Genomic DNA, 52,996 nt, shown 5'->3' with positions numbered 1-52,996 from the left:
TCACTGTTCATGCTCTCAAATCCTTTTGATTTTACGTTCTTTTCTTCATTTCCCTTTTCTCAAACTCCTTGCGCAACACCTCGACAAGTTGCCTTGAATCGGTTATCTTCTGTCCCTTTCCGCGGGGTGCTCCATGAAACAGCGGCGTGAAAACCAGCCCGAAATCCTCGTCCACGGAGAAACCGCCTATGAGGACGATACCGGCCTTGATACGATAGTAGTCCCCGTACATGGTATACTGGTCCGTGGTCTTGGAAAACCCGTACCCGGGCATAAGTTCCACCAGCGCGTCCAGTACCGGGCGGACGACCTCGATAAGGAAATTCGGCTGTTCGGGGCGCGTCTTCTTTTTCTTCCGGCTGGGATTTTTCGTGGTATCCTGCCCGTAGAAGGCGTCAAAGCGCTTCCGGTAATTTTCTGTCAGTTGTTGAATGTCCATAACCATATAAGATTTAAGTGTTCTTTCCAATCCATTTTTTCAGGGGCATCGAGTTCCCCTTGAAATTGTAGTCCTCGATTTCCACACCGTCCCAGTCTTCCATACGGAACTCCTCGCGGGAGAGAATGGTTCCGCCGTGGTTTACCACGACGACGGGCCCGACGGTGGCCAGCCGGTCGCCGTCATCCGATTCGCAGATGTCGTGGGCGAACAACCCGTCCGGTACGGCATTGCGGTCAATTCTGTCATCAGTAAATAGCACGGGAATGTCCTTGACGGTCATCGTCTCGAAGGTTTCCGTGCAAAGGTCCTCTCGTGTAAACATGCCAATGGGGCAGCAAGCCTTCCGGCACTTTGGGTATTGCATAGAGATTGGCAATAATCCCCTGTTCCAGTTCTTTTAAGTTTTTCCTGTAATCTCATTTTCTGTCAGTCTTTAATTGAATTTTACCTTCTTTATACAACTTCTGCTTGTAGCGCCGGTGTTCACGGATAATCTCCGCGTGTTTTTTCCGGTCGGGCTTGTACAGCCCTTTCGCCTTGCGTTCGTTCAACAGCTTCCTGTTACGTTTTTCATTCTCGGGATTCACGATAAAGGTCACGAGACGGCGGCTGACACCGTATTCGCGTGCCAGTTGGCGCTGGCTGAGCTTCTCCGTGTGATAGCGGTGGAAAATCTCCACCCGCTGTTCAGGTGTCAGTTTCTGCCTGCGGTCATATCGTGTCCCGCTGATGATTATCCCTGTACTTCTGTATGGCATGGCATGTTATTTTAACAATTCCACGGGAATATTTTCGTTGACGATGGTAAGTCCCTTACTCATAAGTTTCTCGGTTTTGTATTTATTTGTACAATCTCTCTTCTTGACGCTCTTTCAAAGTCTTTCGGAGATACTGCATGAGTTTTCCGCAGGGGTACAGGGCGTGTTCCCGCTGGCGGGCGTAGCTCAGGCCCCGCTTGAGAGGATCATGCCCCCGGCATTGAGGACAAGGTCGCCATAGACATAGTTCTCCCCCGTGAGATAAATATCGTGGATGGGGTTCGGGACGGTTGCCATAGTTGCTTCTTGTTATTTAACAGACCGGTCTACATTTGACCGATAGAATATTCTTTTACCAGTTGCTTTCCATATGCCTTGTCTTTCTCGGCCGCCAGGCTTGCCAGGCGGCGGATGTTCCGGTTCGCTTTTTTCACGACCTGTTCCACCGTCGGTTTAGGCGTCGCGAGTTTTCGGCAATCGCTGCAATACTGCCGGTTCCCCTTGAGCGGCTTGCCGCAAACCGGACAGCGGCGTCTGCCGTCCCGTCCGAGCACTTCCAACAGATTGTCACGTATGCCTTCCCACCATTCCCGGCGGTCGATGTCGTAATCGTAGACGGTTACCGTGTTCCCGAAGCCACGTGCTTCGACTTCAACGGCAATCCCCGTGTCTTCAAGAAGAACCCTCGACACGGGGTCGTCGTTAGGTTCGCAATGCCTGTCGTACCAGATTATGTAAGTGGGATCGTTCAGCCCGTCGGGCTCCCCGAAAGAGAGTTCCGTGAGGCCGTTGTTCACGAGGATGTCGCGGATGGCGGCTTGTAAATCTTTGATACTGTCCATTGATATTTAGTTTTATGGTTATTCCTCATTCGTCAGTTCATGTCCGGGGCATGGCCGTGTCTTTGCCCGGCTCCGTTCTTGTTTTCTTGTCCATATTTGTCATATTCCTGGTTTCATGTTTCCAGCGGGGTGAAGAAGACGGTCAGTATCACCTTCTCATCGCCCAGGTTGTACACTTCCAGGCGGTCATTCCGGATAGTCCTTTTCAGGATGCCGCCCTGATAGCGGGTATTGCGTACCTTGAAGGAAAAGTCATCGATGAACGAGCTGATGCAGTGTAGCACGTGCCCGAACTCGTCCTTGCCGTAGGCCTGGGAGAAATACGCTCTCACGTGCGTCCTCAATCTCAGGATGTAGTTCGGGGCCTTGCTTCCACCCGGCCCGGCCAGCGCTATTTTATATTTTTGCATACTTTCGTTTTGTCTAATCGTCATACCAGCCTTCGATTTCATCGAAACAGCCCTTTGTGTCCCATTCGTCCAGCAAGGTTTCGGGATAGGTCCATTCCAGGCTGTAAAACAGGTCCTGACAGACCTCCTCGTTACCCTTGCACAAGGCAAGCAGGGAGTTGCGCGTGTAACAATCCCCCGTGTGCGGGACCCGCCAGTCTTCATGGCCTTCCGCGGCGTATTCGGGGACATAGCAGACCTCGTCCGGGCAGTTGAGAAAGGCGTCCTCGTTCTTGTAGATGTTTCCCTCCCCGCCGTATTCCAGCTCGTAAAACACGCCTTCCGGGGTTTCTATTTTCTTGCCGATCTCTATCATACCGTTATCGTTTCGTGGGTGTATATAATCACCATCCGGGCGGAGAACACCTTGTCGCGAACCGTGGGATTGGCGATTGCCCAATCGGAATGAAAGCGCATGTCCGGAATGGACACGGTGTCCACGATAGCGCCGTCCTCTTCCAGGCGGATGTAGTCCGGCTCGTACAGGTCACAGAGGAATTTGCCGTTCGTGTCGCTGATGGCGTATACCTTGCCGTCAAGGGCGGCCGTCATCTCCTCCTCGTTGCGATAAACAAACAGGTATTTATAACCCGACTCCATCTCCCGTGTAATCCGTTCGTGCAGCTCCCCGGGACTCAACGTCCGGAGCCTTGAAACGACAACCCCGACACATTCTACGGCATCATAGCTGTCCAGGGCATCATGGCAGGTGGTTTTGAATTCTTCTTCGGGTCGGTCCACGAGATTGATGGTACGCACTTCCCGCCCGTACCCGCCGAGCAGGTAAAAAGGCGTGTTGTCCCATAGTTCCTTTTTGACAGAGAGCGGCAGGGAGCATTCCCTCGTCTGGCGATTCGCCGCAATGTACATTTTCAGACTCTCCCCGCATTCCATGCGGAGGATGTGCTGGGTGAATTCCCCAAATGTCATAATTTTGATCCCCTCACAGTTTTCCGTGAAGAAATCCGGTTTTATCCTTTCCATTATCTTGTCTTTTATTTTAAGATTAGCGTTGTCGGCAGTAAAAGGGGTGGAGTATTCACCTCCTTTTATTAAAAAAGGCCGCCGCGGCCGAAACCGCGACAGCCCGTCATCATAATGGCAACCGATGAACAATGTTATGCCGTTGTCGTTATTCATCCTCGTAATACGGTACCCCGTGCCTTAGCACCGTTTTCTCCATCTCTTCCCACCACACCTCGCTATGACGCTCCTTGTTGAAATTGATGGGTTCATTTTCGCCGAGTCTCAGACGGTCACGGGTTTCCATTTCCGTTTCCCACACGATCCGCTCCATCTGCTCGTCCGTGACATCATAGGTATCGAACGGGACCGGCAGGGATTCCAGCTTCCGGCGCGACAGCTCGGAGGCGCCGTGGACGAAAACTTTGTCGTAGAAGTCGTCCTCTCTTGGCGGACGTTCCGGCAGGTCGTCGAGATAACCCGATTCGCACAGGTAGTTCTCGTCGTGCCTCCGCGTCTGGCGGTTGTTCTCGAACGTTTTCAGGTCCTCTGCCGTCAGGCGGAATTCCTCCTTCTTGCGCCGTAAATATTCCATGACCTTCCCGAACGAGGAAAACGGGGCGAGAAGCCGCATGGAAGAACGGCTGTGCCAGGCATCGCTCCTGTACAGCAGGTAGACCTGAGGTCGGTTCCGGGCTAATTCCTCACGGTGTTCGTTAAACTCATACAGGGCGTTGTCGAAACTTCCGAACGTCAGCCGGATTTTGTCCTCGATGGATACGAGCTCTTTATACTCCTCAAAGCGTTCTTCCACGTATTTGGTAAAGCTGCTGTCCCCCAGGGCGCGTTTCATTGTCTCGTCATCAGGGGAGAGAGCGATGTCGGCACCGGTAAAATCATCGGCCGAGAGCACGTGTTTCTGCTCGTTGTACTCGTCTTCCGCCCGGCTGACGGCCAGCCCGGGTGTTTCCTCCTCGACCTCCACGATTCTGCGCAGGGTCTCCTCGATGACTATCTGATATTTATTCATGCCGCATTCTCCTTTCCCGCTACCCGTGACGACCGGATCTCGTTTTTCAGCTCGGACAGAGAGTGGCTCATCTCGATACCCGTTTCCAGTTGTGCGGTATAAAACACCCTTTCTTCCAGCAGTTCATTGGCGTAGATGGCGACTCCGTCCTCTTCACCTACCTTCTCCACAGTATAATATCCGTTAAACTGGTACGGTTTGAGTTCTTTCGGGACGGACGGCTTGACAAATGAAGCATCGTTGTCGGCTATCAGTTTTTCCAGCCACGTGGTATGGAATGTGCCGATGGGACATTCAAACAGCGTTACCGGCCGGAATGCCTGCGGGGTACGACGGGTCACAACAAGCACCTGGTAGGTGTTGTAGCGGATACCCCGTTCACTACGGATACCGATATAGGTGTTCCCGAGCTTGCAGTAGGTGTCGTTCTCGCGGAATTCCCGCAGGTGGGAGAAGGAGACCTCGCCTCCGAAGAATGCCTCTTCCAGTCCCGTTTCGTTCCGGAACTCGGCAATGAAACGCTGCGGGATATATTCACGGTAATATTCGTTTTTCCGGTACAGCCGTTGTGCCTGCTCCAGAGGTATCAGTTCCGGTCTCACTTCGGAGAGATGATGTCCACTGTATTCCAACGCTTTGTACACGATTTCCCTCGTTTGCATCTGCTTGGGCATCCGGGAGAACCAACGGAAAGAGGTGCCGTGCACCATACAGTATTCCACAAACTCCGGTGTCCACACGGATTCCGGAAACTCGGGCGTCTCGATGTTCTTGCGCACATAGGTCTTGCAGACCTCTTCGGTAAGGAGGTGTTTGTCATCCTTACGGAGATGGATGTTGTCCCTTTCGTCGGCTTCCAGGGCTTTGATAAGCCTTGCCGAAGTCTGGAAGTTCTCCGGCAGGTATTTAAAGGCGCGGGGCTCCTTGAGGACAATTTGGTCAGCCATCTTGTCGTCCATCAGGTGAAAGATGGTTTCCTTGTGGTTTTCCATAATCCCGTTTCGTTCGTACTGGCCGTGACAGATGGAGAGTTTTCCGTGTATGATGGCGTTCGTAACGGTAGTGTAATCATAGTAGGCGGGAGGCACGAGGCTGAAATCGAGGCTCGCTATCTTCAAGTAGTATTCTCCGTATTTGTAACGATTGGGAACCAGCACGTCCAGATCCTCGGCTTTCAGACCGGAGGAAAACAAGTCCAGATAGAACCGCCGGTTCAGTATGGCAGCGGGAACAAAGCTCAAGAAAATTTGCACCCGCTTAATATCGTGAGTCGTCTGGTACCCGCCGTACCTGCCGTGCCGGTAAGAACCAATGACACGGGAGTAGACGGACGTTATGCCTTTACGAACCAGTTCGGCGTTCCAAAGCGACGGTTGGAACAGGTGCAGGTACTTGATCCCGGCATCTTTCCGTTCTAACAGGTTTTCCAGCATCGTGGATGAACGGAGTTTTTTCGGGACGTGGACGATGTTGTCGCAGTCTTTCCTGACGGCGAACTCGCAAAGCTGCTCACCGCGCAATTCTTCCGGGATATTGGAGAGCTGGAATGTATCCCAGCTGTAACTCTTTTCATTGCGGTTGATGATGGACATGACTGCTTCTTCTGTCAGATATCGGTGCGGAAGGCAGTCCAGCAGTTTGAGATTACCCTCTTCAATAGCCGCCTGAGCAATTTCCTGTGTCACCAGATGTTCAGGAAGATTGGCTACGGCCGTATAAATTTCTTTTCTCATGACCTATGATCTGTTTAATGGGTGATTGATAGTTGTGACGAGTCGCTTGTCACGGAACACGAAATACGGCTCGTTGTTTTCTTTTGCCTTGGAAAGCAGTGTATTCCATGTTGAGATTTCCGTGTCGGGAAGTGCGTGTAGTTGCCCGTCCCCGCTCATTCGGGTTATTGTCAGGGCGGATAAGTTCCCATTTTTCCCGCTATCCAGGGATTCCGGCAGGGATACGGAAAGTTTCCCGGCCCTGAAATGGTGCCATTGTCCCTCTTTGAACAGGAATCCTTCCGCTTCGAGTTTCAGCAGTTCCTCCCCCGAATCGACATATCTCGGCAGGTGTTTGCCCTTCTTTTCCTTGTCGTCACGAATCCTTGCACGGCAATACACCTTGTCGTAATAATCTTTGGGTTTGCCGAAGGGAGTCGGTCTGAGCGTGACCAGATTACCCAGGTCGATCAGCGCGGAGACCCTGGACTCTTTCGGGTAGAAATTTTTCAGAATGTGCGGCAGGTCATAATTGTAAAATCTCGGTACGGAAATATACCTGATGACACCGTCCGGCTGTTGTTGTGCGATGATAACCATATCGATAATTTTTAGTTTAACTTACTTTTTGTGCGCCCCAGCAGATGTGGAAATTACCTTTCTCGTCTTTCTCGCGTCTGAAGAGGGTTTCTATGATGTCGGGAGAGATGTCGAACTCCTCGAAGATGTCCGATTCCTCCGTTACCTTCCCGTTTTTGACGAACTCGTTCAACCGTTCCTTGGCGAGCACCAGTGCCATCAGGTTCTGTTCGATGGAATCCCCGTAGGTAATGTAATGGACATGGCGCATACCTTCCGAGTCCAGACGGATGAAGCGGAAGTAGAATTGCTCCATGCGCGGGATGTTCCAGAGCAGGGATTCGATAATGATGTCCTCGCAACCGGGAACATTGACCGAGCTTCTCAGGCTCTGCTGCGTGCAGACCAGAATACCGTCCATCGTCTTCTCGAACCTGTCGAGCAGGCGCTGTCGCGTCTTGAAGCCCACGTTTCCACGTATGACGAACAGTGGTCTTTGCGGGAAATGCTCCTTGAGAAATTCCTGGTACATGGCCACCGCATCGAGCGAGGTACAGCCGATGGCGACCTTGCCGCGCAGTTCATAGCGCAACTTGCGTCCGATCAGCTTGGCCTTTTCCGGATAGGGGTCGCCATGGTAACCGCTCATCTTGTGCGGAACCGAACAGGCTTTGATAAGGAGCTGTATCTGGCGTGCGATTTTGAGATGGGATTCTTTTCTCTTGTCCGTCATCGGGCTGAAATAAAGATGCAGGATTTCATGGAATCTCTCCATGATGGTACGATATACCGCCCGTTCACCCTCTCCGGGGGTTACGGTGTAGTTGATGATTTCGTATTTATCTCCGGCGAACTCCTTGAATTTCCGTGTAATGATGGTTTTGTCGATGAGTTCGGAAAGGTGGGTCTGGTTGTATATGTCCTGGTTGTGTTTCTCCACCCCGAATACGGTAGCCTTGCCCGGGCAGAAGCTGGCACGGAACAGCCTTGCACCGCCACGTGCGGGGAACGGACGGAGACAATGCTCGTTGTATTTCTCCGAAATGTTCCGCTCCTTGTCCTCGAAGTACACCCGTGAGGCGTAACAAATCATGTTTACGGAGTTGTTGTACATCAATTCAAACTGCGAGTAGAGCTCCACGATCGAGTTGCGCGTTGTCGTGCCGGTGGCCAGCAGCTTGAATTCGGCCCTGCGGAACAGTTCCATTGTCAGACGGGTCCGCAGGGCGTAAGGGTTGGTTATTTCGTCCGACTCGTCGAATATCAGGCATATTTTGTTGGAGCGACGCTTCATGAATGTTTTGAGGGCCGCCTTCAAATCACCCAGCATCGTCAACGACACCAGCACGAACATGCCGGCCCCGACAGCTTTCAGATGTTCGGGGCGGCTGACGGTAACGAACGGTTCGCCGTGGCGTTGCAGGAAGGGTTCCCATGTCATGTGTATGGCGATGGACGGTGCCAAAACCACGGTGTTTTTTGTCCGCGTATCACGAAACTTGGCGTAGTGGTATGCTACGGCGGTTTTACCGGAGCCTTGCTGCCAGTTGAGAAGCGCGTAGCGTTTTTGAAAGACCAGTCCCATGTCGTGTTGTTGCAGCGCGGTGAATTGGCATGTCTGCATGTCCTTGTTCAGGAAGCTCAGGGAAGCGATCCGCTCGTCCAGCGCGGTATCCCGCTGCATAGCGGTGAATTTTACCGACTGGAGTTCGTAAGCCCTGCGTTTCTTGGCGATGAAGCGTTCTGCCATTGCGTATTGTTCCTTCTGGCGCGGGGTCATTTCCGGGAGTGCCGGGAGCGGTTTCTCTCCGATGAGGATGTCGTTCAGGGACGAGTAGGTGTGTCCCACTCTGTCCAGCAAGTGCGGGGCGTATCCTTTCAGTTTGAAGCCGTACGAAGTCTTTACCAATGCCACTTCTTTACGGGGAATAATGTTTTGGTCGCGGATGTGGCGCCGCAGGACGCCCAGTACTTTTTTGTAGGTCAGTTTCCGGCGTTCCCACGCTTTGTACTCTTCCACCGTGCAGTTTTCAGGCGGACGCTGGTTGCGGAACCTGGAGACCAGTGCAACGGACTTGTCGTAATGTTTTTGGAGTGCCTTGTGGGTCTTGATTTCGTACAGGTATTTTTTCAGCCGGTACTCGAACTCGCGGTTTTCCGCCATCGTTTCTTCCGAGATTTCCTGATGTAACAGCAGTTTAATCTCTTCCCGGATGCCTCTGCCTTTCGCGATCCGCTCTCCCAGTTGCTCCATCGTGCAGAACTCCTCTGCACGGTAAGGTTGCATCTCGATGTGTTTGGATGCCCGCAAAAATGCCATGATTTTGGTGTCGAACTTCGCCACACCCACCCGCTTGAAGGCATCGGACGGGAGTTTTGTCTGCCCGATGAAGGAGAAATCCCGGTTTATGGCGTTGATTCTCGTTTTGTCCCAGAATTCGTCTTTCAGGAACGTGGCGGGAACGATCATCAACAGCAGACCGGCGGGGTTCAGCATCCAGTAAGCTTTGTTGCAGTAGTGGAATTGTGAAGGGGTGCCGTCGAAATCGAGGTTGAATGGCGGGTTACCGATCAGGATGTCGAAACGTTCCTCCATTTCACAGGTACGGATGTCCGCGACATTGATGTGCGCGTTCGGATAGAGGAATCTGGCGACTTTGACCGCGTCAGGGTCTATGTCGAAACCGTAGGCGTTATACGGGTTAGGCAAGAAATTGAAAAAGTTTCCCATACCGCAGCACATATCCAGAATCATGTCCGTGGATTGCGGGCAAGCGGCATCGACCATCGTCCGGCAAATCTCGTGCGGCGTGAAGAACTGGCCCATTTCCTGTTCCCGCTTGGCTTCGGCATACTCGGAATAGGAAGCGAAATCCCCTTGTTTCAACGTGTGAAGTCCGCCGTGCCCGGTGTAGGAATTATACACGGTTTCGGCTGTAAACTCGGACGAACCGGAATCAATGGCCGCCAGAATTTTCTCGTTAACCGCTTGCCTGACGGATTGCGATATTTTCAGTGGATGAATCTGGTACATGTTGGAAGTATTTATGAGGTGTATGATAGCAGTGATTCCTTGATTCCCGAGGACAAGTCAGAGAAATTCATGCTTTGTATCTCTTCATACTGCATGCCCAGGAACTCGGCGAAAGCGTCGCACTGGGCCTCTATCCGACGTTCCATGGTTTCTTTCGTTTGCTTGTCTCTCGCTTTTCGGTACGCCTTTACCAGCACCTCGACAGTTTCATCGAAATCCCCGAAGTCGTAGTTGGCGGTGCGCATCTCGGAAAACAGTTCTATTGTCTTTCCGTTAGGCAGCGTGTAGTTCAGAGATCTTGTCTTTGCATTTATTTTTTCGGGTGCCTTTACCGCTTTGAGTTCTTTGTCGGTTGCCGTACGGCAGAGCGGCAGTTTCCCGGAGGCGGTTTGCTTGCATCCCTCGACGAGCCGTCCTTCGGATACCATCTTCCCGTACGTTTCCCTGATATAGCGATATACCGGGGAGGTATTCGAATAGACGGAACCCCCACGGAGCGTCTTGACGCGCAGTTTTTCGACGAGTATTTCCAGCACCTGTTCCCGGCTCTTGTACAGGTTACGGCGTTTGGTGCGGAAGGCGTCGAGAAAGACACCCCCGATAGTCATATCATGCGTCTCGTGGTAATACGCGAGCTCTTCCTCCTCCGTCAGGTCGAGAATCTCGCCGTAAGTGTCCGTACACAGGTACTGGAAGGTCGTTCCTTGTGTCAGGATCTTCTCGATAAGTCCCATGTGCTCTTTAAGAACGGGACCCGATAGCGATTGCGGGTGGCAGTACAGGCATGTCTTGCCGAGGTACACCTCGGGACAGCCGTCTTTGTATTTGCTTTCCTTGACGCTGAACCCTGTTTCCGTGAAAAGGCGCTTCACCTCGTCGAAGAAGCGCCCGGCTTTCTCTTCCGGCATGCGACCGCCGTCATAGCCGGACTCGACACGGAAGTACGTGTCGATATATATAGGTTTGTCCATTTGCAGTTCTGATTTTGATGTGTTTCTATATTAAAGCGTAGCCCGTAAACCGAACGGATGGTTTTCGGCATCGTGGGTAATATTGTCATAGACGTATGGAATCGAACACCTTGTCGATGTCCTCCTGTGCCAGGCCGATGTACCGGCGGGTGGTTTCCAGGTTGGAGTGCCGGAATATCTGGTTGAGCAGGATCAGGCTCTCGGCCGAGCGTCCCATCAGCTCGTAGACGTACCGCCCGAAGGTCTTGCGGAAGGTATGCGTGGAGAATGCCCTGATCGGCAGCCTGTACCTTACCCGGAAGACCTTGAGCAGCCTGTTGATGTATTCCAGCGAGTAGGGTTTCCCGGTACGCGGGCTGAGGAAGATGTACTGTTCGGGATCGGGTTGTCCGAGCATCCCGTACAGGAAACGGTTCTTCTCCTGCACGTCCCTGTTGAACTTGATCAGGCGGTTTTTCTTTGTTTTCTGCTCGACGCGGGCCATGGTGCTTTTCCCCAGGATGTCTTTCCAGCGCAGGGCTCTCACGTCGGAGGCCCTGCATGCCGTGCAGAACGACAGCCAGCAGTACGTTTCCCACAGGTACTCGCCGTCCTTCTCAAGCCCGCGGACCAGCCTGTTATATTCCGCTATGGGAAGGTAGTCCGCTGTCGTGAGTTGTCCCCGGATGCGTGTCATGGCCTATGAATCGCGCATGGCGATGAGCTGTTTGACATCCCGTATTTTCTCTTTCAACTCCGCTTCGCGGCGGAAGGACGGCGTGCATTTCGCACGCCGCCCTCCCGTGCCCCAGCCCGTGTTGTCGATGACACCGTGCAGGCGCGATTTCTCTTTGTGCAGGCTCTTCTCAAGCCGTTCGAGCCGTTTTTCGAGCGTCGCCCGTTTATACGTTCTTCCTGCCATGATACCGTGTCTTGTCAGTTAAGTGAACCCGAAAGCATGACCTCTGCCAGCGCCCCGTTCTGGGGAATCATCGCCGGAAGGTCAGTCCTGCCCGGTTTATAAAGTTCAGTCGCGCAGTTGTACACGTCCCACGCCGTGAGCGTCTGTTTCTCTTCGGCGAGTTTGAGCAGGTCCTCGGTGAAGATAGAAATCTGGGACTGGTTCAACGGGTAGGTTTCCACCTTGGACGAGAGGCGCTTGTCGGAGCTGTCATGCGAGACCCGCAACGCCGTCAGCAGGCCGATGTAGGCGTACATCTCCACGGGTGAGACTTTCTTCTCCTTCAGGCGGCGGATACGCTCCCTGTCCTCGTTCATCTGTTCCTCGAAGTTTGAGAGCCACCCGTCCACGCGATCGAAAAGTTCCTCGGTGGTAACCTTGTCTTTCCCGTAGTTCGACACGCTGCGCTCGGGGGAAAGGATGCACTGGTTGTGGCACACGAGCACGCACGGGCCTATCGCTGCCTGGATGCCATCCTGGTGGAAGGCCACGACCAGCGTGGTGGTCAGCTCGTCCGTCTCCCAGTTCTTGATGCGGATGGTCGCGTATACCCGGCGCAGGACGTGCGCCTCGACGGCGTTCTCGCCATATTTCTCTTCCACCTGCGGCAGGACGACCACGCCGGGCTGGGCCTTGTTCTTGTTCTGGGCGGCGAAGATTTCCTCCACCTCGTAATTCAGGTTGTACTTCTTGCAGGTGTCAGCCAGACGCTCTATCACCTCGTAGTGGTAGATGCCCTTGACGGGGTTACCGTAAATGTCATTCTCCTTGTGCGTGCGGCGGAGCGTGTCGAGCGTCATCACCTCGACGTTGTTGTTCTGGAAGTCGAACTGCACGGGGGCAGTCATGGTTTCGAATGTTGTTGCCATAATGATTGATATTAAAATAGTTATACAATAAGAAAGGCGGTGAACTGTTGTTCATCGCCTTTTCAGGATTCATTTTGTGGGTTCAGGCAGGTAGCACCTGCATATCAGGTCCGTGATACTCGGGTAATACGCGTTGCCATAAGTTCCGTGTGGTCCGCAGCGGGCAAGGAAGCGGAAGTAAAAATCTACCGGCCGCCGGTAGTCCGTCTGTATTTTGGTTTTCAGCAGGCGGTAGGCGTACCCGTCAGAATTTTCCACCTTGACCTTGCGCCCGTTGAAATAGTAGTTTCCCTCCCCGTCCGAGGAGAACAGCACCTCTTTCGTCGCGGGACGTTCGTCGGCAACCACCCGGAAGAACTCCCCGGGGGAGCGGCAGTCCTGGTATTCTATCGGTATCGGGTCACCCTCCTTCAGTTTTCCGTTCAGTTTGTCAAGCAATGCCTTGATGGCGGGCGTGTAGATGTTCTCCGATTGGAAACATCCCGTGCCACGCCAGTGTTCCTCAAAAAGCCTGCTGATTTCAAGGAGCCGGGAGAGGGTTTCCCGGGCGGTCTGGGGTTTGTTCGTCAGGTATGGAATATGCTCGGTTGCTAATACGGGAAGCGACAGGAAATCTTCCGGTTGCAGTTCCCTCTTCTGGTGCAGGTTATAGTGTCCCTCGAGCAGGGAGTCGAGGTCGGCCTCCTGCAAATTCCCGTCCGTCCATGCCAGGCAGCCCTCTTTCTTGCAGCCCGGACATTTATCCGCTCCATACGGCAGGAGCATCACCTTGCCGCAATCGGAACAGGTAACCAGGTCGCCACGCTCTGTATAAACATCTACTGTTTCCATCCTCAATCCTCCACGTAAGGCCATTCGAGATGGCAGTCATTACAAATCGCCACGCCCTCGTCGTCCAGAATGTCTATGTCGGTAACCCCGCATTCGGGGCATACCGGTGTCTTTGTTTCTTTCATTTGTCTCTATTTTTTAGGTTTTACATTTTCTTAATCACTGGTAGCGGTACCCAGCACGCCGACGTGCCGAAATCACGTATCCCGTTCTCGTCTTGGATAAGTTCGTACTCTTCTTTCCCGATGTACTCCTGGGAGTCCGGCCAGCACACGGCACGGTAACACTTTTCCGGCTTGGGAGATTTCCCGAATTCCCGGATGTATTCCGCCTCGGGGACATAGCGTGCGCCGTTGTCCCCGCTGTTCCACGAGGGGTAACCGGTTTCGCTTTCCTCGAAAGAGGAGGCATCCTCGGGAAATTCGACCAGCACGTATAACTTGTCGTCCCATGTCTGGAGACATGTTTCACAGTGGAACATGCCGTTATGGCTATCAAAACGGAAATTCTTCGAACCGCACTTCGGGCAGTTGGCATCCTTGCTTTTGGGAAACTCCAGGATTTCGCCGGCAATGATGTCCAAACTGGTCCAGTAGAGTTGTTCCTTGTAATCTTTTGACATTCTGGCGGCCAGTTCCATCATCTGTCCGTCGTCTATCTTTTGGATGTCGTACCCTTTCGCCTCCAGGTCTTCCCGGTGCACGAAAGAGATCGGGAAGTACCCTCCGGACAGCCGTTGTTGTAATCGACGTTCCTCTTCCGTGGGATTTTCCTTGGCGTCGAAATACGCTTTTACCTCGTCTAAAATTGTTTGAACCATATTCTATTCGTATTACATGTCCGTTATTTTTTCCTTGTAGAACCCGTCGACGGCAAGCAGGTAATCCCCCGTGTCCCAGTCGGTGCCCGCGTGCCTCGTCTCGAACTCCCCCGCCCAGCGGATGATGTCCGATACCACGGCTCGGGAATCCCTGCCTTCCCAGAGATTCTCCGCCCCGGCATTGTAGGCCAGATCCACGACCGTTTCCAACAGTTTGCGGTTGCCGTTGCACTCCCTGCCGAGGGACAATAGCCACAGCTTCACGTCCACTGCATCCTCCTCGACGGTTTCGTTGTGCAGGCACGAGCACTGCCCCTGGCCGTTATGGCAGACCAACACCGGGTGTCCGGTATCCGGACAGACACGTACCAGCACCTCGCTTGGCGCCAGCAACTCCGCATCCCGGTCCCGACGTGTATGCGGGAGGGCAAGGAGTATCCTGTTAAGGATTTCCTGCTCCTCCGCCGTCCGCGGACCTTTCATTTCCAGCCGGAGGCGGATGTCTTCAAGTAACTTGTATAGCATGATTATTCTTCGTTATGATACTTTTTCCAAATTATCCTTTTCTCGTCATAACTTCTCCCGTTCCACCATTCTTCACATACGGTAATCTTGTTGTCATCGACATCGGCGGCAATGAACCCGTACTCTTCCAGCCAATGGGCGATCTCGAATAACCCCTCGATTTGTACATTCTCGACGGGTTCGTCAAAATCTTCGCCGGCTTCACCGTTGAGCGTGCAGAGCAGTTTTCCCGTCCCGTCCCCAACGAGGTCGGGAAATAACAATTCGGCATGTATGCCGTCATTTCCCGGTAAAGTGTGTCGTTATCTTCAGGAAATGCGCGTTCTGTATTCGTTATCGGTTGTTCGGTTTTCATACTTGTTCGATATTGGTTTTACTTCGTTTGTATATCGGACATCGTGCCCGATACCTGCATTGGCCCCGGGCGGCATTGAGATGCTCCCCATGCCATTCCTCCCAGGCTTTCACCCCGTCGGCTATCAGGAACGCGATCAGTTTCATGCAACAGAAACCCCGTTCCCGGTGGTTCGCGTCATGGAGGTTGGCCAGCCCGTTATCTCTGGTTCTCATGATGAACCGGTATTTTAAAACCACGATACATGCACATAGGCATCGCTCTGGTCACTGTCATCGATTAGGGAATCAAGTATTTCTATAAGCTTCTCCTTGCCTATTCCGATTTTCGCCAGTTCCGCGCTGAATTTTCCCGCGTGTTCCCGGAACACCCCGTCACGTTCCGCGATATGCAGACGCAATTCCTGCAAGTCGGAACGCCTCACCACGAACTCTTTCGTACAGATGTCCTCTGCCGAGTTGTCAACATTGAACATTCGCAGAATACGATAAAGAGCATCCTGCCCGGCACCTCCACTCATTCCCGGGCGCTTGTATTCGATTTGCCAAACTTTGGCTACATGTAAACAGGCCATTATCTTTTCGTTTTTCGGATTTGTTGTCTTACGCGGTGTAGCATCGCTTCGATACCGCGGATGTTCACCTCGTTCTCCTTCAGTTTGTAATAGTAGGCGTTTGCCTCGTTGTAGTCTTCCCGTGCCTTGCGCAGTCTGCTCTCTTTGGCATTGCAGACCTGCTCGTAGGACAAGTCGTAACCGATGAATTCGTCCATAAAGAGGGAAACCGTACGCCCGTGGTAGTCGTCTGCGCGGGTTTCCACCACGGCATGGATGATGTCATCGCACCGCTTGCCGAGCGTCCTTAGCACGTCGCTGATATGCCGGTCGTGGTACTCGTACCCGAAGAAACGGACGTAACTTTCGTGTTCCTGCCGGTCTGTCTTTCCCGCGTAATACTCGTACCACCGGGCATCGCACTTGGTGTGCCGCCGGGTGACCTTGAATATGGCGTACTCTTCACCGATCCATGTAAAACGCGAGAGTACCTCGCTTGCCTCTTCCCCGTGATAGCAATCACGCCAGTTCAGCGCCTCGGTCTGGCCGAGCGGGCGGAATGACTGTTTGGTAATCCACTGCCCGAAACCTTCGCGTGTGACATGTGGGAGTTCTTTCCTGACCTTGCCCCATGCCTCGTTACATGCCTCGTCCAGTGAAGGGAAACTTTCGGGAAAGCGTTCCCTGTCCGTGCCGTCACGCAGTACCTCGTTCCAGTCCTTGTCGCATATGACAAGGGTGAGACCCGTCCTTACGTGAGAGTCCCTCTCGCAATATCCGTGGGGAGCATCGCGTAACGTGTACCATTCCTTCGGGCCATAACCGTCATCACGCCCCAGATAGCGTCCGGGCTTGCCTTCCCCCGTCTGTACTTCCCACACTTCCGTGCAGTTTCCACGGTCGATATGGTGCAGGCGTACCTTAATTTCCTTACAATCTCGTTTTTCTTCCATGTCATTCATTTTTAGGATGGTCTGTCTTTTCCTTTTCGAGAATCAGGCAGATTTCTTCGAGGTCATGCTCGTTGTCTATCGGTTGCCCGTATTCCGTATCCACGATGACCACCCCGACATTGGCAAGGTGGCATCCTGCTATCGTTTTGTCATAATCGCTCCATTCGGGATTGATTTCTGTTACCGTGTTGAATTCAAGTCCGTATGATGTCTTCATTGTATTTTCAGTCATTATGCGTATTTTTCTATTCTATGCTGCCGCTTTGTTCAGCCCGTCGATAATATGCCTGCACTGGGCTTCCAGTTCTTTTAGACATTCCGTGCCGTAGAATCCCCAACAACTGTCCAGTTCATTGTCATCGTCACTTTCCGGTGTAATGCGATACCCGAAGACTTCCCCGGTATAGTAGTTGTCAAGGGTTCTGATTTCGTCTTGCAGGTGTCCCTCGATCCGTTTCCTGCGTTCCGCAGTGATGTTCTTCCACACGTACTCCTGGCGTACCTTGTCCAACGGGACAGCGATAATGCCGAAAAATCCGGAGTCCCACGGGCAACTCAGCGGCGAGGTGGATATCGTAATGCCGCCATGGTCGTAGAGGTAGACCGGAAGGGCGACGTATTCCTTCAGGAACGACTCCCGGAAATTTCCGATACGCCCCTGGAAAACCTCATTTATATCGAAGTGGTCGTCGAACTCCTTTTCCGGCCGGTAACGGCGATGCGCCGTGTAGAGCGTGCCGAGGTTGTCATATTTCTCACGCGGGCTTCGGACATCATCATCGTAATAGATATTGATATGGTATCCTTTATACTCTATCCGTTCATACAGGTTCATCTCTTTATGTATTAAGTTTATGTTCTTTATTGTTGCCGTTCATCGTCCGGGGGGAATTCCCCGGTACGGTAAAATATCTCCCCGAGACGGTCGGCCCGTTCCGCCAGACCTTTCTGCCGGATTGCAGACACGGCCTTGTATGCCGCTTTCTCGTACATGCCCAGCAGCACCGGTTCGGGCAGACATTTCGTCCGCCATACCTCCTGTGCCGTGGCGAGCATTTCTACCTTGCAGCCTAAATGGGCGGCCGTGATAAGGATAAGGGCGTAGGCGATGTAATTGGGAATGCCTTGATCGGGTACGGGGGACAGGATATCCAGCTCCGAAGCATAGACCTCCGCTTCGCTCGTACCGTTCCCGATAACTATCATGCGTTCGTCGAAGTCCGCGGTATCTTCTTCGGTGAAGTCCTTGTTGTACTCGTCTTTGGGGTCTATGACCGTGTATTCACCGGATGTTTCCCCGGCAGGGTCGTTCCAGTAGACCCGCTGTCCTTTTTTGAATGTTCTCATTGTTCTTCAATTTAGATATTGTGCCCATCGGTTTTAGCGGCGCGGACGATTATTGATGGATTTTCTCAATCGTCCGGTTCAAGCTCGTCTTCATAGACTTCTATTTCTTTCCCGCTCTCGCGGATTCGTACCAGCCACGTGTACTGGAACTGTTCCACCAACTCTACGCGGCGGTATCCCTTGTAAGAGACTTTCAGCGTGGCGATGTCTCCCGGTTTCATATCAGGCCACGATTTCGAACTGGACATGGAAATGGAACTCGCTCATCAGCTGACAGATATGCGGAACTGATTTCGGGTCTTCCCCGTAGGGGTAGAAAATGGTGCGGCAGCGTGTCAGGCAGCGTACGCCCTGTTTACGCAGCCGCTGCAGCAGGTAAGTCCTGCGCCGTAGTTGTTTTTTACTCATGATAAAAAGTTTTAGTTATGAATTAGAATAGAGGTATGATTGCCTTTACGGGGGGATTGCTGATTTGTTCAGGCCCTCACACCATACCGCTTACCAAGCGGGTGGAAAAGGGCGGGATTATTTCTTTCGCCATTCCGCCGTTTTCTTCCGGACATCGATGCCGTTGTCATCGAGCATCTTTTTCAGCGTGGCCAGCAGACGCCATCCCTCGCCGTCCTTGTAGGCCTCGGCCTTTGCCGTGAGGAATGCCAGCGACTGGTACTTGTCCAGACGTTTTCCCAGGTCGTTGACGGCCGTGCAACCGTGAAAGCGGATCAGGTTCTGCATGGTGAAGAACGCGCCGGCTCCCTTGTAGGCGTTGACCCACTCCTTGCACTGGGGCGTGTCGTATGGCATCTTGAAGCGGTGCTTGTCGAACCTCTTCGCGGCGGCGTACAACTGGGCGGCGTCCTTCGCCTCCCGGATACCGTGTACGAGTGCTTGCAGCGGACGGTAGACCTTGGCTTCAAGGTCAGCCACGAAGATGTTGCGGTTGCCGACACGTTTGTAGGGAATACCCTTGCATTTCCTCGTTTTCTGGGCATCGACACGTTTTTTGAGCTGTTTCACATGATTCTCGGCCATCGCCGCCACGACGCCGGTATTGAACCAGCGGTTGCGGTCGGTGAAGTTCTCCGGGTCGTACCCCGCCATCTTCATCTGCGCGTACAGCTCGTCCAGCAGCATCTTCCACTGGTACTCGTGGCCCAGGCGGTGGATCATCTCCGTCACGCCTACCGGCTCACCGGAACGGTAGTCCGTGCCGGCCATCATGCGGAACATCTGCGCCATGACCCAGCGGCGGAACAGGCGGCGGTTCGGAACATCGCCCTGGATGGCAATCAACCTGAAAAGAGGGTCGTCGTCATCCAGCACGGTCAGCCGCCCGTCCTTGTTGGAGGCGACACGCTCGCCCCCGTTGGCGCCCTGCATGGCAAAGAGGTTACTCACGTCTACGCCGACGGCACGGAGCGCCTCGATGCGCTCCTTCGCGGTCTCGGGTAGTTTCTTCACCTGTCGGGGCGGCGTGTCCTATCCGGTAACTTCCGGGTACACGATACCCAGCCCGGAATTTTTTCCGATAACGGTTGCCACGACCGTCTTTTCCTTGTCCGCGATGGCGAACTCCGTCCCGCAGCGCGGGCACAAAACTTTCGTTTCTTTCTTCTTGTAGCTCATTTTTAGTGTTGTTTGTTGTTAAATTACAGTCCGGTTCCACCCAATGTCTGAGTATCACCAGATCCCTGTCCGTTTTTCCCTGCCAGAACCAGCTGCCCATCGTTTCGGGGTTCCACTCCAGCCCGTTGATAAGCTGGCAAAGCAGGTATAGTTCCAGTTCCGCCTGCGCCTTGTCGCGGCGCTCGCCGTAAAGCATGTCCCCGTCATCGAGGTCCGCCTCCGGCAAGCCCCTGAAATACTGCCTCGACTTGCTCTCGCTGCGCCCGGAGGGTACGGAGTGCTTGTAACGGCGGTACAGTTCCTCCAGCCTCGAGAGCACCTCGTCTGCCGTGCAGGGCGCGACACCCAGTTCCCCGTCGTACCGGCCTTCACGGATAATGTACCTCCCGTCGATTCTCAGGCTCCGGCGGGGAAAGTCTATCTTGAATTTTGCGCCGCCCTCGACGGCACGGACAGTTTCTTGATAGATGTCGTTCATGGTTTTGTCGCTGGTTGTTGTCTAAAAGCCATAAGGCTCACTTTCAGATTTTCATTGATTATGAAACGCCTGCCGCATTCGCAGACGATATGGGTATCTGTAACCCGCTTCACTACTCGAGTAACCTCTTCATGGCTGGTATGAGGTTTCCCATCCATGTAGCCGTTTTCGATATCACCCGAAAGGTGGTACCATTTACCGGTTTCAATTTCTTTTGCTGTCATTTTTATCCGTTTGAATATGTATTTAAAAAAATGCACTCGAACCGCCAGCGCATGGCTTTATATTTCCGATGAATACAGTGTTGCAGTCGGTCCTGAACCGGGTGATCGCCTGGCTCAGGACCACGATTGACGACTGTATGCTGAATTCCGGTTCCTCGTGCGACACCCGGTTGCGCTACCGTTTTCGGTCCCGTTCAGGCCGGCACGTGACTTTACTCGTTCGATATGGGCAGTTCTTGCTGCTGGCCCGTGACGCTCCGCCTGCTGGTAAGCAGGTGGGAGGAACTGGCCGCAGATTATAGAGCTGCGCGATTGAAATCCTGACCTTGACCGTTTTCCCCCGTGCCGGGGCGTGATTCTCCGAACATGCCGGCACATGGCTTTACCTTGTCGATATCTCCCGTGACGGAAGCCTTCGTGGGGGTGACGTATAACGTTAGGGATACGTCGCCGCGACAGAGGCTTATCAGGTACGGGATGTTGAATGCAATTCCCCGAACCACGTTTCTGTGCAGGAAAAAAAGTGAAAGTTCTCATAATACCGGCACATGGCTTTATAATCCCGATGTTACCCGCGAGCGCGTCTTCTGCTGAGTCCGAAGGCGATGGTCAGTCACCTTCAGACTCGGAAAGAAGACGTTAGGCACGCGGGATGCTCAAATCTATTCCTCGAACTTTCCCGATGTGCTTCGTTCCATGACGGGTGTCAGGCCGGTGACACGTGACTTTACCTTCCTGATATTTACAGGTATGAACCAGAACAAGATGGTATTCACCGGTTGGTGGACCGGTGAATACGTGATGGTGCTGGTCTGCTTTACCTGTAACATTGAATTCGGCCTTTTCACCCGTTTGCCGCGTGTCCGGCTCATGATTTACAGTGAAGCCACCAGCGTGTTGTACACGGCCCGGCTCGTTTGCAAGGCGTTCTGCATGCAGCCCAGCGTGAGGTAACCGGCGATGTCACCGCCGGCTTTGGCACGGTTGGCCGTGACATTACGCCCCCGTCCCCGGGCGATACAGCCGATGGGGTAATCACGGACATATCCCAGACCGCCGACCTTGCACTTGCCGGTCTTCACGGCCCTGAGACAGTCCATCACGAATTTGTTCAACTCGTCGATGTCCCTTCGCACGTTGCACACCGGCAATACCTGAGCTGCCCAGCTGAACTCGCCCTTGTAGAGGTAGCGGTTCACGGCATTCACGGCTTTGGCCGGTGTCGTATCCCGACGGCGGATCGTTCTCCGTTCGATTTCTCTCTGGAAGGTCTTGATACGGGACGGGGAGAGCGAGACCATGCTGCCCTTTATACTGAACCCGAGGAACTTGAACCATCGGTCAGCCGTCAGGTATTCCACCTTCTTCGGGTTGAGCTTCATGGTTTTCTCTTCCAGCCGCTTTTGAAGCACGTCCATCGCCTTTTCGTGGTCCTTGCCGATAAAGAGCATGTCATCCGAGTAGCGGACATAGTAACCGTCCATTCGGGAGAGTTCTCCGTCAAGGTCGTGGAGCAGCACGTTTGCCAGCCAGCTGGCCACGGCACACCCTTGTTTCAATGACTGGAATTTGCGTTGAAGGATGTTGTCTTCATCAAAATAGAGGTCGTTGTGGTAGTATTTCCGTAGGACATCGATGAGCACGGAATGCCCGTGTTTCGCCTCTACCTTGTCGAATGCCCCGTCGATGTAACACAGCGGGACGCTGTCGAAATACTTGCTCAGGTCGGCTTTCCACCCGGGACAGCCGTCGCTCTCGGCATCCGCCATCCTGCGGCTGACCTCGGCAACGACCCTGCCACACCCGATACCCTTCTGGTAAGACTTGCAAGAGGTATGGAGCATCTCGGGCATCAGGTCGAACAGGAGGTCGTTGGCGATGCCCAGCACCACACGATCCATCGGTTCGTTTACATACACCGTGCGGAACTCCCCGCCCTCTTTGGGTATCCGCGCCGTATGGGGCGGTGAGATTTCGTACTTGCCTTGCATCATGGCTTCGGCCATGGCGAGGCGCGTACGTTCGTCGGTCAGCCGGATTAGCTGGTCTTTACGGATGTCTTTCAGAACACCTTTTTCAATCGCTTTCGACCACCGGTCTATGTCGAAGAACATCTGTAATATCTTGTCTGACATGGTTCGTCTGTTTTTATTGTTTTTCCTGACAATGCCGTTCAAAGCGTTGAAGGTTATAACTTTGTAAGCATTCAGCAAAGTCCATATTCTATTCTGTTAATCGTATCATTTCCCTGTCTCACCCCCTTTCTACAAATGCGGTGAGGCCTTCTTGCGGGAGGAGGAACTCCTTTTCCTGTTCACAATAATAATAAATACCCTCGTCGACCTTTTCCGCGGCCTTTGAAACGGGTGCGCCGCTCTTGCATCCGATGAGCTTCCTCTGCAATGCGGTGACCGATACGGCTGCCTCCATTTCCTGTTCCGTCCCCCGGAACAGTGTAAGCTTCCTTACGGGGTACTCCTTTCCCTGCCATTCGATGACGTCGAGCAGGCTTCCCTCTTCGGGATATACCTTGCAGAATGCGGCGTGCACGCTTGCCGACGCCCTGCCGCAGAACAGGCATATCTGTTCTCCCAGGCCCAGACATCCGTTCCTGATTATCGCCTCGAGTAGGTCCGTGCCTGCCCCGTTGTACGCTGCCCGTGTGAGGGCCTCCCAGTATCCCCTGCCGAAGTGGCTTATGAAGGGCACGAGCTGCGAGGCCCTGACCGTCTTTTCCGACACGTGTCCCGGTTGCAGCGCCTCAATTCCGGCGGATACCAGCTGTATCCTCGTGTCGCCTTGCACGGGGGGATACACGGGGCAGCACACCTGCATGGTCTCCATCAGGTTCTCGCTTTCGTCGTACCAGCGTACCTGTTCCCCGAATCTTATGAAATCATATCTGTCCATTTTTCTTTGTTTTTTATTGTCCGTTGTAGGTCGTTTACAATTCTTCCGGCTCTTCTTCGTCGACAACCCGGTAAAAACGGTCACCGTCCGCCCATTTTTTGGCGGCGATGCTCAGTTCGAACGCTTCTTCTATCGAAAGCCCGTCGGCGGGCATGGAAAGCAGCATTTCCCCCATGCACACGTCGCTGTCCCAGTATTCCTCTTTCAGTTTTTCGAGCGTCATCCTGCCTTTGTCCGTCTTTTTACGGCGCAAAAGCGTCTGTTGTATCCAATTTATCATGCGGTTCTTTTATTAAAGTAAATCTTTGGTATAACTGTGGGCCTCATCGAAAGTGTTGAAGCCGATTCCACTCACGTAAGAGATTGCCCGGTATCTCAATTTCCTGCTTTCGGCACGGGCAAGATAGATTTGCCCGATACAAATCCCGCCTTTGAGGATGTACTTGTCTTTCGTAATCCGTATCATGTTCCGACATTTATTCGTCCCTGTCCATTTTCCAAAACCCGTAATCGGAGCCGTTGCCGGGGTGGGCACCGAAATAATGTCCTTCCGGGGAGTAGCCGTCGAGCGTGTCGAACAGCGATTCCAGCAGCCCGGCCGCCTCGTCGCTGTCCCACCATTCGGCATCCTCGTCATCCATGGCATGGGTGGGAATGGCATTCATCACCTGCACGTACTCCGGCGTGTCACGGATAACATCCATGAACGCCGGAATCAGGTCTCGTGTACGCATCGTGTTATGGGAAATGCTCTCGCCAGGATTGGCATGGATGCGGTTCCGTGTCTTCTCGTCTATGAACATGTTTCTGTCAGATGAAAGGAAGATAGGTATCCTGTAACATGGGGGCCAACATCCGGCACATCTCGTAAGAAGCCTCGTTGCACTCGTCGATACGGCGCGGGTCACGCTCCGCCATAGCGAGAATACTGGCCATTACTGTCCTGAAGAATGTCTGTTCCAGCGTCTTGTGGAAGTAAGGAAGCGTCTGGGCGAAACGTTCCGGCTTGAACCCCATATCATTTAACGCCCATTCCAGCTGCTTGGCAGCCTTGTACTCGCGGCTCTCCTTCAGGCTTTCCGGAATGTCACCGAACTGTGCGGCCCGGATCTGGCGTTCCAGTTCGATGACGGCCACCGAAAGCAATAGCTTGATGGCTTCCGGGTTGCCGATACCGTGTTTCTGCCCGTCGGTGGTGTGAAACTCGATCAGGCTTACACTGTTATTCTCTTGTAAATCTTTGTAGCGCGCGAGGGTTTCGCCGAGCGTTTTTGCTTTTTCTTTATCCATAATTTTTATCTGATTTGATTGTTGTTACACACAAGTACATCCCCGACGATGAAGTCTTTCGACGCCGGGTGATGGGCACAGAATATCCTGCTCGCTTCAAGGTTGAAGGAGAGGGGGATGAGCTTGCCCTCCTCGTTGACGACCATCGTCGTGTCCCCGTCCAGTTCCACCAGTTCGATACAGCCGCCGACAATCGTTTGCAGTTCCCCGAGGGTGAAGTGCGTACCATTGGCAGGCTGCACTGGATAGCGTGTCCCGTTCGTTTTGATGATTTCTGTCATGCTTTCAGGTTTATGGGTACCGCACAGTTTCACGTAATACTTCCGCTGTGCCAGCAGCCGTCCGTATTTCTCGGGCTCCTCGTCCTTGCGCACGCCGGTCGGGGTACCGCAGGCGAAGTGTTCCACCAGCACGCAGCCACAGGTGTGCGTGATTTTGACGGAAGTGCCAAACATCTCTATTCTCGCGTTTTCCTTGGGCACGGCATCACTCTTGATGATACGCAGTTTATCAAGTATGTTCATGGTTCTTTTTTAATGCTGGGCGTGACACCGCTTCACGGTACGCAGCTGGTTGATGATATGGCTGAAAAGTTCCCGTGAATAGATGCGGTAATAGAATGCAGCTGAATACTCGCGCACGTTGCCGTGAAAGTCCACGTGGGAGCGGTCATCCGCGAAGTCGAACAACTCGCCCTGGATTTCCAGCGTGTACTTGTTTTTCTGTAGCCAGTCGAAAAACTCGAATATGTCCTTCTTTACCGAGTGGAACGTGCAGTACTCGTAGTGGTTTGCACGCAGGTTACGCAGTAGTCCGGCCAATTCGTTCCGGTTTTTCCGCTCGTTGATAAGCGACTTTGTACATGTGGCAATATTTCGGAAAAATAATTTTTTTCCGTCCATGACGAACGAATACGGGATATAGGCCACATTCGTATTGTACCATGCCATGTACTGCCAGAACGGTTCTCCTTTGACAATTTGCGGATGGCGGTACAGTTTCTCCATGTGTCTACTTATCTGGCTGCTTATTTCCATGTCAGAGAGGCTCAAGGAGCGTTCCGCCATGAAGAACCTGCCGCCCGAGCGAAAACAGAAGGGATACAGGTTGCCGTGGTAAGGTTCTCCGACGAAGAACCAGTCCTTTCCCATGCGTGCCGGTGGCAGGCATTCGAAAAGGTAATAGTAGCGTTCTTCCGAGATTTCCCGGAAGGGCCGGCTGAGTGCCCGGTTGTAACGTTTCACCAGTAGTGCCATGCGGTCGGGCGATACGGCAATCAGGTACGGGTTCTTCTCCCTTTGGCGCAACTCTTCCAGCGTCTCGCCGCCGTAATCGCTGCGTGTGTCGTCCGACATGGACGTGAGGCATGCCCCGTCGAAATAGCGTGAATCGATGATGTATTTCATGGGCAGCCGGGTTAAATGGTTATCTTCAACACCTGGCCGGCAGCATATTCGGCATTGCGGGTGAGCTGGCGCTGCCATGCCTGGTTGCGCGGCGACCACTTGAAGGCGTTACGTTTCAGGGTCGTGCGTGTATCGGCATCGGGTATTTTGTCGAAGAGGATTTGCAGGCGGTCTTCCTCGAAGTTATAGACCACCTTGCCGCCATCGAACGGGATCTCACGATTTTCACGGCTTGCCTGTTCCTGCTGCTTTTCCCGTACCTTACGGACGAGTTCGGGATACTTGAAGATCGAATGGCGTGCCGTGACGATAGGTTTCTTGACCTTGGCGTTCCACTCTCGCAGATGAGCGATGGCGCGGTCGATGATTTCCACATTGCCATGATTGACATAGGTGGAGAGTCGCCCGGCGAGGTTACTGACGAAGAGAGCCCGGCTATAGCCTCGTTCTGTACCCGTATCGATACCGTGAATGGTCGAGGCGGCATCGTCGATAAGGGCTTTGACCTTCTGCCACTCCTCCTCAAGACACTGCTCCCCGGGCTTGGCCGCTTCGGTAGCCTTGCGAATCGCTTCGAGTGCACGTTCGCGCCATTCCCGGAACGCCGTGACGCTCTTGGCGTGGCTGTTGCAGGCCTTTTCGTTGCGGCCCGTGTTGAAGCGTGCAGGCCCCGTAATCATCGCGCTGGCACAACGGCTGTTGGTGGCGATCATGGCAGAGAAATAGCGTTTGTAGTTTTCCATGTAACGTTCCCGCTGCTGCTCGGGCATCGACTGCAAATCCTCGTGCAGTTCCTTTTCGTGCGAAGCAATGTCTGACTCACCCCGCTCGTCGGGTGAGAAAGAGGTGAGGTTGTAGGAGCTGCACGCCTGCTTGAAATATTCTTCCAGGTAGCCCGGGTGTGCCACTTCCACAACTTCCCAGTCCTTGAAGTTCGCCGGGGCGAGGATTTCTTCCCTGCCCGGGTTCCCTACAAGATGGGAATAGCTGCAATACCCGTGTCTCTTTCCCCTGAAAAGAAACGCTACCGGTTCGCTTTCCGGGGCATCCACACGCCGCACCATGGTCACACGATGGGCATTTTCCTTTGTCAATAATGTTGTTTCCATACCTTTCTTCTTGATTTCGTTATTTGATTGTTTCCGATTTTTATTGTTGCTTCATCCGGGCGGCATGGCCCATTACGGAGGCGAATCCCACCTCGATACCTATCTGGTATCCGCTCTTGATGGTCGATTCCAGCTCCGCCTCGCTTTCGATCAGGGATTCCGAATCATCGGCATAAAGCCTATACAGGGCGAAGACGTCCGCCTTCCATAGCTTCCGAGCATTTTCCGCCGGTACAAGCAGCCACACGAAACCGTCTTCACGGGTTACCTTGACGGCGGCTTCGCTATGGCGCAGAGTCCGCCACTCCCTGATGTCCAGTGCCACCGTCCACACTATATACATCAGCGCATCGTGGCGGCTTTTGACATCGGGGGAATCGCACAGGCGGCTGACCACAGCTTTGAGTGTCCGGAAAGAGTCCGCCATGAACTGCTCCACGACGTATGCCTTCTCCGCTATGGCGGCACAGACCTCATCAGCCCGTCCACTCTCGGGCACTGCTTGTATATCCTCCTCCTCGAGGAAGATTTCGCGGTGCAGGTGGTCCAAGTAGTAATAAGTCCTCATACCGTTTCCTCTTGTCGGGTGAATGTTATTCTCGTCTGCTCGTCATACCCGAAATTCGCTTTTAACCCGAAAGCTTCGGCATCGCTCGATATGCAGCAGATGTCCCAGCCGCTGAGCGTATCCGGGGTGGTGATGACGGTATTATTCTCCGAAATCCTCGGTGATTTGTCTCTCAGCGCGGCGCCGTTACAGATACCGCGCAGGATCACACCCCGCTGGTGGGTGGTAAGTTCTTTCATTTCCATAATAAATAGCTTTCAGTATTTTATTCGTCCTTTCCCGTCCATTTCTGCACGTATTAGGAAAGGACAGAAACATCCGTCGAAATATTTTTCACGAAAAATACCCGCACCCTCGACCGAGAACGTCATGGCGGTCTCGATGTACCACGCCCTGACGTATCCGCCCCAGAATCCCCGGACAAGCAATCCTGTTTGCTCATGAAGCGTGAGCATGCCCATTTTAGATAGCTTCCGGAGTGTACGGATGTCCCGCACGACGCTACCCGGCGCCGTAGACTTGAGAACTTGTAGCTGACGTTCGGTAAGCACGCCCACATTTATATGTTCCATAATTTTGCGGTTCTAATCTTTAGTTTTGTCCTGTTTTCATACGTTATTCCATTGCCTGTCCCGTTTTTTGCCGGAATTCTTCGCGTATATTCTCCGGCAGCATCACGCACACCAGCTCGTCCGTGATCAGCTCCGTCACCTCGCACAGCCGGTTCATCATCCGTTTCGGGAAAGCCTTATCCCTGAACACGTGGAACTTCCCCAGCCCGTGGCTGTGCCAGCAACTTTCCCCGGGAGCCTTCTTCCATACCGAGCAGTGCAGCTGCGGCACCACGTTTCCGGTACGGGCCGACACGATACAGCCATGCTTGTTCGTGTATTTCACTATTTCATTCTGCCACCCGAGGATGAGTTTCACCTCCTTGCCGTCCTCCACGAGCGTGACTCTTCTCGAAAGGCGCTTTTCGCCCAGCACCGCGAAACCGTACCGGTCGAAACTGAACCCGTTCCGGCACGCGGCATCGATGGCATCCACCTGTTTCTTCGTTATTTTCGCCATGTTTCTTTCTCCTTGTTTATAAAAGCATAGGGGCATTGAGCCCCCATAGTTGATATTAGTTCGTATTATTTTGCTCGAATTTTCCTTTCTCCTTACTCCACGAGGGTGTATTTGAGTTTCGGCTTCCCGTTCTGTAGCAGGGTAAAGGTGTTTTCCTCCACTTTCACGTCCTTTGCCTTGGGCCACCACAGCCACGAGAGTTTCCCGTCGGCTCTAAGGAATGCCACGGCATTTTTCTGCACCTTGCCGATTTCACGCACTCCGAGGTCTTGTCCGCCCTCGAACAGTTGGACGCACTGCCACTTCGAGCCGAGCGTCATCTTTCTTTTCACGTCTGCTAATGTTTTCATTTTCTTTATAGTTTTGTTATTGCATATATATCCTGCACTTACGATTGCATCGCCGTAGGCTATCCGCCGACAGCGGGTAGCTACGGTTCAGGTGGTCAGGAAACCCCTCGCGGAACATCAACTCCGCCGAGGCGTACTCCATGCACCATTTCCTACGGCGTTTTCCTTTGGCAGGCTTCGGCTCCGGCATCCGTTTTTTCGACACTTTCGGCACGTGCCATTTTCCACCGGTACGCATGGCGCCGTATTCCCTTTGCAGCACTCCGTTTCGGTACGCCGATACGCTGATAGCAGGCACTCTTCCGAGTTGTCCCGTCATGGCAAGACTGTCAAGCGTATCCGTGGCAGCCTTGAAGCTGGTAAAGCACCCGTAACTGCGGGTACGTTTAGTGTCAAATACTTCTATCATATCGTTCTAATTTTATTGGCATGTCCGTTTCCCGGCTTCCCCTCACGGGATAACAGCGGAAGTACGGCAGGCTGTCCCGCTGGACACCTGACCGCACTTAACCGTGTTATGTACAAGGTAGGCACAACGCCTCCCGGCGTGAAGAAGTAAGTTGGGAAATGAATTTTGGAAAGTGCGGGCATTCCGGGGTACAATCCCGGCATAGTGTATATCAATGCCCGTTTTGAGACAGTGCACACGAATCCCGCAATTTCCGGAAATCGTGTGCGCATTACGATACTCTTTACTCGTTCTCGTTGCTCTCAACCCCCGCGGTGATATTGCATATTTCCTGCAATGCCGATTCGATTTCCACCAAATCGTCGATGTCGAATTTGATGGCATCGCTATCCCGTTCCCACACCCTGCGGGCAATGAAGACAGCCTCGTGCAGAGATTGCTCAGACTCCTCCAGAGCGGTTTTAAGGTCATCAGCGGTGTACTCCGCATCCTGTGTGGGCACACCCCCGGCAGCGTTTCCCGCCGGGAAATTCTTTTCGCCTTTCACGTTACAACTGCTTTTATCCGAAACAAAAAGGGCGTATTCGCGGCAGATACCCGAAGACACGCCCTCGCGGTGGCAGATACGAAAAAGGCAGGCACACCCCGTTTTCACGGCACTATGCCTGCCTGTATCCGCTTATTTCGGCAAATTGTTCGTCCTGTCCGCTACGTTATGCGGCTTCTTTTTCCGTTTCGGTTGCGGTTATCGTTTCAGCGGTCGCGGTTGCCGCATCTTCTGCATTTTTTGTTCCTTTGCCGCCGTTTTTCTTGTCAGCTTTTCCGGCTTTTTCAAGGCTGGAGAGGTTCGGGGCAAAATTCATGGCGTTACGGATAGCCTTTGCCGCCGCATGGATAGTCTTGGCAAAGTCCCGGTTTGACTTCTCGAGATCCACTTTGGTCGGCACAAGTCCGATACGTGCCCACACGCTGTCCGTCAGGTCGTAGTGCTTGATGCGGTTACGGTTCTTGTCGCAGATGATGATTTCTGCCGGAGTGGTGGCACGGAATTTCGAGCGGATACCGTCGGCATCTTGCCGCAGTTTCTTTTCCTCTGCAATGGTATGCCACATCGTTGCGACCATGTTTTTCACCACACGGAAGATTTCGTCGTCCGTTTTGTCGGCAGGCTCGAAGTCCTTGCCGAAAAAGTGTTGGGCAGTCTGCACCGTTTCACCGTCGCGGTTTGTCGAGTTGTAAACCAACATGATACCAGCAAACGAAGAGAGGTTTGCATACTGTTCCTTGTTCAATTTAGATGTTGCCATAATGATATAAATTTTAGAAACTCTGCGCAAAATCACGCATTGCGGGCACTCGGGGACTCGAACCCCACGTTCAGCCAAAGGCGGAACGGCTGAAACCGTTTTTTCAGCAGTGCCCAAAAAATTGCCGTGCATTTCACCCTGCACGGCAAAATTTTTCGTAACTTTGTCGCACCTTACTTAAACGTACCCCATAGCAGAGCTATCCAAATGAGCGCACTTTCGGCATATCGTGTATTTGCTTACTCACGCAACATTCGTGTCGTGGCACTGCGCTGCTTTACTCCAATTTCGGCAAGACGCTTCTCTGGCACGTCCCGGATCTTTTCCGATCCGGCAGCTAACTGTAAGGTGAGGCATTTAGGTGTTACCACCGAGCTGGGTATTGGGTATAGCATTGGCATATACATTTACCAGCGTCCTCTATGCGGATAGTTTTTACCGCTATCGTGCATTTTATTCCGAGCGCACATGGGCGCAATTATGGCATTATTTTTACACGTCCTTTTTCCATACGACTCTCGCACTCCCAAAATTTAGCGTGCTTTGCGTATGCGGACTAAAAACACGTTTTTAGACCGTTCCAACTTGCTACATTGGTTTGTAGTCCTGCTCGGTGTGGTTATTTAACACCCTATTTAATCGCTCCAAAGCGAACAGGCAATTTTTGATTTTCCAAGCCTCAAAAATAGGTTTCCCACAAAAAAGGCTTTTTGTTTCTCGCTCTCGGCGGACTGGTTTGTCTGTTTCTTAAATCTGTTTTTTAGTTATTGTTTTTTTTATTCGTTTTTTCCGTACTTGTTTGCCGTTTGTTTTGGCTTTCGAGTACATGACTATGATAAAACCGTTTTTCCAATTTCCAAAACTTTTTGCAAAAAAAAATTTTAGACTGCCTTAAAAATTCACTTTTCCCAAACATGGAACGCACATGCGCGAGAAACAGTTATAAATAATTGAATATCAACTATTTATAAAAACATGAAAAAATTTTTTCTTTGCAAAAATCGAAAAATACCCGATTTCAAATGTGTAAGGAAGGGATTTTTACACATAAACGATTGATTATAAACAATATAGTTAAATACAAAACATGTGAAAACAAAGGAAATAATTTATTTGCTTTCAAATTGTAAGTAACAAAGAGAGAAAAAACCGTTTTAGGCTTACTTTATACAAAAGTAAACCTATTAAATTATTGAATATCAATATAGTAATAAAAATAAAAAGATTGGGGAGGGTATCTGTCCAGGTGCGGATTCGGTATCTCTCCCCGGGCATTTTTCCCAAGTCCGGTTTTTGAAAACCGGCGAAAATGCCGGTTAGGTTACGGATTGTAAGCGGATGCCGTGAAATATACATGAAAGGGACGGGTCCAGCTCTTGAAGTTCAGGAGACCGGTCGTCGTTTCACCCGCGCCGTTACGGTATGACAGTTCCATGAAAAGATACGCTTACATTCTCCCGGTATATACAGGGAAGAAGGCTTTCCGGAGGCCCTTGTAAAAACAGGGTTGTACATGGCAGATGTTTTGCATGAAAAATATACTTGCATATTCTGTCCCTGCACGAAGGAGCATCGGCACACGTTACCTTTGCAATACATTGCATGGCAATAATATATATGGGCGAGCGGAGAGATATGATTGCCGGTACAAGGACTTCCGTAACCCGCGAGGAATATACAGGGCAAGGGTATTCCCGCGGGAAACGACTTATTTGTTCAGTTTTTGTCTTTTTATATCAAAGCGGGGGTTTTTATCGGATTTCCGCCTCGGACTGTGCCGAATAAATTGTATATTTGCCAATTGTTATCCCCGTATATGCAATATTGAAACACCATGGGTAACAGAGAGGAACGAAAAAAATGGAGACGCGTAAAGGAACGGATGCCGATACAGATTCCGGAAGGGGTCTGACGGGGTCAGAAATACAGAGAGGAACGGCCGTGTTCAATATGGTGACATTGGAGACGGGACTTGTAGATCATACGGAAAAAGACTGCCTGGCGATAACGGTCCGATGCACTGTCGACGGCAACCTGTACCGGGAGGAGGTTGTCATGCCTGCCGCCGACTGCAGACCAGCCACCCTGAAAGAAAAAACAGCCTTCCAGCGTCTTCTTAACAGTAAAGACCTTTTCTGGAACAGGCGCAAATGCGAGCTGACGGAGGCATCCTATATCCCGCACGACGGACAGCTGGTGAAGCTCAGTATCCTCGGGGAGAATGTCATACTGGGGGCGTTCCGCGAAATCAGGAAAGGAAAGATTATCATGTACTGCATGATGAGGGAAAATGAACCGCCACGCTATTCCCTGAATGAAACGGCCGGGGATATCGATGATTTCCAGGTGGCCCCGATAGGTTCCTGTGACAGGAACTGTTTCTCTGCCGCCCTCAAGAAGGAGGGGCTGGTGTGGAACGGACGGCTCCGGCAGCTGGAGACACTTGAAATGCGGGCGCCCAAAGGCCGGGACTATTATTACCTGGACGAGCATTTCAATATCTGCCAGGTACAGGACACCTACAAGAAGCGGGACCGGAAACGCAGGGAGGCCGGTAATTATTTTACCTCGTTGCGCGACATCCAGCAGGTGCGTGAATGCTTCATGGCCATCCTGAAAATGAAGCATGGGGTAATCGGGGGTAAGGAGTAATATCCTCGGACAAAATATAATCGACATAATAAAAAAAAGATTATATTTGCAACAAAATATCCGAGAAATGACCATATCAGATTGGATTGACAAACGAGAGATGACAGGTTTTCCGACATTCTCATACAATGATATCAGGAAAGCCCTGCCTGCACTATCCGCACAGGTAGTGTCTAATGAACTGTACCGGTTAGGCAAGCAGAAGCGTATCCAGGCTGTACACAAGGGATTTTATACAACGGTATCCATTCAGTTCAGGGACAGGGGTATCGTCCCTCCGTATAATTATGTAGACCAGCTGATGACACATTTGGGCAGACCCTATTACATCAGCCTTCTGAGTGCCGGCGTACTCAACGGAGCGGCGCACCAGCGCCCGCAAAGGCTTTCAGTCACCACAGTTCTGCCAAGAATTCCTGTTTCAAAAAACAGCAACAGGCATCTGTTCTGGAGCTACCGGAAAGAAATCCCTCAAAACCTATTGCTCCAGACCCACACTGATACGGGTACGCTTCTGTATTCTTGTCCGGAACTTACTGCCGTTGATCTTGTGCAATACAGCCAACAGGTCGGAGGTCTTTCCGCCGCGGCGACTGTAATCGCCGAACTGGTTGAGAACACTGATTTTATGAAATCCGGGAAAGAACTTACAGATATTACCACCTTTTCCACACTTCAACGGTTGGGTTACATATTGGAAAACGTACTGGGAGAACAGTCTGCCGCCGATGAAATCAGCATGATGCTGGAACCATATTACAAAAACCTGAAATACCGCCCCTTGTCAACAGACCGCCCTCAAGACGGGGCAAGGAAGAATTCAAAATGGAAACTTATAATAAACCAAGACATTGAACCGGACGAATTATGGTAGTAAAATCCGCAATACAACAATGGCGTGAACACGCCCCATGGACTGATGTGTCATACATTGAGCAGGACCTGATAATATCCCGTGCCCTGGTCTCCATTTTCGGAGACGATTTTCTTGCATCCCAACTGGCTTTCCGGGGAGGAACAGCCCTTCATAAGCTACACATGCTTCCGCAGGTCAGATACAGCGAGGACATTGACCTCGTGCAGATTACGGCAGGTCCCATCAAGCCTATCATGTTCCGTCTTGGTAAAGTACTGGATTTCATTCCGGACAGGGTGACGAAACAGAAACGTTACAACAACACGATGCTTTGCCGTATCCAATCTGAAGGAACTCCTCCGATACAACTGCGTTTGAAGATTGAAATCAACTGTTTTGAACACTTTACCGAGATGGGATTTGTCAAAATGCCGTTTTCGTTGGAAAACCAGTGGTTTTCCGGCTCGTGTGAAATCACCACCTACAATCTTGCCGAACTGCTCGGTACGAAACTGCGGGCATTGTACCAGCGAAAGAAAGGTCGTGACCTTCTCGACCTGTACCTGGCTCTGACAAAAACGGGGGTGAATACGGATGATGTCATTCGTTGCTACAAACGTTACATCGGGTTCGTGGTGCAGCAACCTCCTACCCATAAGCAGTTCATCCTCAACATGGAGGAAAAGATGCAGGACCCGGATTTCCTTTCGGATTCCCAGCTGCTCCTGCGTCCGGATATCACGTTTGACCCGCATGAGGCTTACGGGGTAGTAAGGGAAAAGCTGATTGACAAATTGCTGAAATAAATGACCGATAATTACAGATTAGCAACCGCCTTGCTCTCATCTGGGACAGGACGGTTGTTATAATATCCCATCCGGACATGAAACACTCCCCCGAAAGAGAGTGCGCACATGAGTAATCGCTGCTTTATATTGTTTTTATGTTTTTGTAAAATTGAAAGCTGGAAGGGAAAGAGGAAATGGATGTTTTTTCCATTTTCTTGAAATACAGAACGATTCCCCCAATAAAAAAACAGACGGCGGATGCCGTCTGCCTAACCTTGTTTCTTTTTTGGTATCTTTTTTCTTTGCTTCAAAGAAAAAAGTACATGTCTTTTTATTCTTTATTCTTATTCCCTATATCTTATACTGTTGATACATTTGCGACAACCCCTGTCACAGGAGCTGCCGCAAATGTTACAGCATCCGTCACTTTTCAGCACGGCCGTTACGGTTCCCGGCAAGGAGCTGTATCTCCCTGTCCGTTACGGAGGATACGGTACGCCGTTCCACCGAGAATACCCTGTTGCAGAATTCCTGCAGGGCAACGATGCTCGCTGTCGATGTGACGATTTCCACCAGGCGTTCGTACTGCCTCCTGTCCCAGAGATAGTCGAACATGCCGTTTGCCGGTACCCGGACGAGCAGTCCCATCGCGGTCGTCTTTTCCACGCAATGGTCGAACGCCCGCGGACCGATGTTCGTGTGAAGCCGGTGGAGCCTTTTGCTCCGGAGGGTGTCGTATCCCTGCTGGCGCAGGTAGGCCAGGTCGTTCATGTAGAGCATGAAGATGACCTCGTGCGGCTCGAAGGCACGGTACAGCCCCCGGTAGCATTTGGCATAACCGGTGTTTCCTTTTCCCGCTGTCATGTCCCGCGGGATTTAAGACTGCACGTTTCCAGGATTTCCCGTGCCTTCCTTTTCCCCTGCCGGGGCGGGTACCATCGGGTCTTTCAGGTAGAAGTGCCGGATACGGCCTTCTATCATCGGTTTGTACACCTTGTATCCCAGTTTCCGGGCATAGCGTCCCACGGTTACACGGTTGGCGATCTTGCCGGTATGCTCCACCAGGTGCTCCGACATTTCCTCCACGGTCATTCTGTTCTTAAGTTCCATAAATCGGCATTTTAAATTAAACAATACACTTGAAGTATAGTGCCGATTGATATGAACAGGTTGGAAATGGTATGAATTAATGGAGGCAGACCCGTGAAACCGTACCGAAGAGGAATTAACAGTTAATATTACGCTATAACGGTGTTCCGGTTTCACCGGGTCGCGCTCTCCATCACCCCGTCATCAGCCTGACTATCTCCCGTATGACCGGCCGGTTCCTTTCATCCAGCCATTCTCTGGCCACGTTCCAGGAAAGTGACCGCCCGAATTCCAGGTTCTCCCCGGTAATGGTGTGGTAGGACAGCCGCCCCTCTGTGGGTTTCATGCCGGTCCCGTGCAGTTCGCAGAGGCCATCGTGAAAAAACACACACCCGTCCTTCTCCCCTCTGGCCTGGACCATGTATACGGGATAGGCGATACGTCCGAGTATCATGCCGACGCACCACAAGGTGGGCGCCAGCCGCTCTTTATACCCGGCATGTATGAGCCGGAGGATATTCTCCGGTGTGCCGAGACACGGCGTGCGGCACTGCTGCCGGCACAAGGCGCACCCGCATTCCACGGGCTCACGCCCTGTCTGACGTATGATTCTCTGTAACGCCGTCTCCATGTTCACCTCCCTTTCTGCAGTTCCGGGTTCTTCCTCTGCCACAGCTCGATGATGCACTCCCTTCCCGCCTGTGTCCAGCGCTTGGTGGAGCCGAACGTGTAGACCTTGCCGCGGGAGTTTTCCCACAGGTACGGGACATCGCACTGCCACGCCCTGTACGAGGGGAACACGACCCACTGCCTCTTCTCGTACTTGCAGATGCCTTCCTCGCTCAGGAACCGGTGGAGCTGGTACGGCGTGATTCCGAGCTCGTCGGCGATGCGTGTGCTCTTGAACCAGTCCCTGTTCTCGATGAACTCCTCGTAGAAGACAATCTTGGGCATGGAGTCCTCTATCACCCTCCTGAGCTCATGGATCAGCCTCACGGCCCCGGGCATGTCCTCCGGAATGGGACATTCCAGGCAATGGATGCCGGTAACGGCTTTCCGGATGGTTTTACGGGGTCTTGCCGCCGGCCTTTCCGTGAGTCCCACGATGGCGTGCTCGCACCATTCCGCCAGGCTGCGGTCCTGGGTCAGCCAGCACGCGAGCGGGACAACCAGCGGGGACTCCACCCACGTGGCTCCATGCCCTCTTCCCCTCGTGGTGAAAATCTGGGATTCATACCTGCCGGTACGCCCGCTGCTGGCCATCTCCCGACGCAGCCGGTCCGTTGACGCGGTGCGCAGCCATTCGGACGGGATCTTGCCGTAACGCATGGTAATCTGCGTGGCGTTGACCATCAGCCTGCCCCCTGTCCTGCGGAACGTGACCGGGAAGTCCTCCGTGAAGAAAAGGACGGTATCGTTCTGCGGAACGGAATGCATCTCGCCCGCCTCCAGTTCCAGGAGCTTGTTTCCCCATGCTTCCAGATCATCGAGCAGGTCACGGGGTAAAGTAGTCGCCTTGCGGACATGCTGCAGAAGCCGTCTCATGTCCGCCGGGCGGAAGCTCCACTGCTCGTGCCCGTTCCTGCGGAACCGGACGCGCAGGGACGAGGGGCAGATGTCGGCGATGGAGCCGTCTTCCAGCAGCTCCCCGCGTTTGAGTATCTGGCAGATGTCGGCCGCACATATATTTACCTGCCCGTTGTGGTCCTTGGACACACGGATGTTCCAGTTCCTGAACGGAATGTTCCTATTCTCCCTCATGGCCGTCCCCTCCCTGTTCTTTTGATTTCCTTCTATTTTCAATCAGCGCACGCTTGCGTGCCATCTTCTTGACCGGATAGTAGGTACGCCTTTCACCGCACAAGGCATCGTAATCTTTCAGCTGAAGCGTGCCAAGGTCCGGCATCTCTATCTCCACGTCGGGATGAAGATGCCGGAAATACAGCCCGCCGCTGCAGACATACTTGCCTGTACAGCAAAAAGAGATTGCTTGCAGGTTGCCTTTGGTCAGTTCCGCCGCACTATGAAGCGAACGTGTAACGGCAACAAGAACTTGTGCCCCGTTGAATATGAGCACCATCTTTGGTCGTTTAAATGAACTTCGTCTCATGATTCTCTAAAAAATTGCGTTAATTCCTCTTTGGTAAATCTACGGCTGGAGACCGTTGCCAGCCAAGTGTCTGAAACTGTAAAGCCGCTGGACATCATTTCTTCCATGCGTTCCAAAAGGTACGCCCCGAATGCAGGTTCGACATAGACGACAAACAGCAGCGCCAGGCATTCGTCAACCAGCATGTGCCCCGATGTCCCGTCCCGGATAAAAAGTTCCCCCGCATCTGTCCCGTAGGTTTCGCACAGCACCGTAATCCAGTGCCGGAAAGCGGCACGGAACCCGTCCACGCTGTGCCTGCGGGCATCTCCCCGCGAAATGATGAAACGCGTGGCGTCGAAATAGAACGGTCCTTCTTCCGCCAGAGACCCGAACAACAGGTCGGGGAACTCCCTGTACCGGATATCCCGGCAAGGGAATGTTTGAGTCTTCGTTTTCACTTTGTCATAATTATAATTTTGTATATGGAGAATTTGCCGCGCAAAGATATATGATTTTACCGTAATTATAATAACTAAAAACATACTTTTTACGATTTTATTATCGTGTTTTTATATTGATAATAAGGTATTTATATCGTTTTTCAAACAGTAATAACTGTATATTAAAGTAAGATATTACGATTTGATTTATAAGCTCGGAGGATTCCTCTTTTCATATACTTTGCCGGGGTATAAACCATGTTCCGGTAGGACGGCTACTCTTTATAAAAAATATCGGAGGCAATGGCGACATCGGATCATTCATTCAACGGGGAACTGCTGGAAAGTATCTTCAGGACTTCCAAGAAAACCATCCAGGAGTACGTCCGTGAAATCGAGCGGAACAACCGTTACCGTTCCTGCCGCAGCGATGTGGAGGCCGGCTGCATACTCGATGACCGGTCGAGGCTGATAGACCTGTATGAAGCCTGTCTTCAGCAGGACGCGCACATACGGTCGGTCATCGAGACGCTGGAAAGCCAGATACTCGGGGACCGCTACATGCTGGCCCGCGTCAACGAGAAGGGGAAATATGTCAAGGATATCCGCCAGACCCAGAAAATACAGGGGTCTCAGTTCGACAAAATCATCAAGGGCATCGTGGAGTCCAAGCTGTACGGGTACACGCTGCTGGAAATCATGCCCGCGACAGACCCCAAAACCGGAAAACTGGCCGAAGTGAACACCATAGAGCGGCGCAACGTGCTGCCCGACCAGCTCGTCGTGCTGAAACGTCAGGGCATGTGGATGCCGCACTGGGATTTGCGCAACCCGTCCTACCGGAGGAACTATGTGCTGGTCGATTCCGGTGACCTTGGGCTTTTTTCCGCGACGACACCGCTTATCCTCGCCAAGAAGTTCACGGTGGCCAACTATGTGAATTTTTCACACACGTACGGGCAACCTGTCATCCACGGGAAGACGGTCAGCGAGAGCAACGCGGACCGCAAGCGCCTGGCCAACGAGATAGCCAATGCCGCGCAGAACAAGGTTGTGGTGACGGGTATCGAGGATGAAGTGGATATCAAGACTTTCACGATGTCCAATTCGGAAAAGATCTACACGGGCCTGATAGACTTCGTCAACAAGGAGGTGTCAAACCTGGTTCTCGGCTCGGAATCCATGGCGGGCGGCATGCAGTCGTACGTGGGCTCCACCAAGGCGCACCAGGATATTTTCCGGGACCGCATAGAGGTGTACAGGCGCTATATCGAGAACGTGATGAACGAGAAGGTGGTTCCCCGGCTGGTGGCCATGGGGTATATCGAGGACGGGCTGGAATTCAAATACTCCAACCGCATCGAGATGTGCAACGAGGACCGTATCAAGCTCTATTCGCTTATCACGGACAAGTACGAGGTTGCGGCGGACGAGATTGAAAAGGAATTCGGCATCAACGTGGGAAAACAGCTGAACGTGCTTCCCGGAGGGTATGGTGGCGCTTCCCATGGCGGAAGTTCCGGTGACAGGCATATCATGTCGGACGAGGAGTATTTCCGCAGGTACGGGCGTTCACGCGGCACCAGGGTGCTAAATTTTCTCACGGGAGCGGAATAACGGCCCGGCTTCCGCTCCCGGAAGGCCGAACGGAAACAGGCAAGGACAGGGAAAAAGACGAAACGGACACCGGAAAGGAATACCGTATCATCCTCAAGGCATTCCGCAGGCTCGTCCGGCACTGGGAAGACAGTGCGGAAAGGCGGGACTTGCTGGAGGACATCATCACCCTGCGGGCCTCCTTTCTGATAGATAGGGCATTGAGCGGGTTCAGGATGGACTTCGACCGGGCATTGGATATTCTCAGAAACCATAACGGGGCGATGACAGAACGGGAACGGCAGCAGCGGGAGATCCTCGTTGCTGCGGTAGAGAACCTGATAGACTTTGCCGCCGCGGAAGAATACTCCATGTACAGGGAACTGCCGGACGAACCTGACGGGGACAGGCTGCCCGAGTATGAAGATATCTGCGAGCGGTACAATCTCACCTATGCGGAACAGGAGAACGGCCAGGTGTTTTTCGCCGCAGCGATGGCTGCCTGGTGGATTACGGTGGATGGTGATTCCGTCATCACGTACATGACACAGGGCGACGAGCGCGTCCGCGCGCTGCACCTTTCCCTCGAGGGGGTCTCTTTCCGCAAGTCCGAGTTCCCTCCCGAGCTGATTCCGCCTATCGACTGGGGATGCCGCTGCTTCCTGGTCTCCAACGGTTTTGCTTCCGTCCATGCTTCGGCTGTGAACAGGGGCGTCCGCCGGATGACAGACCCCGTATTCAGGGAGAGTCTCGCAACTGGGGGGCGGATATTCTCCGACGCGCACAGGTACTTCTCCCTACCTCTGCCGGAACACGTCAAGGAAACGGTCGCCCGCCTGAAATCCCGGTTTGCCTATGCCCAAGATAACGCTTGATGAATTCTGCTCCCATTGGGTACAGGGGAAATGGACCCGGGTGATGGCAAGCCGGCTGGAACACAATGTATTCGATTTCGTCACCGCCGCGGGGGAATACACGAAGGGGCGGTTCCAGTCCTCGTTCTCCTCCGGGGGCTTCTGCGGGGAAAGCAAATGGGCTCCCCGGACATCCAGGTGGGGAAAGAGGTTCACCCATCCGATGATGAACGATACCGGGACGCTGGCCAGGAGCATAGAGGGGAAAGCTTCACGGGTGGATATCGAGGGACGCCGTACCAACCGCACGCGCATTTTCCGCAAGGGGGCCTATTACACCATCTGGACAACGGAGAAAAGCGTTCCGGCCAAAGGAAAGCGGGGCAAGAGCCGCGAACGGTACGGGCACTATGCAGCCGTCCACAACACCGACCCGAAATTCGGGCTGTACACTGTCAACCAGTATTCATCCCGTCGTCCCGTCCACCGGCAGTTCATCGGTTTTTCCCCGGGAGTGGAAGAATATATAGCCTCGCATTTTATGGATATGATTTTTAAAGGATTCCCGCACGATGATAAAAGATAAGCATACCCGGCAGCCCGCCGCAGTACAGCCCTCTCCCGTGGAAAATGTCCCGGAAGAAGTCCCTGATAACCCGTTCGTGAACATGTACATGGCGGTGAAAAGGGCCATCCTCACGGTCCGGGAAAACCCGGATGACCCCTCGTCGCCCGCATTCTTCAAGACGGTGGCCATCGACAACGGGCAGTTCGCCCGGATCGTGCGTGGCGAGAACACGGAATACGAGACGGCTTTTCCCGCTGTCTTCATCCACTTTATCAATGTGAGGTACCTTGTACAGCAGCAGCGTATCGGTGAAGGGCGTGCGACCATGCGTGTACGTTTTGTGCTCAACACGCTCAACAACATGGACGAGGACAGGGAGTGCGAGGCGTTCCTTGTCTTCCAGCGGCTCAATATGGCAATCCAGGATGCCAAGGAAAGGGAACCCGCGCTGAACGAACGGTGCAACCTGACCTATTTCGACATGCCGCTGACGACCAATATGCTGCAGGCGTACTGGATAGACTACGAGGTCTGGTTCAGGGAGTCATCCGCATGGCGGTACAGGAACTGGGTGAAACGCTACCTGGTCATGCCGCCGTTTACGCAACACGGCGACGCGCCGGGGCATGACTTGCAGAATCACGGGCATCATCCGGAGCCGGGATACGGGGAGGTCTCCGGTTTCTGTACCTCCGGGGAAACGGACGGACCGTCCGAAGGACCGGAAGAGGGCGGAGAGAAAGAATCATAAAACGGGATTTGTCTTTAGGAATACCTTAACGGACGGTTGCGTTTGTTGCTAGTTTCTAAAATAATATTTTAGTTCTATCCAATAAACGCAACAAACAGACTGTACGTCCTGCACCGCTTCCAAGCCCTGTTCAACTTTCTTCACGCGACGTTCCTATTCTTGCACAAAAGATAATTCTATATGGATGTGAACACGCTTCAATACGTCGTTGGCGAGGTGAAGGCCGGAGAACCGGCCGTCATCCGCTTTTTCGGAAGGGTAACGGAAGAGAGCACCTCGCGTTTCAACGAGGAGTTCGATTTCCTGGAGAACGTGATACGCCCGTCCTGCATCAGGATACTGATCAATTCGGAAGGGGGCAGCGTGCTGTACGGAATGTCCACCTATTCCACCATCGCCAACTCCAAGACCGACACGGAATGTATCATCGAAGGAGTGGCGGCTTCCATGGCATCGATCATCTGGGCGGCAGGCAGACGGTCTCTCATGAGGGATTATGCCATCCTGATGATACATAATCCCATGTTGCCGGACGGTGAGGGCGACGGGGAAGCCTCGGACATGGTCAGGGCTTTCACCCGCCAGATTGAAACCATATACCGGAAACGCTTCGGGCTGAAGGCGGAACATGTCAGGTCCATCATGGACGGGGAAGCCGGAAAGGACGGAACGTATTTCGATGCGGCAGCAGCCGTCAAGGCGGGTATCATCCCTGCCGGGAATGTCATCCGTACCTCGAAACAGTTGTGCGAGAGAGTACACGACCAGGTTTCCGCCTTGACCGATACCACCGCTATCCAGGAGCTGATGAGCCGCGTCTGCGACGAGAACAAACTTTTTATCCCGCCTGCACCTACTCTTAGAGAAACAGAAGACAATATGGCAAACGAGAACAAGACACAAGGTATCGAATACGGAGCGATAGCCGCTTCTTTAGGCATGCAGGACAAGGAGGTCAAGGACGTGATGGCACGCATATCGGAGCTTGCGGCCATAGAGACCAAGTACAAGGAAGCGCAGAAGTCCCTGAGCGACGCGCAGACCGTGATCGCGGGAAAGGATGCCGCCATCCAAAACCTGCAGAAGGACCTGGCGACCGCCACGTCCCGCCTTTCCGCCTATGAACAGAAGGAGAAGGACGAGCAGGCTGCACGCATCGAGACGCTGGTGGAGAACGCCATCAACGAGGGAAAAATCGACCGCGAGGCAAAGGCGCAGTGGGTGGAGATGGCCGGCTCCAATTTTGAGCTGGCAGAGAGCACGCTGGCGTCCATTCCTGCCAGGGAGAAGATTTCCAAGGAAATCGCGGAAGACCCTGCCAACATACAGTCCGCGACAGATACCGCCAAGACTGCCGAGCAGCTGATGGCGGAAAAGGTGGCGGAAGTGGTCGGCAGCGACTTCAAGTTCAAGAAGCTCCGCTGACCGGACTTCCGGGACTGCATACACTTGTTCAATTGACATGCCGGAGACCCCACGGTCTCGTGCGGAATGTATCCGCCAGTCGGCCAAGTTTCATTTTTCACCAGACAACTTAGATCGACAATGGCTGATACAGTAAACTTTCTTCAGAACGGGTATAGCGGCGAGGTGCTTGAAGACCTGCTGACCTATACCGTGCAGGGCAACGACACGGTCCGCGAGGGGCTGATCCACATCAAGACGGGCATCCAGCACCGCTACACGCTCCCTGCCATCAAATTAGGAAACATCATCCAGGACAATGTCCCGACACCGCAGCCCATACACGGGGCGAAAGGCGATGACGGCAGCAACGAGTACCAGTTCACCGAACGCTATCTCGAACCGTCGGACTTCATGATTTACCTGGAGTTCAACCCGAGGGACTACGAGAAGTACTGGAAGTTCGCCCAGCCGGAAGGCAACCTCGTGTTCCGTGAGCTGGACCCCAAAATCCAGGCCACGATGCTCCGTCTGCTGATGGACAAGAAGAACGAGTACATCGGCAACGCCATCTGGACTTCCGCCCGCGGCGGAGAGACGGTAGCCAAAGTTACCGCACCGGAAGGGTGCACGAAAATCGGCGCCAACAAGGAAAAGTATTTCGACGGGGTCATCAAGCGCATCCTCGACAACGTGAACTCGCAGGATGCCGAGGTGAAGGCCGGCGGACAGTGCATCGTTTCCGGCACGACCGAACTCACGGACGGCGCTGCCGTGGAAGCGGCCCTTTACTCGATGTGGAAAAAATGTCCCAAGCAGATCCGCAAGAAGACATCGCTGGCGTTCATCGTCGGCTGGGATGCCTGGGACGCGTACGACCAGTACATCTCGGACAAGCAGGTCAAGTACTCCGAGAATACCGAGGTCAACCGCTACCGTTTCAAGGGGAAGCGCGTCATTCCTATCGTCGGTATCCCCGAACACACGATGGTGCTCGGAGAATTCTCGACCGGGATGGACTCCAACCTCTGGATGGGGGTCGATTACGCCAATGACACGGATATCCTGAAAATCGACCGCCTGCAGGCCAACTCCGAACTTTTCTTCTTCCAGATGAGAATGAAAATGGACGTGAACATCGTCCGTCCGGCGGAGATAGTGGTCCATACCGCATACAAGAAAAGCGAATAATACACCTTTCATCTGATTTGATTGTCTCACCCGGGGAACGGAGGTATTGCCCCGTTCCCCATTTTCATTGAACTATGGCCAAGAAAACCAATCCGGAAGAAAACCGGCAGGAACAGGAAGTCCCTGCGGCAGTGCAGAAGGAAACGGTACAGGAACAGTCCGAGCAGCAGTCCCCCGAAAATGGAAACGAGGAAAAGGACACGGAAGACACGTTACGGGACGGGGAAACCGCAGAAGCCGGCTCGCCCTGGATACAGGGACTGCTCAGGCTGTACCCCTCATATCCCTCCCTGTTTATCGACAGCCGGGGAGGAACATTCACCCCCGACACGGCAAAGGCCCTGCGTGGCGATGCCGTACTGTACAGAAACCCTTACTACAACAAGTCTAAAACAAAATCATAATGGCACTTGGAAATGTCTTTATAAAGGATGTGGACGGGAATATCCCCTATGATACCGGCTCCTCCAACGAGAAGGTCACGGGACTCCTGTTCGATGTCTCGCTGCAGCCGAAACTCTTCACCGAGGGTTACGGCAAGACCAACGAGACGAAGGTCAGGCTCGGGGACGTGTGCTACATCACGTCCTTCAAGTCCGCCGTGAACGACTTCGGCATCATTGAACGGGTGGAGGCGACGGAGGACGAGGAAACCAATGTCAATTTCATGTACGGCATCCCGGCATACCATATCCGCGAGTTTTTCCGCATGTCCGGAAACGTGAACGGCTCCGGCAAGCTGTACGTGATGTTTGCCGACTGCTCCTCCAACTGGGACGCGCTGGAAATCATGCAGCGTGCCGCGGGAGGCATGATCAGCCAGATAGGTATCTGGACGGAACAGCCGATATGGAAAGCGAACGGCCCGGCGGACAAATACAACCTGAACCTGGTCAAGGGACTCAATGACGTGGCCGTGGGGCTCGCGGAGCAGAACCAGCCGCTTTCGCTCGTGCTGTCCGCCAATCCGTCCCACACGGGGGCGGACACGACGGAGGGGCGGCAGGTAGACTTGAACAAGATACCGTCCTGTATATGCGAGTCCAGCCGTATCAGCTGCATCTTCGGGCAGGCGCACAGCGAAAAGGTCTCCACCATGCAGATGTGCAATGCAAACCATACGCCCGTGGGATTCCTGGGGGCGGTCATGGGGGCTATCGCCAAGGCGAATGTACAGGAGTCCATTGCATGGGTCAAGCAGTTCAATCTCTTCACGGACGATTTTCAGGAAATCGAACTCGGTTTCGGGGACATCAACCTCGACGAGGAGGAGGAAAATTTCCTGAGCCTGAACCGGTACGAGTCGCTTTCACCCTCCCTGCTGGATGAGCTGGACGAGAAGGGATACATTTTCCCTATCAAGTACGCGGGCAGGGAGAACGGCATCTACATATCGAAGGACCAGACCTGCTCCACGGGCGATTTCAGGACGATAGCCCGTAACCGCACGATAAACAAGAGCCGGAGGGCGGTCCGTGCGGCCCTGCTGCCGTATGTCAATTCCCCTCTGCTGGTCAATCCCTCGACGGGGTACCTCGCCACGTCCAAGATCACGGCGTTCAAGACCCTTGTCGGCGATATCCTGGCGAAGATGCAGGCGGCACAGGAGATTTCAGGGTATGCCGTCACCATAGACCCCAACCAGAACGTGCTGGTCAACGACACGCTCAAGATTTCATACGTCCTTGTCCCGGTAGGTGTGGCTACGCGCATCGAAGTGGAAGAAGGACTGTCTCTCACCGCAAACAGTTAAGCTATGGCAGTAATCAACAATGTCGCGTACTCGTGGTCGATGATAACTCTTTCATCGACCGCGCTCGGAATCGATGAAGGCTCCACCACGTTGGAAGGGGTGTCCGGCATCAAGTGGTCCAAGAAACGCAAGGTGGAATCCAACTACGGCATGGGCGGGAAACCGGTATCGAGGGGGTTCGGGAACATTACCTATACCGCCTCCATCACCATGGACTACGCCACCCAGCAGCTTCTGCGTTCCACTTACGGCTCGCTGATGGACATCGGGGAGTTCGACCTGATCATTTCCTTTGCCAATCCCATGGCCAGTGACGACTGGACGACAACAACCGTCACGCTGAAAGGATGCATCTTCTCGGAAGACGGGATGGAGTCGCAGCAGGATGACACGAATATCACGCACGAATTCGACCTGAACCCGTTCGATATCGTCGTGGGTAGCGGAGATACCATATAAGGCATGGATGTAAGGTTTGAAGGACGCTCGTCCACGGGAAAGAACGAATGGCTCACCCCTCCGGACCTGCTGGAACGCCTGGGGCCGTTCGACCTCGACCCCTGTGCACCGGTAAACCGTCCGTGGGCTACGGCCGCGCATCATTACACGATAGAGGATGACGGGCTGAAACAGCCGTGGTTCGGACGGGTATTCTGCAATCCACCGTATGACACCTCACTTATCGTGCAGTTCATACGCAGGTGTTCCGAACACGGGAATGCCGTCGCACTGACCTTCGCCAGGACGGACACCCGTCTTTTCCACGAGTGGATATTTCCCAGGGCGGATTCCGTCCTTTTCATCAAGGGGCGGCTGAGCTTCCATCATGTGAGCGGCGAGCGCGGAAGCACCGCCGGCGCACCTTCCTGCCTGATAGCCTTTGGCAAGGCAAATACCGCGGTGCTGAAGAGTTGCGGCATTGAAGGGAAACTGGTCCAGCTTCGATAAAAACAGACTATCCGGTACTATTTGCCTGTTTGCGTAACACTAAGATAGGCGGCAAAAATTTCATGTCGCTATAAGTCATTACTTTTCACGTCTATTACGTGTATACGGTGTCCCAAGGGAGACTGCACAGTCCTCCAACAATCTGTTGAAGATTGCGGAAATGCCCGGCATACCAGTGTCCGCCGCCTTGGCAGAAATCACAAAAACGTTGTTGCAGGAACAGGATCTGGCTCGTTTTATAATCCTTTCTCCCGTTTTTCCTCTATGCTTTAGGAGAACTAAAAACATTTCGACATGGAAGAAAAAATGCTGACACTCGAACAGGAAGCGAAAATCAAGGAAAGAGCCTTGAAGCTGAAAGAAGAAAAAAAACTGCGCAAGGTGTATCCCATGGTCGTATTCGGGGATACGGCGGCCGGAGAAAAAACGTCCTACGTGGCCTTCATGGCAGAGCCGACTTTCCCGCAGTTTTCCAAATTTATGGCCGCCTCCAAAAAAGACGAGGTGCTTGCCATGAGGACTCTTGCCAGGGACTGTTTCATCGAGGGCGACAAGGAACTCGTAGATGATGATTCGTTGTTCCTTTTCGGGCTTATGGGGCAGTTGTCCGAACTCATCACCACCCGCCAGAGCATGCTGGTAAATTTATAGACCGCTGGGCGGTACGTGATGATCAGCGCATCCGGCAACGGATGATTTACCTGCGTCACTACTTTCCCGGCGTGAATATCGACGAGATGACGGACGAGGAGTTCGCCATGCTTTCGGAGGAGGCCCTGTGGCTGCACGAGCAGATGCTGGCCAGCCGCATGGTTCTTCCGGGCGTTTCCCCTTCCGCCGCTGACTGAAGAAAAGGGTGTCGTTTCATTTTAATATGAAGCGGCACCCTTGATTTTTGAATGGACTGAAACAACCCCGAACATATTCAAGGGGCATTTCTTCTGACGTAGGGATGCCTTTTTAATCTCCTCCTTTCCATTCCTTCTATTCTTGTAGCATACAGGAAACCTTTATGGCACAGGAACAGAACTACCAGGTCAATTACAGCATAAACGTGGATGCCTCCGCCGGCACCAAGCAGGTCATCGCTTTCGGTGAAGCGGTCGGCAAGCTGGTACAGGCAAAGGCCAGCCTCACCCCGGCAGTCAACAACATCAAGTCCATGATGGACGAGATCGACCGGGTGTTCCGCACCAAGAACGGCAAGAGGCGAAACTTCGACTACCGCCTGACCATCGAGACCGGGATGACGGAAGAGAAGCTGATCCGGGTGAAGAACCTGTTGACGGAAATCGGCACCCTGTCCAAAGGCATCAACCTGGTCATCAACGCCGGACAGCCCCTCGACAGCAAAGGTATCAAGGCGAAAGCCAAAAGCCTTTACGAGAAAAAGGCGGCGGAACTCAGGAAAACCGAAATCGAGAACACCGCCGCCTCGTCCGTGCGTAGCGTGCTGGATGCCCAGAAGCAGATTACCAAGGTTATCGGAAAAATCAATTCCGCGCTTGTATCCCTCGGCAAAGGAAAGGAGGTGGATATCCGGACGGATGCCGCCAAAGGCAGGCTGCAGGAAATCCTCTCCCTGCTGGAACGGATAAAGGGAGCCGCGCGTATCCCGTTTTCCCTGCAAGGGAGCGGTCTACCGGCACAGGCGGGAGCCCCGGTGGCTGTCCCGTATGCCTTGCCGGCGTATGCCCTTCCTGAGAAGGCACAGCAAAGGCTGGCGGAACAGTTGTACGTCTCCCAGCAGAAGCACCGCCAGAAACTCGCCCAGGCCGACGAGCTTTTCGAGATGCAGCAGCGTCAGCGCGGCAGGCAGACCGGGACCGAAGCGGAAGAACGGCGACAGAAGGAACAGGCAAGACGGGAGGAACAGGAACGGCGCAACGCGGCAAAAGCAGCCGAGCGGTTACGGAAACAGGCGGAGGCAGCCCGCGTAAAGGCGGAAAAGGAGGCAAGGGAGGAGAAGCAGCGAAACGCCGTCCAGGCAATACGGCAGATGCAGGCGGAGCAAAGTGCCGCGGGGACGCTGCACCGCAGCAAGCGGCGTGCGGCCATCAACCGTATCCAGTACTCCCGTGCCCCCTCGTTAAGGGACCTCCCGTTCGCTACCATGCTGAATGCCTACATGGGCTACAGCCTGCTCAGGTCGGAACTGGCGGAAGCCGTCGAATACGCCAACCTGATGGAATCCGCCCGTTCCATTCTAAAGGTGGCGGACGACAGCCTCGGGACATTCGAGTCCCGTTTCGACCAGATGGCCCGTCACGTGCGTAAAATCGGTATCGACACGAAGTACACCGCCGTGGAAGTGGCAGGGGCCGTCAAGTATCTGGCAATGGCCGGTATGGGAATCGATACGATAAACCAGTCCATCCGCCCGATCACGAACCTCGCCCTTATCGGGGACAACGACGTGGCATACATCGCCGACCTCGCTACCAATATCATGGCGGGGTACGATATACGCAACGGGAGCATGGACAGTGTGGCGGATGTCATCGCCTCCACGATTTCCCGCTCCAACGTGAATATCGTGGAGATGGCCGAGAGCTACAAGATGGCTGCCGGCTACCTGAGAATGGCGGGCGTGGACTTCACCGAGAGCGCGGCGGCAGTCGGACTGCTGGGTAACATGGGATTGAAAGGCACGCTGGCGGGTACTTCCCTGCGTGCCATGTCCACCCGTTTCGCCAAGCCGACCAAAGAAGCGCAGAAGGTGCTGGACCGCCTGGGCGTCAGGTTCACGGAGATGCGTGATATCGCGGGCGTGCAGGTCGAGAAGCTGCGCCCCATCGCCGACATTTTCGAGGAGCTGAACAAGAAGGGTGCTTCCATGGCGGACATGCAGGCGATATTCGGCAAGATCGGGGGCAATGCCGCCATGATGTTCGTGCGCAACTACGGACAGTTGCGGGAACTGGCTGTCCATAACCGTACCTCGCACGGCATCGCCTCCGAGCTGGCACTTGTGAAACAGAACACGACCAAAGGCTTGTGGGACCAGGTCACCTCGCAGGTTTCCGAAGGGTTCATGCAGGCGTACGAGATCCTGGAGCCGGAAATCCGTACGGTGTTCCACTCGTTCCTGGAAAAGTTCAAGGCCCCGGAATTTACCCGGGGGCTGGTCACCATCGGACGGGCATTGCTGGACATTATGACCCTGCTCGGCAATATCGGGGCGTGGGTTACCCGTAATTTCCACTGGATAGAACCGCTCGTGTTTACCGGCTATGCCTCCATCCAGCTGTTCAAGATAGCGGGAGCGTTGACCAATATAGGTATCGCCCTGGGTTTTATCGGGAAACAGTCGGCCGCTGCCGGCTCTGTGGAACTCATACAGGGGCTGGCCGGCATGAAAGGATTGGGCAAGGCCGGTTTTGCCCGGAAACGGGCCATCGTGTCAGCCATGCAGTCGGCCGGCATTTCGGGGAAGGGTGCCATGATGCAGGCTTTGGCAGCCAGGGGCGGTGTCTGGGGGACACGGCAGGCTCTCCAGTCCCTGTTCGCCACGCAAGTCGCCACGGGAGGAAGCCTGACGGGTGCGGCGGCTTCTTTGAGTGCCATCAGCACGGGAGCCGTGGCGGCTACGGCAGGCTTGTCGGCTCTGGTCGGGGCGTTAGGCTGGGTGGCGTACAAGACATGGCAGGTGAAGAAGGCCAAGGACGCCGTGCTGGAGGAAATCGAGAAAAACCGCAAGTACCGCTATCCTTCCATCGAGACGTTGTATTCCTCCCTGAGCGAGACCTACCAGATCGCGCTGAAAACCAAACGGGCGGTGGATGACGTGGTGGCGGGCAAGAGCATAGAGGAAGCCTCCGGGCACAAGATAGGCTTTTTCACCAGGAACTGGTGGGCCGGCTTCCTGGGGATGTTTGCCGCCGCGTCTTCGGAAGGAATGGTCACCGTCGATGACGTGTACAACACGGATGACGCCCGGCAGGACGATATAAGGGACGCCCTGATCACCCTCGCCAAGCGTGACAGCCAGGAACGCATCAACTCCGCGTACGCCGAGTTCGGCAAGCTGACGACCGCCTTGGAGGTCAATGCCTTCATCAAGACCGTCAGGGAACGTTTCGGGCAGCAGGAGAAGGACCTGGAAAAGTCCCTGTGGCGCGAGGTGGACGGAAAGATAGTATACAATTCCGACCTGGGGGACAAGCCCGAGGCCATAGCGGCGCAGACCTACGACTATGCCAGATACATGAACGGGAAGACCGTTCCGGAAATCATCCGTGCGGCGACGGCTTACAGGGATGCCATATCGGGTGCGGACAAGGCGCAGGAGCTGATGAGAAAGGGCGGTTTCGATTTCGAGCAGCTGAAAAAGTGGGGATACGTGCAGGGGAAAGACGGGCAATGGGGACAGAAAGCACTGGCCGGAAATGTTACGGACGAGGAACGCGAAGACTATATCGCGCACCGCAAGCTGGCGCATGACACCCTCGTGAAATTCGCCGCATCGCTCCGCCAGACCTTCGGCGGTTCATCCGAGGCGGCGGAGAACATCCTCCGTTCGGCCGGTTTCGCCCCCATGCTGTTCAGCAACGAACCGGACTCGAATGACACGCGCCCGTTCGATTCCAACCCGATAACGAACAACGGCCTGGACGACGGGGGTGCGGGAGGTAATTACTCGGGGACAGGGAAACTTTCGTCGGCCGCACCCAAGCAGGTCATCGTCAATATCAGCAGCCTGCTCAGTATCGGTACCATTGACCTTATGAAGACCGAGGAAGGACGGCAGGCGGAAATCCGGAACCTGAAGGAAGAGCTGGCGCGGGCATTGATAGACGTGGTGCATGACTTCGACGCGAGCTGGAACGGGTAAGGGGCGTAACAATGGCATGACATTCAAAAAAACGACAGGAATATGGGAAGATTGATACAGATAGCCGCTTCCACTCTGCTGAGCGGGGGCATTCTCTCCGGCGGCTCCCTGGGCGGGTATATCAGCGACGCCACCCGCCGTGCCTTGGGCATGGGGCTTGCCGAGTTTCAGGACGGGCAGGTACATTATTTCTCCAAACATCACGACCTTCTGAAAAGGGCCGCCATCCAGACGGTATCGCAGGCGGCTTACGGGTTGCTCCGTTCCTATCCCCGCTATTTGCAGTATTGGGAACAGCGGACGCGCGACAAGTACCTGCAGACACAATCGCAGTCGAGCCTTGCCAACAAGACCGGGCAGTATTACCAGCTCATCAGGGAGCAGCAGGCAGTCGCCAGGCAGAAGAACTACACGGACACCATCGTGGGGCGTACCGTACCCGACTATCTGGAACTCTCC

73 protein-coding genes (2 of these 73 only partly in view) are annotated in these 52,996 nt (G+C 53.4%); 17 read left to right on the top strand and 56 right to left on the bottom strand.

The window, feature by feature from the left end; genetic code table 11:
* From C233_RS0108805 to C233_RS0108560, 50 genes are all read right to left on the bottom strand, one after another.
* Positions 1-11, bottom strand: the beginning of a protein-coding gene (locus C233_RS0108805) for a hypothetical protein (RefSeq protein ID WP_018667237.1). It extends 220 nt beyond the left edge of the window; the window shows 11 of its 231 coding nt (coding positions 1-11); the start codon lies at positions 9-11; its stop codon lies beyond the left edge, outside the window.
* Between the two features lie 20 nt (positions 12-31).
* Complete coding sequence (locus C233_RS0108800; RefSeq protein WP_025068707.1) at positions 32-439, bottom strand: hypothetical protein; 408 nt, start codon at positions 437-439, stop codon at positions 32-34.
* Positions 440-452: 13 nt separating this feature from the next.
* The gene (locus tag C233_RS0108795) at positions 453-764 is read right to left on the bottom strand and encodes an LPD28 domain-containing protein (protein WP_018667235.1); all 312 of its coding nucleotides are present in this window, start codon (positions 762-764) and stop codon (positions 453-455) included.
* Positions 765-858: 94 nt separating this feature from the next.
* Positions 859-1,200 carry a helix-turn-helix domain-containing protein gene (locus C233_RS0108790; protein ID WP_018667234.1) on the bottom strand — a complete coding sequence of 114 codons (342 nt, stop codon included), beginning with the start codon at positions 1,198-1,200 and terminating at the stop codon, positions 859-861.
* A gap of 326 nt (positions 1,201-1,526) precedes the next feature.
* Positions 1,527-2,042, bottom strand: a complete 516-nt coding sequence (locus C233_RS0108780) for a hypothetical protein (RefSeq protein ID WP_018667233.1) — start codon at positions 2,040-2,042, stop codon at positions 1,527-1,529.
* 113 nt (positions 2,043-2,155) lie between these two features.
* On the bottom strand, positions 2,156-2,452 hold the full coding sequence (locus tag C233_RS0108775) for a hypothetical protein (protein WP_018667232.1): 297 nt from the start codon (positions 2,450-2,452) through the stop codon (positions 2,156-2,158).
* A 13-nt stretch (positions 2,453-2,465) separates the two neighbouring features.
* Positions 2,466-2,807 carry a hypothetical protein gene (locus tag C233_RS0108770; RefSeq protein ID WP_018667231.1) on the bottom strand — a complete coding sequence of 114 codons (342 nt, stop codon included), beginning with the start codon at positions 2,805-2,807 and terminating at the stop codon, positions 2,466-2,468.
* Positions 2,804-3,421 carry a tyrosine protein kinase gene (locus C233_RS0108765; protein ID WP_244149061.1) on the bottom strand — a complete coding sequence of 206 codons (618 nt, stop codon included), beginning with the start codon at positions 3,419-3,421 and terminating at the stop codon, positions 2,804-2,806. Before C233_RS0108765 ends, C233_RS0108770 begins: the two co-directional genes overlap by 4 nt.
* 202 nt (positions 3,422-3,623) lie before the next feature.
* The gene (locus C233_RS0108760) at positions 3,624-4,484 is read right to left on the bottom strand and encodes a DpnD/PcfM family protein (protein ID WP_018667229.1); all 861 of its coding nucleotides are present in this window, start codon (positions 4,482-4,484) and stop codon (positions 3,624-3,626) included.
* Positions 4,481-6,217: a hypothetical protein gene (locus C233_RS0108755; RefSeq protein WP_018667228.1), complete on the bottom strand. Its 1,737-nt coding sequence runs from the start codon at positions 6,215-6,217 to the stop codon at positions 4,481-4,483. Before C233_RS0108755 ends, C233_RS0108760 begins: the two co-directional genes overlap by 4 nt.
* A gap of 3 nt (positions 6,218-6,220) precedes the next feature.
* Positions 6,221-6,796 carry a hypothetical protein gene (locus tag C233_RS0108750; RefSeq protein ID WP_018667227.1) on the bottom strand — a complete coding sequence of 192 codons (576 nt, stop codon included), beginning with the start codon at positions 6,794-6,796 and terminating at the stop codon, positions 6,221-6,223.
* Between the two features lie 16 nt (positions 6,797-6,812).
* A complete protein-coding gene (locus C233_RS0108745; RefSeq protein WP_018667226.1) occupies positions 6,813-9,809 on the bottom strand; it encodes an N-6 DNA methylase in 2,997 nt (998 codons plus the stop codon).
* Positions 9,810-9,820: 11 nt separating this feature from the next.
* The gene (locus tag C233_RS22510; RefSeq protein ID WP_018667225.1) at positions 9,821-10,780 is read right to left on the bottom strand and encodes a hypothetical protein; all 960 of its coding nucleotides are present in this window, start codon (positions 10,778-10,780) and stop codon (positions 9,821-9,823) included.
* 85 nt (positions 10,781-10,865) lie between these two features.
* The gene (locus C233_RS0108735; protein WP_018667224.1) at positions 10,866-11,456 is read right to left on the bottom strand and encodes a tyrosine-type recombinase/integrase; all 591 of its coding nucleotides are present in this window, start codon (positions 11,454-11,456) and stop codon (positions 10,866-10,868) included.
* Between the two features lie 3 nt (positions 11,457-11,459).
* Entirely contained in the window at positions 11,460-11,681 is a 222-nt protein-coding gene (locus tag C233_RS0108730) for a hypothetical protein (RefSeq protein ID WP_018667223.1), read from the bottom strand.
* 14 nt (positions 11,682-11,695) lie between these two features.
* Positions 11,696-12,589 carry a DUF932 domain-containing protein gene (locus tag C233_RS0108725; RefSeq protein ID WP_018667222.1) on the bottom strand — a complete coding sequence of 298 codons (894 nt, stop codon included), beginning with the start codon at positions 12,587-12,589 and terminating at the stop codon, positions 11,696-11,698.
* 69 nt (positions 12,590-12,658) lie between these two features.
* Entirely contained in the window at positions 12,659-13,444 is a 786-nt protein-coding gene (locus C233_RS0108720) for a hypothetical protein (protein ID WP_025068705.1), read from the bottom strand.
* On the bottom strand, positions 13,423-13,545 hold the full coding sequence (locus C233_RS24965; RefSeq protein ID WP_018667220.1) for a hypothetical protein: 123 nt from the start codon (positions 13,543-13,545) through the stop codon (positions 13,423-13,425). Before C233_RS24965 ends, C233_RS0108720 begins: the two co-directional genes overlap by 22 nt.
* Before the next feature lie 20 nt (positions 13,546-13,565).
* Positions 13,566-14,240, bottom strand: a complete 675-nt coding sequence (locus C233_RS22505) for a hypothetical protein (protein WP_018667219.1) — start codon at positions 14,238-14,240, stop codon at positions 13,566-13,568.
* A gap of 12 nt (positions 14,241-14,252) precedes the next feature.
* Positions 14,253-14,765, bottom strand: coding sequence for a hypothetical protein (locus C233_RS0108710; protein WP_018667218.1), 513 nt, complete (start codon positions 14,763-14,765; stop codon positions 14,253-14,255).
* A gap of 2 nt (positions 14,766-14,767) precedes the next feature.
* Complete coding sequence (locus C233_RS0108705) at positions 14,768-15,028, bottom strand: hypothetical protein (protein ID WP_018667217.1); 261 nt, start codon at positions 15,026-15,028, stop codon at positions 14,768-14,770.
* Between the two features lie 88 nt (positions 15,029-15,116).
* Positions 15,117-15,335 carry a hypothetical protein gene (locus tag C233_RS23580; protein ID WP_026314798.1) on the bottom strand — a complete coding sequence of 73 codons (219 nt, stop codon included), beginning with the start codon at positions 15,333-15,335 and terminating at the stop codon, positions 15,117-15,119.
* Between the two features lie 14 nt (positions 15,336-15,349).
* Entirely contained in the window at positions 15,350-15,694 is a 345-nt protein-coding gene (locus tag C233_RS0108695) for a hypothetical protein (protein ID WP_018667215.1), read from the bottom strand.
* A complete protein-coding gene (locus C233_RS0108690) occupies positions 15,694-16,626 on the bottom strand; it encodes a hypothetical protein (RefSeq protein WP_025068703.1) in 933 nt (310 codons plus the stop codon). Before C233_RS0108690 ends, C233_RS0108695 begins: the two co-directional genes overlap by 1 nt.
* 1 nt (position 16,627) lies before the next feature.
* Entirely contained in the window at positions 16,628-16,843 is a 216-nt protein-coding gene (locus C233_RS0108685; protein WP_018667213.1) for a hypothetical protein, read from the bottom strand.
* A gap of 33 nt (positions 16,844-16,876) precedes the next feature.
* Positions 16,877-17,461: a hypothetical protein gene (locus tag C233_RS0108680; RefSeq protein WP_018667212.1), complete on the bottom strand. Its 585-nt coding sequence runs from the start codon at positions 17,459-17,461 to the stop codon at positions 16,877-16,879.
* Between the two features lie 26 nt (positions 17,462-17,487).
* On the bottom strand, positions 17,488-17,973 hold the full coding sequence (locus C233_RS24805) for a hypothetical protein (protein ID WP_018667211.1): 486 nt from the start codon (positions 17,971-17,973) through the stop codon (positions 17,488-17,490).
* A gap of 65 nt (positions 17,974-18,038) precedes the next feature.
* Positions 18,039-18,221, bottom strand: coding sequence for a hypothetical protein (locus C233_RS24480; protein ID WP_373278734.1), 183 nt, complete (start codon positions 18,219-18,221; stop codon positions 18,039-18,041).
* Positions 18,196-18,381 carry a hypothetical protein gene (locus tag C233_RS0108665; RefSeq protein ID WP_018667209.1) on the bottom strand — a complete coding sequence of 62 codons (186 nt, stop codon included), beginning with the start codon at positions 18,379-18,381 and terminating at the stop codon, positions 18,196-18,198. The genes C233_RS24480 and C233_RS0108665 overlap by 26 nt, the downstream gene beginning before the upstream one ends.
* 117 nt (positions 18,382-18,498) lie before the next feature.
* Positions 18,499-19,434: a ubiquitin carboxyl-hydrolase gene (locus C233_RS22500; protein WP_241217456.1), complete on the bottom strand. Its 936-nt coding sequence runs from the start codon at positions 19,432-19,434 to the stop codon at positions 18,499-18,501.
* Positions 19,364-20,077, bottom strand: coding sequence for a hypothetical protein (locus C233_RS24800; protein ID WP_018667207.1), 714 nt, complete (start codon positions 20,075-20,077; stop codon positions 19,364-19,366). The genes C233_RS22500 and C233_RS24800 overlap by 71 nt, the downstream gene beginning before the upstream one ends.
* Positions 20,074-20,301: a hypothetical protein gene (locus C233_RS0108650; protein WP_018667206.1), complete on the bottom strand. Its 228-nt coding sequence runs from the start codon at positions 20,299-20,301 to the stop codon at positions 20,074-20,076. Before C233_RS0108650 ends, C233_RS24800 begins: the two co-directional genes overlap by 4 nt.
* A 662-nt stretch (positions 20,302-20,963) precedes the next feature.
* The gene (locus C233_RS22490) at positions 20,964-21,131 is read right to left on the bottom strand and encodes a hypothetical protein (RefSeq protein ID WP_018667205.1); all 168 of its coding nucleotides are present in this window, start codon (positions 21,129-21,131) and stop codon (positions 20,964-20,966) included.
* 45 nt (positions 21,132-21,176) lie between these two features.
* Positions 21,177-22,436 carry a reverse transcriptase domain-containing protein gene (locus C233_RS0108640; RefSeq protein WP_025068702.1) on the bottom strand — a complete coding sequence of 420 codons (1,260 nt, stop codon included), beginning with the start codon at positions 22,434-22,436 and terminating at the stop codon, positions 21,177-21,179.
* A 118-nt stretch (positions 22,437-22,554) separates the two neighbouring features.
* Positions 22,555-23,277, bottom strand: a complete 723-nt coding sequence (locus C233_RS0108635) for a hypothetical protein (RefSeq protein ID WP_128081898.1) — start codon at positions 23,275-23,277, stop codon at positions 22,555-22,557.
* Positions 23,246-23,491: a hypothetical protein gene (locus C233_RS0108630; RefSeq protein ID WP_018667202.1), complete on the bottom strand. Its 246-nt coding sequence runs from the start codon at positions 23,489-23,491 to the stop codon at positions 23,246-23,248. The genes C233_RS0108635 and C233_RS0108630 overlap by 32 nt, the downstream gene beginning before the upstream one ends.
* A 12-nt stretch (positions 23,492-23,503) precedes the next feature.
* Complete coding sequence (locus C233_RS24475) at positions 23,504-23,677, bottom strand: hypothetical protein (protein ID WP_018667201.1); 174 nt, start codon at positions 23,675-23,677, stop codon at positions 23,504-23,506.
* Between the two features lie 10 nt (positions 23,678-23,687).
* Entirely contained in the window at positions 23,688-24,014 is a 327-nt protein-coding gene (locus C233_RS0108620) for a hypothetical protein (RefSeq protein WP_018667200.1), read from the bottom strand.
* A 7-nt stretch (positions 24,015-24,021) separates the two neighbouring features.
* A complete protein-coding gene (locus C233_RS0108615; RefSeq protein ID WP_025068701.1) occupies positions 24,022-24,501 on the bottom strand; it encodes a hypothetical protein in 480 nt (159 codons plus the stop codon).
* Positions 24,502-24,506: 5 nt separating this feature from the next.
* Positions 24,507-25,025 carry a DUF3846 domain-containing protein gene (locus C233_RS24795; RefSeq protein WP_018667198.1) on the bottom strand — a complete coding sequence of 173 codons (519 nt, stop codon included), beginning with the start codon at positions 25,023-25,025 and terminating at the stop codon, positions 24,507-24,509.
* A gap of 9 nt (positions 25,026-25,034) precedes the next feature.
* The gene (locus C233_RS0108605; RefSeq protein WP_018667197.1) at positions 25,035-25,907 is read right to left on the bottom strand and encodes a hypothetical protein; all 873 of its coding nucleotides are present in this window, start codon (positions 25,905-25,907) and stop codon (positions 25,035-25,037) included.
* An 11-nt stretch (positions 25,908-25,918) separates the two neighbouring features.
* Positions 25,919-27,016, bottom strand: coding sequence for a hypothetical protein (locus tag C233_RS0108600; protein ID WP_018667196.1), 1,098 nt, complete (start codon positions 27,014-27,016; stop codon positions 25,919-25,921).
* Positions 27,017-27,056: 40 nt separating this feature from the next.
* Positions 27,057-27,584 (bottom strand): hypothetical protein, encoded by a 528-nt coding sequence (locus C233_RS0108595; protein ID WP_018667195.1) that lies wholly within the window; start codon positions 27,582-27,584, stop codon positions 27,057-27,059.
* Positions 27,581-27,829: a hypothetical protein gene (locus tag C233_RS0108590; protein WP_018667194.1), complete on the bottom strand. Its 249-nt coding sequence runs from the start codon at positions 27,827-27,829 to the stop codon at positions 27,581-27,583. Before C233_RS0108590 ends, C233_RS0108595 begins: the two co-directional genes overlap by 4 nt.
* Positions 27,830-27,841: 12 nt before the next feature.
* Entirely contained in the window at positions 27,842-28,156 is a 315-nt protein-coding gene (locus C233_RS0108585) for a hypothetical protein (protein WP_018667193.1), read from the bottom strand.
* Positions 28,157-28,199: 43 nt separating this feature from the next.
* Complete coding sequence (locus C233_RS0108580; RefSeq protein WP_018667192.1) at positions 28,200-28,655, bottom strand: hypothetical protein; 456 nt, start codon at positions 28,653-28,655, stop codon at positions 28,200-28,202.
* 92 nt (positions 28,656-28,747) lie between these two features.
* The gene (locus C233_RS0108575; RefSeq protein ID WP_018667191.1) at positions 28,748-29,005 is read right to left on the bottom strand and encodes a hypothetical protein; all 258 of its coding nucleotides are present in this window, start codon (positions 29,003-29,005) and stop codon (positions 28,748-28,750) included.
* A 16-nt stretch (positions 29,006-29,021) separates the two neighbouring features.
* Positions 29,022-29,414, bottom strand: a complete 393-nt coding sequence (locus C233_RS0108570) for a hypothetical protein (protein WP_018667190.1) — start codon at positions 29,412-29,414, stop codon at positions 29,022-29,024.
* 283 nt (positions 29,415-29,697) lie between these two features.
* Positions 29,698-30,069: a hypothetical protein gene (locus C233_RS0108565; protein ID WP_018667189.1), complete on the bottom strand. Its 372-nt coding sequence runs from the start codon at positions 30,067-30,069 to the stop codon at positions 29,698-29,700.
* A 58-nt stretch (positions 30,070-30,127) separates the two neighbouring features.
* Positions 30,128-30,721 carry a hypothetical protein gene (locus C233_RS0108560; protein WP_025068699.1) on the bottom strand — a complete coding sequence of 198 codons (594 nt, stop codon included), beginning with the start codon at positions 30,719-30,721 and terminating at the stop codon, positions 30,128-30,130.
* A 1,860-nt stretch (positions 30,722-32,581) separates the two neighbouring features.
* On the opposite strand from C233_RS0108560, the gene C233_RS22485 reads away from it, so the two are divergent.
* The 3 genes from C233_RS22485 (at position 32,582) to C233_RS0108540 (ending at position 35,035) form a co-directional block, all read left to right on the top strand.
* A complete protein-coding gene (locus C233_RS22485; protein ID WP_018667185.1) occupies positions 32,582-33,373 on the top strand; it encodes a hypothetical protein in 792 nt (263 codons plus the stop codon).
* A gap of 67 nt (positions 33,374-33,440) precedes the next feature.
* The gene (locus C233_RS0108545) at positions 33,441-34,247 is read left to right on the top strand and encodes a type IV toxin-antitoxin system AbiEi family antitoxin domain-containing protein (protein ID WP_025068698.1); all 807 of its coding nucleotides are present in this window, start codon (positions 33,441-33,443) and stop codon (positions 34,245-34,247) included.
* Positions 34,241-35,035, top strand: a complete 795-nt coding sequence (locus tag C233_RS0108540; RefSeq protein WP_018667183.1) for a nucleotidyl transferase AbiEii/AbiGii toxin family protein — start codon at positions 34,241-34,243, stop codon at positions 35,033-35,035. The genes C233_RS0108545 and C233_RS0108540 overlap by 7 nt, the downstream gene beginning before the upstream one ends.
* A 405-nt stretch (positions 35,036-35,440) precedes the next feature.
* Here the strand turns inward: C233_RS0108540 and C233_RS0108535 are convergent, their stop codons facing one another.
* The 6 genes from C233_RS0108535 to C233_RS22475 form a co-directional block, all read right to left on the bottom strand.
* Positions 35,441-35,881, bottom strand: a complete 441-nt coding sequence (locus tag C233_RS0108535) for a hypothetical protein (protein WP_018667182.1) — start codon at positions 35,879-35,881, stop codon at positions 35,441-35,443.
* 12 nt (positions 35,882-35,893) lie between these two features.
* On the bottom strand, positions 35,894-36,127 hold the full coding sequence (locus C233_RS22480; RefSeq protein ID WP_018667181.1) for a hypothetical protein: 234 nt from the start codon (positions 36,125-36,127) through the stop codon (positions 35,894-35,896).
* Between the two features lie 172 nt (positions 36,128-36,299).
* The gene (locus tag C233_RS25155; protein WP_018667180.1) at positions 36,300-36,737 is read right to left on the bottom strand and encodes a hypothetical protein; all 438 of its coding nucleotides are present in this window, start codon (positions 36,735-36,737) and stop codon (positions 36,300-36,302) included.
* A gap of 2 nt (positions 36,738-36,739) precedes the next feature.
* Positions 36,740-37,867 (bottom strand): phage antirepressor KilAC domain-containing protein, encoded by a 1,128-nt coding sequence (locus C233_RS0108520; RefSeq protein WP_018667179.1) that lies wholly within the window; start codon positions 37,865-37,867, stop codon positions 36,740-36,742.
* Positions 37,854-38,186: a hypothetical protein gene (locus C233_RS0108515; RefSeq protein ID WP_018667178.1), complete on the bottom strand. Its 333-nt coding sequence runs from the start codon at positions 38,184-38,186 to the stop codon at positions 37,854-37,856. The genes C233_RS0108520 and C233_RS0108515 overlap by 14 nt, the downstream gene beginning before the upstream one ends.
* 26 nt (positions 38,187-38,212) lie before the next feature.
* Positions 38,213-38,656 carry a hypothetical protein gene (locus C233_RS22475; protein ID WP_241217448.1) on the bottom strand — a complete coding sequence of 148 codons (444 nt, stop codon included), beginning with the start codon at positions 38,654-38,656 and terminating at the stop codon, positions 38,213-38,215.
* A gap of 285 nt (positions 38,657-38,941) precedes the next feature.
* Between C233_RS22475 and C233_RS0108505 the strand changes: the two genes are divergently transcribed.
* From C233_RS0108505 to C233_RS0108440, 14 genes are all read left to right on the top strand, one after another.
* Entirely contained in the window at positions 38,942-40,255 is a 1,314-nt protein-coding gene (locus C233_RS0108505; RefSeq protein WP_018667176.1) for a phage portal protein family protein, read from the top strand.
* A 149-nt stretch (positions 40,256-40,404) separates the two neighbouring features.
* Entirely contained in the window at positions 40,405-41,109 is a 705-nt protein-coding gene (locus tag C233_RS0108500; protein ID WP_018667175.1) for a phage minor head protein, read from the top strand.
* Positions 41,090-41,674 carry a hypothetical protein gene (locus tag C233_RS0108495; protein ID WP_018667174.1) on the top strand — a complete coding sequence of 195 codons (585 nt, stop codon included), beginning with the start codon at positions 41,090-41,092 and terminating at the stop codon, positions 41,672-41,674. The genes C233_RS0108500 and C233_RS0108495 overlap by 20 nt, the downstream gene beginning before the upstream one ends.
* Positions 41,661-42,407, top strand: coding sequence for a hypothetical protein (locus C233_RS0108490; RefSeq protein ID WP_018667173.1), 747 nt, complete (start codon positions 41,661-41,663; stop codon positions 42,405-42,407). The genes C233_RS0108495 and C233_RS0108490 overlap by 14 nt, the downstream gene beginning before the upstream one ends.
* 180 nt (positions 42,408-42,587) lie before the next feature.
* The gene (locus C233_RS0108485; RefSeq protein WP_018667172.1) at positions 42,588-43,832 is read left to right on the top strand and encodes a Clp protease ClpP; all 1,245 of its coding nucleotides are present in this window, start codon (positions 42,588-42,590) and stop codon (positions 43,830-43,832) included.
* Between the two features lie 120 nt (positions 43,833-43,952).
* Positions 43,953-45,002: a hypothetical protein gene (locus tag C233_RS0108480; protein WP_018667171.1), complete on the top strand. Its 1,050-nt coding sequence runs from the start codon at positions 43,953-43,955 to the stop codon at positions 45,000-45,002.
* Between the two features lie 74 nt (positions 45,003-45,076).
* Positions 45,077-45,406: a hypothetical protein gene (locus C233_RS0108475; protein ID WP_018667170.1), complete on the top strand. Its 330-nt coding sequence runs from the start codon at positions 45,077-45,079 to the stop codon at positions 45,404-45,406.
* The gene (locus C233_RS0108470; protein ID WP_018667169.1) at positions 45,406-46,755 is read left to right on the top strand and encodes a DUF2586 family protein; all 1,350 of its coding nucleotides are present in this window, start codon (positions 45,406-45,408) and stop codon (positions 46,753-46,755) included. Before C233_RS0108475 ends, C233_RS0108470 begins: the two co-directional genes overlap by 1 nt.
* Positions 46,756-46,758: 3 nt before the next feature.
* Positions 46,759-47,214 (top strand): hypothetical protein, encoded by a 456-nt coding sequence (locus C233_RS0108465; RefSeq protein WP_025068697.1) that lies wholly within the window; start codon positions 46,759-46,761, stop codon positions 47,212-47,214.
* A 3-nt stretch (positions 47,215-47,217) separates the two neighbouring features.
* Positions 47,218-47,703, top strand: a complete 486-nt coding sequence (locus tag C233_RS0108460; RefSeq protein WP_018667167.1) for a DNA N-6-adenine-methyltransferase — start codon at positions 47,218-47,220, stop codon at positions 47,701-47,703.
* A 294-nt stretch (positions 47,704-47,997) separates the two neighbouring features.
* The gene (locus C233_RS0108455; protein WP_018667166.1) at positions 47,998-48,354 is read left to right on the top strand and encodes a hypothetical protein; all 357 of its coding nucleotides are present in this window, start codon (positions 47,998-48,000) and stop codon (positions 48,352-48,354) included.
* Positions 48,355-48,395: 41 nt separating this feature from the next.
* Positions 48,396-48,551, top strand: coding sequence for a hypothetical protein (locus C233_RS24470; protein ID WP_018667165.1), 156 nt, complete (start codon positions 48,396-48,398; stop codon positions 48,549-48,551).
* Positions 48,552-48,715: 164 nt separating this feature from the next.
* Positions 48,716-52,537 (top strand): phage tail tape measure protein, encoded by a 3,822-nt coding sequence (locus tag C233_RS0108445; RefSeq protein ID WP_018667164.1) that lies wholly within the window; start codon positions 48,716-48,718, stop codon positions 52,535-52,537.
* Positions 52,538-52,579: 42 nt separating this feature from the next.
* Positions 52,580-52,996: the start of a DUF6046 domain-containing protein gene (locus C233_RS0108440; protein ID WP_018667163.1), read on the top strand. The gene runs 561 nt beyond the window's last position; the window shows 417 of its 978 coding nt (coding positions 1-417); the start codon lies at positions 52,580-52,582; its stop codon lies beyond the right edge, outside the window.

The sequence above is a fragment of the Bacteroides gallinarum DSM 18171 = JCM 13658 genome (assembly GCF_000374365.1).
GTDB lineage: Bacteria > Bacteroidota > Bacteroidia > Bacteroidales > Bacteroidaceae > Bacteroides > Bacteroides gallinarum.
Note: the sequence above shows the minus strand (reverse complement) of the source record. Positions and strands in the feature narration are given on the sequence as shown.

What these genes read in the sequence shown, in the direction of transcription:
- C233_RS0108800 (WP_025068707.1), bottom strand. Translation starts at nt 439, where the DNA reads ATGGACATTCAACAACTGACAGAAAATTACCGGAAGCGCTTTGACGCC.
- C233_RS0108795 (WP_018667235.1), bottom strand. Translation starts at nt 764, where the DNA reads ATGTTTACACGAGAGGACCTTTGCACGGAAACCTTCGAGACGATGACC.
- C233_RS0108790 (WP_018667234.1), bottom strand. Translation starts at nt 1,200, where the DNA reads ATGCCATACAGAAGTACAGGGATAATCATCAGCGGGACACGATATGAC.
- C233_RS0108780 (WP_018667233.1), bottom strand. Translation starts at nt 2,042, where the DNA reads ATGGACAGTATCAAAGATTTACAAGCCGCCATCCGCGACATCCTCGTG.
- C233_RS0108775 (WP_018667232.1), bottom strand. Translation starts at nt 2,452, where the DNA reads ATGCAAAAATATAAAATAGCGCTGGCCGGGCCGGGTGGAAGCAAGGCC.
- C233_RS0108770 (WP_018667231.1), bottom strand. Translation starts at nt 2,807, where the DNA reads ATGATAGAGATCGGCAAGAAAATAGAAACCCCGGAAGGCGTGTTTTAC.
- C233_RS0108765 (WP_244149061.1), bottom strand. Translation starts at nt 3,421, where the DNA reads ATGACATTTGGGGAATTCACCCAGCACATCCTCCGCATGGAATGCGGG.
- C233_RS0108760 (WP_018667229.1), bottom strand. Translation starts at nt 4,484, where the DNA reads ATGAATAAATATCAGATAGTCATCGAGGAGACCCTGCGCAGAATCGTG.
- C233_RS0108755 (WP_018667228.1), bottom strand. Translation starts at nt 6,217, where the DNA reads ATGAGAAAAGAAATTTATACGGCCGTAGCCAATCTTCCTGAACATCTG.
- C233_RS0108750 (WP_018667227.1), bottom strand. Translation starts at nt 6,796, where the DNA reads ATGGTTATCATCGCACAACAACAGCCGGACGGTGTCATCAGGTATATT.
- C233_RS0108745 (WP_018667226.1), bottom strand. Translation starts at nt 9,809, where the DNA reads ATGTACCAGATTCATCCACTGAAAATATCGCAATCCGTCAGGCAAGCG.
- C233_RS22510 (WP_018667225.1), bottom strand. Translation starts at nt 10,780, where the DNA reads ATGGACAAACCTATATATATCGACACGTACTTCCGTGTCGAGTCCGGC.
- C233_RS0108735 (WP_018667224.1), bottom strand. Translation starts at nt 11,456, where the DNA reads ATGACACGCATCCGGGGACAACTCACGACAGCGGACTACCTTCCCATA.
- C233_RS0108730 (WP_018667223.1), bottom strand. Translation starts at nt 11,681, where the DNA reads ATGGCAGGAAGAACGTATAAACGGGCGACGCTCGAAAAACGGCTCGAA.
- C233_RS0108725 (WP_018667222.1), bottom strand. Translation starts at nt 12,589, where the DNA reads ATGGCAACAACATTCGAAACCATGACTGCCCCCGTGCAGTTCGACTTC.
- C233_RS0108720 (WP_025068705.1), bottom strand. Translation starts at nt 13,444, where the DNA reads ATGGCCTTACGTGGAGGATTGAGGATGGAAACAGTAGATGTTTATACA.
- C233_RS24965 (WP_018667220.1), bottom strand. Translation starts at nt 13,545, where the DNA reads ATGAAAGAAACAAAGACACCGGTATGCCCCGAATGCGGGGTTACCGAC.
- C233_RS22505 (WP_018667219.1), bottom strand. Translation starts at nt 14,240, where the DNA reads ATGGTTCAAACAATTTTAGACGAGGTAAAAGCGTATTTCGACGCCAAG.
- C233_RS0108710 (WP_018667218.1), bottom strand. Translation starts at nt 14,765, where the DNA reads ATGCTATACAAGTTACTTGAAGACATCCGCCTCCGGCTGGAAATGAAA.
- C233_RS23580 (WP_026314798.1), bottom strand. Translation starts at nt 15,335, where the DNA reads ATGAGAACCAGAGATAACGGGCTGGCCAACCTCCATGACGCGAACCAC.
- C233_RS0108695 (WP_018667215.1), bottom strand. Translation starts at nt 15,694, where the DNA reads ATGGCCTGTTTACATGTAGCCAAAGTTTGGCAAATCGAATACAAGCGC.
- C233_RS0108690 (WP_025068703.1), bottom strand. Translation starts at nt 16,626, where the DNA reads ATGGAAGAAAAACGAGATTGTAAGGAAATTAAGGTACGCCTGCACCAT.
- C233_RS0108685 (WP_018667213.1), bottom strand. Translation starts at nt 16,843, where the DNA reads ATGAAGACATCATACGGACTTGAATTCAACACGGTAACAGAAATCAAT.
- C233_RS0108680 (WP_018667212.1), bottom strand. Translation starts at nt 17,461, where the DNA reads ATGAACCTGTATGAACGGATAGAGTATAAAGGATACCATATCAATATC.
- C233_RS24805 (WP_018667211.1), bottom strand. Translation starts at nt 17,973, where the DNA reads ATGAGAACATTCAAAAAAGGACAGCGGGTCTACTGGAACGACCCTGCC.
- C233_RS24480 (WP_373278734.1), bottom strand. Translation starts at nt 18,221, where the DNA reads ATGTCCAGTTCGAAATCGTGGCCTGATATGAAACCGGGAGACATCGCC.
- C233_RS0108665 (WP_018667209.1), bottom strand. Translation starts at nt 18,381, where the DNA reads ATGAGTAAAAAACAACTACGGCGCAGGACTTACCTGCTGCAGCGGCTG.
- C233_RS24800 (WP_018667207.1), bottom strand. Translation starts at nt 20,077, where the DNA reads ATGAACGACATCTATCAAGAAACTGTCCGTGCCGTCGAGGGCGGCGCA.
- C233_RS0108650 (WP_018667206.1), bottom strand. Translation starts at nt 20,301, where the DNA reads ATGACAGCAAAAGAAATTGAAACCGGTAAATGGTACCACCTTTCGGGT.
- C233_RS22490 (WP_018667205.1), bottom strand. Translation starts at nt 21,131, where the DNA reads ATGTTACAGGTAAAGCAGACCAGCACCATCACGTATTCACCGGTCCAC.
- C233_RS0108640 (WP_025068702.1), bottom strand. Translation starts at nt 22,436, where the DNA reads ATGTCAGACAAGATATTACAGATGTTCTTCGACATAGACCGGTGGTCG.
- C233_RS0108630 (WP_018667202.1), bottom strand. Translation starts at nt 23,491, where the DNA reads ATGATAAATTGGATACAACAGACGCTTTTGCGCCGTAAAAAGACGGAC.
- C233_RS24475 (WP_018667201.1), bottom strand. Translation starts at nt 23,677, where the DNA reads ATGATACGGATTACGAAAGACAAGTACATCCTCAAAGGCGGGATTTGT.
- C233_RS0108620 (WP_018667200.1), bottom strand. Translation starts at nt 24,014, where the DNA reads ATGTTCATAGACGAGAAGACACGGAACCGCATCCATGCCAATCCTGGC.
- C233_RS0108615 (WP_025068701.1), bottom strand. Translation starts at nt 24,501, where the DNA reads ATGGATAAAGAAAAAGCAAAAACGCTCGGCGAAACCCTCGCGCGCTAC.
- C233_RS24795 (WP_018667198.1), bottom strand. Translation starts at nt 25,025, where the DNA reads ATGAACATACTTGATAAACTGCGTATCATCAAGAGTGATGCCGTGCCC.
- C233_RS0108605 (WP_018667197.1), bottom strand. Translation starts at nt 25,907, where the DNA reads ATGAAATACATCATCGATTCACGCTATTTCGACGGGGCATGCCTCACG.
- C233_RS0108600 (WP_018667196.1), bottom strand. Translation starts at nt 27,016, where the DNA reads ATGGAAACAACATTATTGACAAAGGAAAATGCCCATCGTGTGACCATG.
- C233_RS0108595 (WP_018667195.1), bottom strand. Translation starts at nt 27,584, where the DNA reads ATGAGGACTTATTACTACTTGGACCACCTGCACCGCGAAATCTTCCTC.
- C233_RS0108590 (WP_018667194.1), bottom strand. Translation starts at nt 27,829, where the DNA reads ATGGAAATGAAAGAACTTACCACCCACCAGCGGGGTGTGATCCTGCGC.
- C233_RS0108585 (WP_018667193.1), bottom strand. Translation starts at nt 28,156, where the DNA reads ATGGAACATATAAATGTGGGCGTGCTTACCGAACGTCAGCTACAAGTT.
- C233_RS0108580 (WP_018667192.1), bottom strand. Translation starts at nt 28,655, where the DNA reads ATGGCGAAAATAACGAAGAAACAGGTGGATGCCATCGATGCCGCGTGC.
- C233_RS0108575 (WP_018667191.1), bottom strand. Translation starts at nt 29,005, where the DNA reads ATGAAAACATTAGCAGACGTGAAAAGAAAGATGACGCTCGGCTCGAAG.
- C233_RS0108570 (WP_018667190.1), bottom strand. Translation starts at nt 29,414, where the DNA reads ATGATAGAAGTATTTGACACTAAACGTACCCGCAGTTACGGGTGCTTT.
- C233_RS0108560 (WP_025068699.1), bottom strand. Translation starts at nt 30,721, where the DNA reads ATGGCAACATCTAAATTGAACAAGGAACAGTATGCAAACCTCTCTTCG.
- C233_RS22485 (WP_018667185.1), top strand. Translation starts at nt 32,582, where the DNA reads ATGGAGACGCGTAAAGGAACGGATGCCGATACAGATTCCGGAAGGGGT.
- C233_RS0108545 (WP_025068698.1), top strand. Translation starts at nt 33,441, where the DNA reads ATGACCATATCAGATTGGATTGACAAACGAGAGATGACAGGTTTTCCG.
- C233_RS0108540 (WP_018667183.1), top strand. Translation starts at nt 34,241, where the DNA reads ATGGTAGTAAAATCCGCAATACAACAATGGCGTGAACACGCCCCATGG.
- C233_RS0108535 (WP_018667182.1), bottom strand. Translation starts at nt 35,881, where the DNA reads ATGACAGCGGGAAAAGGAAACACCGGTTATGCCAAATGCTACCGGGGG.
- C233_RS22480 (WP_018667181.1), bottom strand. Translation starts at nt 36,127, where the DNA reads ATGGAACTTAAGAACAGAATGACCGTGGAGGAAATGTCGGAGCACCTG.
- C233_RS25155 (WP_018667180.1), bottom strand. Translation starts at nt 36,737, where the DNA reads ATGGAGACGGCGTTACAGAGAATCATACGTCAGACAGGGCGTGAGCCC.
- C233_RS0108520 (WP_018667179.1), bottom strand. Translation starts at nt 37,867, where the DNA reads ATGAGGGAGAATAGGAACATTCCGTTCAGGAACTGGAACATCCGTGTG.
- C233_RS0108515 (WP_018667178.1), bottom strand. Translation starts at nt 38,186, where the DNA reads ATGGTGCTCATATTCAACGGGGCACAAGTTCTTGTTGCCGTTACACGT.
- C233_RS0108505 (WP_018667176.1), top strand. Translation starts at nt 38,942, where the DNA reads ATGGCGACATCGGATCATTCATTCAACGGGGAACTGCTGGAAAGTATC.
- C233_RS0108495 (WP_018667174.1), top strand. Translation starts at nt 41,090, where the DNA reads ATGCCCAAGATAACGCTTGATGAATTCTGCTCCCATTGGGTACAGGGG.
- C233_RS0108490 (WP_018667173.1), top strand. Translation starts at nt 41,661, where the DNA reads ATGATAAAAGATAAGCATACCCGGCAGCCCGCCGCAGTACAGCCCTCT.
- C233_RS0108485 (WP_018667172.1), top strand. Translation starts at nt 42,588, where the DNA reads ATGGATGTGAACACGCTTCAATACGTCGTTGGCGAGGTGAAGGCCGGA.
- C233_RS0108480 (WP_018667171.1), top strand. Translation starts at nt 43,953, where the DNA reads ATGGCTGATACAGTAAACTTTCTTCAGAACGGGTATAGCGGCGAGGTG.
- C233_RS0108475 (WP_018667170.1), top strand. Translation starts at nt 45,077, where the DNA reads ATGGCCAAGAAAACCAATCCGGAAGAAAACCGGCAGGAACAGGAAGTC.
- C233_RS0108470 (WP_018667169.1), top strand. Translation starts at nt 45,406, where the DNA reads ATGGCACTTGGAAATGTCTTTATAAAGGATGTGGACGGGAATATCCCC.
- C233_RS0108465 (WP_025068697.1), top strand. Translation starts at nt 46,759, where the DNA reads ATGGCAGTAATCAACAATGTCGCGTACTCGTGGTCGATGATAACTCTT.
- C233_RS0108460 (WP_018667167.1), top strand. Translation starts at nt 47,218, where the DNA reads ATGGATGTAAGGTTTGAAGGACGCTCGTCCACGGGAAAGAACGAATGG.
- C233_RS0108455 (WP_018667166.1), top strand. Translation starts at nt 47,998, where the DNA reads ATGGAAGAAAAAATGCTGACACTCGAACAGGAAGCGAAAATCAAGGAA.
- C233_RS24470 (WP_018667165.1), top strand. Translation starts at nt 48,396, where the DNA reads ATGATTTACCTGCGTCACTACTTTCCCGGCGTGAATATCGACGAGATG.
- C233_RS0108445 (WP_018667164.1), top strand. Translation starts at nt 48,716, where the DNA reads ATGGCACAGGAACAGAACTACCAGGTCAATTACAGCATAAACGTGGAT.